Genomic DNA, 56,076 nt, shown 5'->3' with positions numbered 1-56,076 from the left:
GGGGTCGCGGTTGGCGGCGGCCCAGAGCAGAAGCAGGTGACTGCCCGCGGGGAGATCGGTGCCGCCGAGCGTGGTGTCGCGGACGACGTGGCGGTGGTGGGCGCGGAAGGGGGATTCCAGGCGCAGCACCTCCTCGAGGAACGGGGTGAGCAGGTCCGGATCCGTGCGCAGACGGGTCTGGAGGGTGGGGTCGGTCGCGAGGATACGGGTCGCGTTGCCGATGAGTCCCGCGGTGGACTCACCACCCGCGCCGACGAGTTGGACGAGGATCAGGACAGCGACATCGCGAGCGAGTTCGCCTGCGACACAGGCCTTTGCGAGATCGCCGAGGAGGTTGTCGTCGGGGTGGTCGCAGGCTCGGACGAGCTGTCGGCGCAGATAGCCCGCGAGTTCGGTGGCGGCGGTGACCACAGCGACCAGACGGTCGGTGGTGACCACGCCGTCGAGCAGTTCATTACTGGTATAGCCCCAGGTGAGCAATTGGGGAATGTCGTCGTCGGGCAGGCCGATCAGGTTGGCCACCAAGGTCATCGGCAGTCGGTCGCCCATGGCAGACATCCATTCGATGCGTCCGGCACCGAAACCCGCCGTCCACAGGCGATCCGCGGTGGCGACGATGGTGGGTTCCAGTGCGCGAATGCGTTTGGCGACAAGGGCGGGCAGCACCAGTTTGCGGTGCGCCTGATGGGTCGGGTCGTCGCCGGTGGCCAGGACGTGGATCGCCTGTCCGCCGCCGTCCAAATCGAAAACCCCGGCCGAACCATCGGGTTGCCGCACCAGGGCCGCGGTGAGGTTCGAGGAGAACTCGGCGGGGCGCGTGGTCGCCTCCATGACCAGATCCCAGCGGCTGACCAGGTAGAAACCGGTGTCCGCGATGCGGTGCACCGGCGAGTCGGTGCGCAGTCGGTCATAGAGCGGGTAGGGATCGTCGAGCAGCCCGGGGTCGAACAGGTCGATGTCATTCAATGCGAGGGTCATTCGCTCCGCCTTTCCGACGCACGATTTCTATTTCCGCACACCAGATTTCGCGGCCCCGACCACCCGCGTCAATAGCCTCGAAAAACTGCGAATCCGGCGCCGAACCCACAGGTCGCGCGCTGTCTCGAGGCCCGCCGCCCACCTGCCGCTCCGCTGGCCGATCTCGCCTAGAATGTCTCACTCTGAGACAAAGTTCTTCAACCGTATCTGACCGAAAATCCCGAGTTCTTCGTCAGCGAATCAGGAGGTCGCGATGACCGGTCTGCCCGATTGGCTCGCTGGCGGCCACCGCCGTGACCTTGCGATCGAGCGCATCCACGCCGCCGCGGCCGACCTCATCGCACGCAAGGGCATGGCCGGACTGAATATCGATCACGTCGCCGCCGCGGCTGGCTGCTCCCGCGCCACCGTCTACCGCTACGTCGGCGGCAAGTCGGCACTGCGCGATGCCGTCCTGGTCGGGGCCACCGCCCGCATCGCCGAAACCATCCGGCACTCCGCCGCGGCCCACACCGGCCCGGACCGCATCACCCACGCGATTCTCGCGGCCTTGACCGCCGTCCGCGCCGACCCGGTCGCCACCGCCTTCCTGACCGCAACCACCCCGGCGGAGGTCGACGAATACCTCGCGAACAATCCCCGATTGGCCGACGCCGCAACACAACTCACCGGAACCGGCGACGATCCGATTGCCGGACAATGGATAGTCCGCGTCGTGCTCTCGCTATTGTTCTGGCCCGCAACCGATCCCGCCGCGGAGCGAACGCTCGTCGAGCGCTACGTGCTGCCCGCTTTCGGTGCGTAACCAGTTTCCGGGGCGGGCCACCGGATTCCGACCTTCGGTCGAGGCGATATCGCCTACCTCTCGCCCAGCGCAATTCCCGCGGCATCGGCATCACCCGGCGACGCTTCTTCACCAGTAGCGACGGCGTACGGTACGACGGGCGGAAAAGTTGGGTGGCCTGGTCTCTGTTGGCTTGGAACGCAGGCGGTTTCGCCAGGGAGCATCGGCCGGGCGGGTGGCGTGGAGTCGTTTTCTGCGCATCGCCGGTAGGTCAGTGCATGGCCCATGGGGCGATGACTTGGACGGCGGGCCAGCCGAAGTCCTCGGTATCCTCGCCTTCGACGAACCAGAGCCAGTTCTGCACGGCGCGCACCAGGGTCCAGGCGCGGGCGCGGTCCGGATCGAGTCCGGCGATATCGACGACGGTGGCGAAGCGGTCATCGAGGCCGGATTCGGTTCGGCGGTTCCAGAGCAGGGACAGGGTGGTGAATTCGAGATCGCCCGCCAAGGGCTGCGGGTCGATCACGAGCCAGGGTTCGCGGGTACCGCCGAGGACGTTTTCATAGTGCAGGTCCTCGTTCACCAGGAGCCGGTCCGCACTCGGGCCGAGTTGTGCGCAGACCTCGACGGCGGCATCGAGCAACTTGCGCGGGAAGGGGCTGCCCAAGCGCTGCCAATCCTTCGGCAGTTCCTCGACCAGACGCTCGGCTTCGGTGCGCAGGTCCCGGGAGATGCCGGGTGGTGCCGGAATGGCGAGCCTGCGCAGCAGCACGGAGATGATCCGCACCGCGTCGTCGATGGGCTCGAACTCCAATGACCTGGTGGGGTCGAGTCGTTCGAGAAGCAGCGCGCCGTGCTCGGCGTCGCTATCGAGCAGTCGCACCGCGCCATGGCCCTGCCAGGCCGCGAGTGCGACCGGTTCGTCCCTGGTCTCGGGGGTGCGATAGCCGAGTTTGAGCACCACCTGACTGCCATCGGCACGCACAGCGGGCTGTACCAAACCGCCGTAACCATGCATGGGCTCGCCCTCGAATCGCAGCTGCCACCGCTCGGCGTAGCGGGCCGCGAGCTCGGGCAGACCAGCCACCCACGCCCGCGCCGCGGGCTCCAACCTGATCAGACGATCGGCGAAGAATTCGGGGACAACGATCACCAATCGAGCATCTCAGCCCTGTCGAACGATTTTCCCCAGCAGCCAGTGGCTACGGCAGACCGGGAATCACGGGCAGCGGCGGTAGACCCGGGAACGGATTGTCCGGCATCGGTGCGGGGCCGGGTGCCGGTGCGGGTTCGGGTGCCGGATTCTCTGGCACCGGCACTGGATTCGGGACCGGATTCTGTGGCACCGGTGCTGGATTCGGGACCGGATTCTCCGGCACCGGCGCTGGAATCGGTGCCGGATTCGGGACCGGGTTCGGCTGCGTCTGAACCGGCGCGGGGATCGGGGTCTCGGCCGCCGGGGGGACCTCTTGCAGGGCCGGGCTCTGCGGGATACAGGTCCAGTGGCCCTCCGGCGACCTGCCCCATTGCGCCACAATGCCGTCGTGGGAGCAGTCGTCGCCGACCTGGTGCACCTCGGGGCCCTGCAGCAGAGGCGTGCAGACCCATAGTCCGTTGCGCAGGTCCCATTGGGCGATGACGTTTTCGTGGGAGCAATCGTCACCGCGCTTGCGCGCTTGCATGGTTTTCGATGGCGGTGAGATCGGGGGTGCGGGGGCCGGGCGGGCGGTGGTCAGTACCGTCGCGGAGGTGGACTTCGCGGTCGAGGACGGCACGTCGCTATCCGAATCCTGATTCGATCGCAGCAGCGCGATCGCGACCACCAGCGCAAGTGCGGCGGCTAGGACGGCCGCGACGGTTAGGACACGCGTGTTGTCGGTTCCGCGATTGCCGCCGGGTGCCGCACCGCCGAATTGCACCATCGCACCGCCTTCGTGCCGAGTAGGGACTACCTTCACGAAAACTCTGCTGGCAGGCTACCGAAGTCGCGGCAGGAAAGATCAGGTTTCTCGGCGCGTGTTCCCTTCGGCCAACGCCTTATTTGACGCCGACGCGCACCTTGACGGCGTCATCGCCGGTTTCGTGCAGTGCCTGGCCGATCAGGCTGCTGAGGTCGATACGCGGTGCGCTGGCGGTGACCGCGTCGGTGAGTGGCTGCAATCCGGGGATCAGCGATTTCAGCTCCGGCCCGACCTTGTCCATCCACTCGGTCACCCGTTGCATAAGCGGCACAAGGCCCTTGCCCTCCAGGTACATCTGCGGACTGTTCCCGGCCGTGACCAGCCGACCGACCGCCTCGACGAGATCGTCGAGCGCCTGACCGAACCGCACCAGATCAGGCGCACCGACCGTGGTGGCCGGTCCGAGTGCTCAGCGAACGGAATGATCTTGTCGCGCAGCAACGCGACGAGCATGGTCATATTCGACAACGACCGCATATCCAATGGCTCGCCGGTGAACAGCGGGACGAAGGCCCGCAACATGGCGTCACTGGGCTATCGCCAGCCAGGTCAGCGAGGCGCCGACCGGGCCGAGGGCACCGAAGATATTCGTCACTCCGGCAATCGAATTCGTGGCCGCATCGACCTGCCGCACCGAATCCGCGCTGAGGATATTGTCCAGTTCCGGCTGAATATCGTGCAGCACTTGGGAATTGGTGACCAGACCGTTCAGCAGCATATCCACCTGGTCCAGATCCGCGGCGTCACCGCCGATAACCTTCGAAATGCGCGCGGTCTCCCGGGGATCCTGCGGCAGTACCGAATTGAAGCGATTAGGGGCTAGCGGCGAGGAACACAAATGCCGAGAACAGGCCCATATGGACGCCGCCCTGGAGCAAGGTCGCCCGGCCCGGCACCACCGTCAGCACGCCGACAACGACCGTCAATGCGAGCAGCACCATCTGGGTCGCACCGAGGCCGAGCACCAGCGGACTGTCTAGCCAGATGGTTGCTACGGCGATTGCCGGAATGGTCAGACCGATGCTCGCCATCGCGGACCCGAGCGCGAGATTGAGGCTGATCTGGACCTGATCGCGACGCGCCGCACGCACCGCGGCCAGGGTTTCCGGTAGCAGCACGAGCAGCGCGATGACCACACCGACCGCGGACTGCGGCAGACCCGCCGAGGCGACCGCCGATTCGATCGATGGCGACACCACCTTGGCCAGACCGACGACGGTGACCAGCGCGACCACCATCATGGCAAAGCTGAGCAGGCTCGCGCGCACCGCGGGCCGCTCGCCGTGCTCGGCCAGCGCACCGTCGCCGGACTCCTCGACGGGCAGGAAATCATCCGGGTGCCGCACCGTCTGCACCATGACGAACAGGGCATATAACGACAGCGAGGCCACCGCGGCGAAGACCAATTGCGCGGCGGAGAATTCCGGCCCCGGCTTGCTGGTGGTGAAGGTCGGCAGGACCAGACTCAGTGTGGACAGGGTCGCCACCGTGCCGAGTGCCGCGCCGGTGCCCTCGGCATTGAAAACCGCCACCCGTCTGCGGACCGCACCGACCAGCAGGGCGAGCCCGAAGATGCCGTTGCAGGTGATCATGACCGCGGCGAAGACGGTATCGCGGGCCAGCGCCGCCGACTTCTCCCCGCTGGAAACCATGATCGTGACGATCAGTCCCACCTCGATCACCGTCACCGCGATCGCGAGCACCAGCGATCCGAGCGGCTGTCCCACCCGATGCGCGACGACCTCGGCGTGATGTACCGCCGCGAGCACCGCACCGACCAGGGCCATGCCCACCACGACCACACCGACACCCGGCAGCGATCGCCCCCAGGTGGCGGCCAGGGCGATCACGGCCAGCAGTGGGATGAATACGGTCCAGCGGGAAGTCGACGCACGGATCATGACTTCCATCGTGTCAGCAAATTGTCCGCAGCCGAGCGCGTGTGATCAGGGGCATGCGGGTTTGCGCACGTCCGGGAGTTATCGCCGGATACTGCGAGGGCCGACGAGCTGTGGCAGCAGTCCGGTCAGTTGTCGAGATCGATCCGGACGGTCAGCAAGTCGGTGCCGACCAGCCGAACGGCCGTGCTATTGGCCTTGGGCAAGGCCCGCAGCCGAGCGCGCGGATCATCGTCGGGCAGCAGATGCGCGGTACCGGTATGCCAACGCCCGTGCAGCCGCACTCGAACCCGATTGTCGGCCTTGATATTCCGAATGTACCGCGAGCGCTCACCGAATTCGGAGACGAGCCAGAACGCGTTGCCGACCCGGCGACCACCGATCGGCGTAACCCGTGGCTGCCCACTCACCCGCCCCACGGTCTCCAGCAGCTGCTGCGTCGGCAACCTCCGCATCATCGGATTCACGACCCGCCGCTGCAGAGTCGTCACGACCCGATGCTGCATATCCCGCAGATTCGCCATACCGCGACGCTACTCCGGAGAGATCGAAACCAGTCGGAACCAACGGCGAACCCCCGCGCGTCCCCGCGCTGCCACATCGGTGGCGCTCTGCCTGCTCACCGCTGGCACCGTCCATGCGATACCCCTAAATTGCGCCCCGCAATATCCACCGCTCCATCGACGGGATCGCTGGTGCCCCGCCCAGCTAGATTGCTGCCCCATCCCTCCGACTGCGCGCCGAGCGCAGTCATATGGCGGTCGAATACGGCCTGCGCGACCACCATACGACTACGTTCAACAGACCCGGGCCAGGGCTGGATAGGCAGGAGCTAGCTGGATGCGGCACTGGCGAAGGTGGTTACGGACCGAGCGGGCACGGCGGCGGAGGGCGCGGCGTTGCCGTCGAATTCGAGTGCGGCGGAACCGAACTGCTTGTCGCACTCGGTGCATCGGCTCGGGCGCAGGTAGACCGCGATGTCGTAGTCGCAGGCCGGTTCCGGGTTCGCGGCGCCGAATACCGCTGCGCGGAAACCGCCCGCAGATTGCCGGTGCCAGCCCGAGCGTTGTGGCCTGTCCGTTCCTGCCAACGTTGCGATGGAGTCGAGATTCAGGTACGCGATGGCGCGGCGATGCGCGACAATGTGCCAAGTGCGGACCCAGTTCACTCGCGAGCTCCTCGCGTTGACCAATGATTTGACGCTCATGTGTCGGCTCGCCCACGATGCCGCCGAACGCGTCACCGCTGCGCTCGGCGACGCCGATCTCGCCGCCGCCTACGAGGCCTTCGCGCACGACGAACAGCTACAGAAGATGTACTCGGCCTGCGAGGCCAGGACCGTGGTGCTGCTCGCGCTGCAGGCGCCGGTCGCGCGTGATCTACGCCACGTCGTGACCGCGATCCAGATCGCCGGTGAACTGTCCCGGATCGGCTGGCTGATCAGCCGCGTCGCCGATCAGGTCTACAAATATCATCCGGAACCCGTTGCACCCCAACATCTTATGGATATCCTCACCGCCATGGGCCGGCTGGCCGCCCACTACACCGCCCTCGCGGGCCAAACGGTTGCCACCGGGCGTGAGTCAGCCACCCCCGAATCCGGTTCCCTCGCAATGGATCAGCTGCATCGGCAGCTCCATACCGCCCTCGCCGACCCGACCCACACCCACCCCACCGAGGCCGCCATCGATATCGCCATGGTCGGTAACAAACTGGAGCGCTGCATCGACCACACCAACCGCATCGATCGCCTGATCCGCTTTCTTGACACCGGAATTCCCCCAGCCGCACAGCCTTCCGACGCCGAATAGCAGGTCCGCCGCACCGAATCCGACGCTAGGCGGGTGCGGATCCCGTCTGCGCAGGGTCGGAACTCGGTCCGGATCCAGTCGTGCGGCGGGCAATGGCGTAGAGGTCGCGGGCCGGACCGGCGAGGCGCTGGCCGGAGGGCCAGACCGCACGGAGGGTTCGGGTCAGGTCCAGGCCGGTAATGGCCGGGGACGCCAAGGTGCCCGCGGCGATTTCGGCGGCTACGGCCAGCGAGCTGAGCACCGCAGGACCGACACCGGAGGCGACCGCGGTCTTGATCGCGGTGGTTGAGGAGAGTTCGAGCGCGACAGTGGGTTTCCACCCCGGAATGGCCTGCGCGACAGCATTTTCGAACCAAGTGCGGGTGCCCGAACCGGTCTCGCGCTGGATCAGCGGGGTCGCGGCGAGGTCGGCGAGTTCGACCGAACCGCGCCGCGCCCACCGATGCTGCGGGGCGACCACGACAACAAGCCGGTCGCGGGCCACGATATGACTCTCGAGGCCGCGGAAGTTCCCCGGGCTCTCGACGAAGCCGATGACATCCTTGCCATCGAGCACCGCCTGGGCCACCTCGACGGAATTGCCGGACTCCAGCGCGATGGTGGTATCGGGTGCGGCGCCGCGCAAGGTCATGAGCCAGCCGGGGAACAGGTACTCGGCGATGGTTTGGCTGGCCGCCACGCGCAGGTGGGAATCGCGTTGGGCGCGCAATGTGTCGATGCCCGCGTCCAGTTGCCCGGCCGCGTCGATCACCCCGCGCGCCCATTCGGCGATCAATACCCCGGCCGGAGTCGGCCGCGAGCCGAGGGTGCTGCGCTCCAGCACCGGCAGACCGACCAGCTTCTCCAGATAGTGGATGCGTGACGACGCCGACGGCTGGCTGATCCCATGTGCCTGCGCCGCACGCCCGAGGCTGCCCAGTTCGATGACCGAAAGCAACAGGTCGAGGGCGGCCAGATCCGGAACACGCGGAGACAGGGGCATAGAACGAGTCTATGCACCCATAGAAACGCCGTGGCTACTCGGCGCCACTCGAGCCGACGAATCTGGATCTATGGCCGCCACAGTGACCTTCCGCCCCGCACGCTCGCGGCGTCTCCTTGGCGAACTCGAACGCGACACCACCCGCCGCCCCGTCGAGCCCCGATCGCTGCGAGCCCTCGGCCCCAACTGGTTCGCCGCCGTCATGGGCACCGGCATCGTCGCGAATGCCGCCGCCACCCTGCCCCTGCAGTTTCCGGGACTGCGCGGCGCGGCGACCGCCGTCTGGGCGTCGGCCGCACTGCTGCTGGTGGTACTGACCGTCGCCTTCGCCATGCACCGGATGCGCTACCCCGAGGTCGCCCGGAGCCACCGCGACCACCCCGTCATGGCGCATTTCTACGGCGCCCCACCCATGGCACTGCTGACCGTCGGCGGGGGCACCCTGCTACTCGGCCGCGATGTGATCGGCCTCGGCGCCGCACTCACCGTCGACTGGGTGCTCTGGTCGGTCGGCACCGCACTCGGCCTGATGACCGCCGTCGCCATCCCCTACCGAATGTTCACCCACCACCGCATCGAACCCGATGCCGCCTTCGGTGGCTGGCTGATGCCCGTGGTGCCCCCGATGGTGTCCGCGGCCATGGGCGCGCTGCTGGTTCCCTATGCCCCCGAGGGACAGCTGCGACTGACCATGATCCTGCTCTGCCTGGCCATGTTCGGTCTGAGCCTGATCGCCTCCATTGTCACCATCACCATGATCTGGTCCCGCCTGGTGCACCATGACCTCCCACCCGCGAACATGATTCCCACGCTCTGTATCGTGCTCGGCCCGCTCGGCCAATCCGTCACCGCCGCAGGACTTCTCGCCAAGGCCGGACCATCCGTGCTGCCCGAGCTCTACACCAAGGGCCTGACCGTCTTCTCGGTCATCTTCGGCGTCGCCACTTGGGGTTTCGCAATGCTGTGGCTGGCATTGGCGGCCGCAGTCATCGTAAAGACCACCCGCGCAGGCGAATTGAAGTTCAACATGACCTGGTGGGGCTTCACCTTCCCCCTCGGCACCTGCATTACCGGCAGCACCGTGCTCTACGGCCACACCGGCGCCGACCTCTTCGCCGTCACCGCGGTCGTCCTCTATATCGGACTGGTCGCCGCCTGGGCGGTCGTCGCGGCACACACCATCCGCGGTGTCCACACCGGTCCGCTCCTGCGACCGACCCCCGCCGCCTGATCACGAACGACTGCCGCGGCCCCCGTCCCAGCGCGGGGCCCTCGGCGGCATTCCGGCCCAGGACATTTCCATGCCGCTGTCAGGCCTTGAAGTACACCAGCTGATGGCTCCACCGTCGTGCGCCCACAGTTCGGCGGCATTCCGACTTCGGGGAGCGGATCGGGACCGATGGTGCGCGGCGGCGGCGCGCTGGGCGCGGCGGCTTCGGTGGATGTCCAGTTTTGCCGACTCATCCGCGTTCTCCGCCTCGGCGAATCCGGCCCCGACGAAGGTCGCCAGCCTTGCAGTGCGGCGATGGCGGCAATGCGTGAGCCGCTCAGTCGAGCAAGGGAAAGCGCCCCGAGTGCAGCAGTCCGGCAATCGCGTCCATCTTCGCCCGCGGCGCCGCGTAATCGGGGTGGACCCGGATCACCGCCGCGGCATCGTGCAGTCGGATCATCTGCTCCTCGGCCGCATTGACATTGCGCCCGCCCGCACTGACCGGATGGCGGGCGAAGACGGGCCGCTTCGGATCGACGCGCCCGAGTGCCAGCGCCTTGTCCACCCGCCGCGAACAGCGGCAGAACGCCTCCGGATTCGCCACCCCGCAGGTCGAATTCAAGAATGTCGCGATGCGTTTCTTGGCCCGCTCCAACCGCTTCCGATACGCGGATGCGGAGATACCCAGAATCCAGGCCGCATCGGTGGAGCTGAGCTCGAAGACCTCACCGAGCACGAATGCGACCCGTTCGTCGCGGGCCAGACACTGCAGCATGGCCTGACTGCAATTGAGGCGCACCTCGTGCGCGAGCACCTCGGCCTCGGGCCCGCGGTAGTCCTCGGCCGCCAGCCCGTCTGCCAAACCCTCCCGATATGTGTCGAGGCTGAGCTGCGCGGCCTCCTGCGGGGTCTGCCGTTTCAGATTCAGCAGATAGTTGACCCCGATCCGGTAGGCCCAGGTCAGTAGCTTGGCCTCACCCCGCCAGGTCGCGAGATTCCCGACCACCCGCAAGAGGATCTCCTGCGTCGCATCCTCGGCCTCCGCGGGCCGCCACACCATGCGCAGCGCCAGCCGATACAGCGGATCCTGCAGGTGTCGCACCACATCCGAGATGGCGGCCCCGTCACCGGCAATGGCCCGATCGACGAGTTCCCGCTCCCGGGCCCGCACCTCGGCCGGCACCGCACCCTCGACGTCATCGCCGAGTCCGATCCTGGTCACATCGGCGGCGAAGTCTTGTTCGGACTGCGATAGCTCGGGTTCCACCGCACAATCCTTCGGCGCTATCCGGTCGAGCGCAAGCCCCCCGCGCGGAGCCGGTCGATCAGTGCTCCGCGCGGCGCACCCCCTTACGCACTCGCGGTCGCCGTCATCAGCGAATGCGCGCGCAACCAGTTCGCGACCGCCGTGCCGATCGCATCGGGCTGATCCTCCGGAGCATGGTGTCCGCCCTGGCCGACCGAGACGACCTCGGCGCTGGCGAAAGTATCGCCAGCCCAGGCGATCACCTCGGGCGAGCCGAGCCCGACCCCGTTGTCCAGCCCCATGAGCAGCTTCGGCACCTCGGGACTCCGGGCTGCCCACTGGTCGTAGTTCTGCACCAGCGCAACCACATCGGCGGGCGAGCCGTCCAATGGGAATTCGCGCGACCAGGCCAGCATCGGCTTGCGCGATTCCGGTGTCGGGAAGGGTGCGCGGTACACATCGTGATCTTCGGGCGACAGGTCGACAACGCCCCTCGGCAGGTTGAACTCGATGAACATATTCTCCTCGAGCACCATTCGCTCGCCCTCGGCCGAGCGGAACTTGCGGAACAGTTCGGCGCCGAGCGGCGGGAGATCGTCCCAGCTCATCGGCCGCAGGAATGTCTCGATCAGTGCGATGCCGCGAATGCGGTCGGGATGCCGTGCGGCCCAGTGCATGCCGAGCGCGCCACCCCAGTCGTGGCCCACGATGACGACCTGATCGAGGCCGAGTGCATCGAACCAGGCGTCCAGGTAGCGGGCGTGATCCTCGAGCCGGTAAGCGCTGTCCGGCTTCCCGGACGCGCCCATGCCGATCAGATCCGGCGCGAGCACCCTGGTTTGCCCGGCGACATGCGGGAGCACATTGCGCCACAGGTGCGATGAGGTGGGGTTGCCGTGCAGGAACACCACCGGTACCGAACCGGCACCGGTATCGGTGTAGTTGATGAACGAGTCGAGAACGTCGACGGTAGCCATGATGCGGGTCCTTCCTTGATCCTGCTCTGTGCCTGCACCCGGTTTCGACACACACTCCGTGCCCGTTGTGACAGCCGCGCGATGTGACGCTCGTCACTCATCGGACCCCACCTGTCGCCGCCCACCCGGAACGGATCTCAACACAACCGCAGGTAAACCTAATTCCGTATGTGAGTAGTACATACTTCAAACACCCATCGCGGCATTCAGGAGATTCTCAGAATTAGGTAAAGGGTTTACAAAGGATTTTGGATTGATCTACTGTCTATCTACGTAAGAACAATGAAGTTCGCACACAGACCGTCACAAGGAGTCACCCGCGGTGCGACGACTCGACGAGACTTCCCTCATCAGCCTCGTGGAGTTGCCCGAACGGATCATCTGGACTGGACACCCGGCCCGTTCACCCGCCAGCGGGACCAACTCCTTCGTGACACGACCACCCCTGAGTCGGCGCCGGCACGGCGACTCGGGGGTGGTTTTGTGTGTGCCGGACACAAACCGCTCAGTCGCATTGCCGCACAGAACGTTCTCCCACTGGATGTGCCGAACGTCATACGTGACAATCACATACGGGACGGGCGGCCGACGGTAGCTTGACGCCCGACAAATTCATCGGTGCGAGGCTAGGAAGTTCGATCGTTGTGAAGTGGTTGTCGTCCAGCCCCGTGCGTCGCGTACTCGCCGTTTGCGCACCCGTCGTCTTGGCCATTGTGGTCGCCGTCGCCTATTCCTTCTTCGACGACTGGACCGGTAAGAGCGGTGGCAAAGCGCCTGGTGCTGCAAGCGCCGCAACGATTTCCGGTAAGGACATCACCGCATTGCTCGGGCAGCTGGTCGACGCGCCGGAAGCAGCGATGGACGGCTACAGCCGCGAGAAGTTCCCACACTGGGATACGAATAAGGCCGAGCACGGATTCGGCACCGAATTCGAGAAGTACAGCAAGTGCACCACCCGAGATGTGATGATGCTGCGCGACGCCACCGGCTCGGTCCAACTCGACCCGAAGACCTGCCAACTCACCGTCGGCAAGGACGGCGGCTGGCGCGACCAGTACGGATTCCTCGACTCGAAGACCGGAAAACTCAAGCCCTACAAGTGGATGACCGATCCGGCGACCGTCGATGCCGAGCACATCGTGCCACTGGCCGAGGCCTGGCGCTCGGGTGCGGACAAGCGCGATGAAGATACCCGCCGCCGCATTGCCAATGACGCCATCAATCTCATCGCCTCCGATCCGTCGGCCAATCGTTCCAAGGGCGATCAGGACGCCGCGAACTATCTGCCGCCGGGAAACTTCCGGTGTGGCTATCTCGAGCACTATGTCAAGATCAAAGTAAAATACGCGCTGACCGTTGATCCCGCCGAACACACCGCACTGCGCAACGCAGTCGATGACTGCGTCCGTCGAGGAGAGTTCAAATAAGCGACATCATCGAGATCTCCGCCAAGGCAGCCGTCATGACCGAAGAGGAAGGGACGGTTTCCGGCGAGCTCGATGTCGCCCTCGACGACACGGGTAAGGGTCTGGTCCGCTATCGCGGCAACGAGACCTGGTACACCATCGGCAATATCGAAGCCGAACCACCGCGCACCTGGACCACGGTTGCCGAACTCGCGGCCGCCATCGAAGCCACCGCGGGAACCCGTGACGTGGCGGGCAATATCGTGCCGTTCGAGGCCTGACCGCCGAGTCATATTGCCGCCGGACGGAGTTCCGGATCGGCCGTACCGAACCCACCTCGGCAAGGTGCCCCATTGCCGCGAGCCGACTGCCACCTCGCAAGGAATACTGCGACACCCATGTGACCGGGCAGATTCGAATCAAGGCGGCCTATCGGCCCTGGATCACCCAGGCCGAAAAGGCCGCCATGACACGCGAACTCAACGGCTGCCCCTGATTCAGGGCATGGTGATGACGACCTTGCCGAACGGATTGTCGTCGCGGAAGTACCGGTAGGCCTCCACCGCCTGATCGAGTGGAAATGTCCGATCGATGACCGGGCGCACGCGATGTTCGGTGATGGTCCGGTTCATCGCCTCGAAATCGTCGCGGCTGCCGACCGCGATCCGGCGGATCGCGAGATACGGTCCGACGAACGGATTCTCCAATGGCTGTCCCTTCGGCAGCTGCGATGCGCCGATCATGGTGATCATCGCGTTGTATCCGGCCGAGCGCACCGATTTCGACAGGGTGGGCAGCCCGACGGCCTCCACCACATGTTCGACACCGTGTCCATCGGTGAGTTCGAGTACCTTCTCGTCCCAGTCGGGTGTCTCGCTCCGGTCGACGGTCTCGTCCGCGCCGAGCTTGTGCAACCGCTCCGCCTTATCCGGGCCCGAGGTGATCGAAATGACCCGGGCACCCAATATTTTCGCGTACTGCACGGCGAACAGCGCAACGGTGCCAGTGCCCACGGTCAGCACCGTCTCACCCGGTCCGACCGGCGCGGGTTTCGTCAGCGCCGCCCAGGCGACGACTCCCGCGCAGGTAAGCGTGGCCGCCTCGATATCGGTGAGATGGTCGGGCACATGCACCACCGAATCCTCTTCGAGCACGGCGTAAGTGGCGAGCATGCCGTTGTAGTTGGCGCCGTACTGTTCGGCGACGTGGGCCAGCCGCTGCGGCCCACTGACGAAGCGCACGAAGTACGTCGCGGTGACCCGGTCGCCGAGCGCGGCGCGAGTCACATTGTCGCCCACGGCGATGACCTCTCCCACACCATCGGAGAGCGGAACGATATCCGGGGTCGCGGGCAGCGGATAGATGCCGTCCATCAGCATCAGATCCCGCCTGTTCACCGAGGCCGCCCGCACCTTGATGACCACCTGATTCGGCCCCGGCACCGGCACCTCCTGCTCCCGGACGGTCAGCCCGGCCAGACCGTGCAGTGGATCGAGGTGGTAGGCAATGGCATTCATGATCTGCTCTCTCAGTTCTCGGTAGCAATCGAAAAATCAGTGGTCGGCACGAACAGCGCCTCGAAGGGGGCGTCACCGACACCGACGGTGACGTGCCCCTGCCCGTCGGTGTCCTCGACATGGACGAGATCGCCGGGGCCGAAGCGCCGCCTGCGACCGTCACTCGTCGTCACCTCGATCAGGCCGCGCAGCATAACGACCCACTGTTCGGCCGGAGCCGGATGCGGGTCGCTATCGAATTGCGCACTGCGCAAATACGTCACGGTCGCCGCCGACGACAATCCGGCAACGGCCATCGCTGGGACGCCCGTGGCCATGGAGCGATCGGCCAAATCCAGTTCGGCGTCGACGAATCGCGAGCCCCCGTCCGCGGTGCGCACGATCCGGCTGTACCGCAACGTCTTCGCCAGTCCGGCCGCACGCACCGCACTCATCGCACGCCCTCGATGAACTGGTGATCGGAGGTGATGCGGCCGTCGGCGTCGAGGCCGATGACCTCGTAGCCGCCACCCGCGATCGAGCCGTCGGCGCGCGCGACCATCGACCATGGCAGGCCGATCAGACCGGCGGGCAGTTCGGTGGGCTCGCCCACCTCGAAGAGGTATTCGCCGGAGGCGACGAACATCTCGTAGGCGCGGGTCACCCGGGCCTGCATCGCGTCGTGGCCGCGCACTTCCAGCGCGGGTACCGCGAAGTTCAGTTGGGCGGCCGCCTGCCGGATCTCCAGCGGCGGATCGACCAGGGTCTGCGCACCGGACGGGGCCCAGATCTCGTGGATCAGCTTGCGGCGCAGTTCCGGGTCGGACTCGTTCCACTGGGCCATGTAGCGCTCGGCGAAGGCGGTCAGGTCGTTGTCATCGAATCGCTTGCTCATGGCTCAGAGTTTTACGAGTACGACGCCGCCGCGCGATTCCCTCCAGGGAATGACACCGATGAAGCGCGCGGGTGGCCCGTTGATTCCCTGTCGGGAATGGCGCGGGTGCGTCGGGTCGGATATCACTGGAGTCATGACCACGGTGGTAGAGCCAAGTCCGTTCGCGCAGCAGTTGCGGCACTGGCGTACGCAACGGCATGTGAGCCAGCTCGACCTGGCTATTCGCGCCGACACCAGCCAGCGCTATCTGAGCTTCCTGGAGCAGGGACGCTCGCGGCCGGGTCGCACCATGGTGGTGCGGCTGGCCGAATCGCTGGGGCTGTCGCTGCGCGAGCGCAACGCTTTGCTGCTCGCCGCGGGATACGCCCCGATATTCCCCGAATCCGACCTGGACACACCGGAATTGGGGCCGGTCCGGACCGCACTGGAGCGCATTCTCGACGGGCACCTGCCCTACCCTGCGGTCGTCACCCGCCCCTACGGCCGACTCGTCGCCGCCAACACCGCCTTCGACATCCTCACCGAAGGGGCCGCGGCGGAACTGATCACCGCGCCGATCAATGTACTCCGCCTGGCCCTACATCCCGATGGGCTGGCCCGACGCGTACAGAACCTGCCCGAATGGGGCCGCCACGTCACCGAAAGCCTGCGTGGCAAAGCCCTGCGCAGCCCGGACACCCAGCTCGACGAGTTCATTGCCGAACTCGAGAGCTACCTCCCCGAAGCCACCCTGGGCCCCGACCACCTCGGCTTCGCCGTCCCCCTACGCCTGAGCAGCCCCGACGGCGAACTCCGCCTGATCACCACGATCACCAGCTTCGCCACCGCCGTCGACATCACCCTCTCCGAACTCCACCTCGAGGCCTTCCTCCCCGCCGACGACCAGACCGCCGAAATCCTCCGCCACCGCGCCGACCAACGCCAAACCAGTGCCGCGTCCAGATAGCTCCTCCCGTCCAGGCAGCGGTCGAAGGTAGTCGAATGGTGGTCACCAAGGTCCGGATTCGACGCCACATGACTACGCTCGGCGAGTAGCCGAAGTGGTGAAGTAGCAAGCTGTCTGGATGGGGGACTAGTGATTTCGCGCTCTCCGCGCACCGAGCGGCCCGCGGGCGCCGCCATGCGTAACCGATGTGCGGGATTTGTCGCGGTGAGTGTGTGCAACAAGAAGCTGCTGGGGCTTGTGGTGCACGTCGCCTAGCGGTTTCGCGCGCATCCGGGCTCGGACGTGATCACTGTCAGGCATCGATGTCACGTTGGACGCGGGAGTTCTCGCCACCGCCAGAGGCGACCACATCCGTCTTCCGCGTCGAGCACTGCCGCAGGCTCGGTGTGCCGAGTCAGAAACCAGCACAGGCAGATATGCGGCGTCAGGTTCTCAACAGATCGAATCGATCGATGCACGAATGGTGCGTGTTCGGACGGCGCCCCTGACGCACCCGGTCACCATCTCCGCCCGGCGGCCCGCAGGTGGTCGTACACCAGGTCGATGTGGGGGCGGGAGGTGGTGCCAGGGCGGCGGACCAGGAAGCCGGTATTGATCGGTGGGTCGTCGGGTTCGAGTAGCGGGACCAAGGTGCCGGCGGCCAGCTCGGCGGTGCAGAGATAGCGCGGGAGGACGCTGATGCCCGCGCCCGCGGCGACCGTCGCGGTGATCGCGCGCAGATCGGCGACTACCACCGAGGGTTCGGCGGTGAGGCGGACGCCGAATACGTGTCGCCAGTAGCGGCGCAGGATCGGTAGGTCGGCGGAGTAGCTGATCAGGGGTAGGCCCGTCAGGACCGCCGGGCCCTCGGTGCGCAACCGTGCGGTGTCGATGCGTTCGGCCATTTCGGGCGCGGCGACCAGGACGAATTCCTCATCGGCGAGCGGTTCGGCGACCAAGGCCCGGCCGCGCGGGCGCACCGTGGACACGATGAGGTCATAGTGTCCGGCGCGCAGCCCGGCCAGCAGTTCGTCGGACAGCCCCGCGGTGACCGTCAGCCGAACACCGCGCGCGATCAAGCGCGCCAGCGCCGGAAGTGCCTGCACCGCAAGCAGTTCGGCGGGTCCGGCCAAACGCACCGGCGGCTGCGGCACCGGTTCGGCGGGCACGGCACGACCAGCGATCCCATCGAGGGCGTCCACCGGCCCGGCCACCCGCGCCGCCAACTCCACGGCCGCCGCCGTCGAAACCACTCCGCGCGGCAGCCGCTCGAACAACCGATAACCCAGCCGCTTCTCCAACGCCTGCAACTGAGTCGTCACCGTCGGCTGCGATAACCCGACCAGCCGAGCGCCCGCCGTCACCGAACCCGCCCGATGCACCGCCAGGAATGTCCGCAGCTGATTCAAATCGAGATTGCCATCGGAATCCCTATTGCTCACGCACCAAGTGTATTTCTCTCCCGATGTTCGAACAGCCCGTTCCCGAGCACGGCCCCGCGCTCGACCATCCGAAATCCGTGCCCGGTTCGGCCCGCCGGATCGCAAGCGTCAACGCGGCTGCACGGCCGCGAGGACTTCCGGCCCACGGTCCGACAACCGCCGCTCGGCGAGGCGAACACCGAGAACCGCACCCATGACCCCGATCGCGATCCCCAGCGGCAGCGCCAGCCACTGCACAGCGGTGAGGTCGAAAACTCGGCCGATGACCAGCACGATCAGTACGGGAATGGCTGCGACCAGTTGGCCCAAACTGGTGCTGATTTGGACCAGAGCCTTCGCACAGCCCGGATTTCCGGAGGAGGCGAAGGGATTTCCGGTTCGCGGCGGCAGCGGATAGGGCGCGGTAACCGAGAGGAATACCGCGGAACCTGCACCGACGCCGAGCACGACGAACAGTAGCGACAGCGTCCAGGGGTACATCGACCAGCGGCCGAGCGCACCCGGCAACACCACCGCGAGCAGCAGCGTCGGCAGGCCGATCACCAACAGCAGCGCCAGCAGTCGTCCGCGCACATCCGCGCGCACCGTACCGGGTGTCACCAAGGTCTGCCAGAGCGCGGTGCCGTCGTAGCCGTAGAGATTATTGGCGGCCAGCCCCGCGAACCATGCCGCACTCACACCGGCGAACACCACACCACGCGAACTGTCGCCCTGTATTGCCGGAAATACCGGCAGCAGCGCTCCGACCAACAACACCGGCAGCAGCGCCGCACGCCGTCGGCTATCGCGCGACCAGGTCCGCAACTCCTTGACCACTACCGCACCGACCGGCCCGCTCGGCCGCACCCGGCCCAGCAACATCCCCCGCCCGGCGGCACCGGATGTCGCTCCCATCGGCGCGATCAGCCGCCGCCGCAACAGCACCGACCACGCCTGCCACAGCACCGCCGTCAGCGCGAACAGCCCGGCGAGTGCGAGCAGCGCGAACAACCAATCGCCACGCGCCGCGGCGGCCACCGCATCGGGCGCCCAGCCGGAGGGCAGGACGCGCAGCAGATCCGCCAGCCATGGTGCCGATTCCCGCACCGCCTTCACGTGATTCAGCAGGAAGCTCAACGGGTAGTAGGCCAGCCCCGCCAGACCGGCGAGCAGCACCCCGAGATCGCGTCCCCGCCGCGACCGCATCGCCGCGCCGATCCACGCCAGCACCACGCGCGAGAGCACCACCACGAAGATCAACTGCAGCACCACACCGACCAGCGCGACCACGGCCGCACCCCAACTCAGTTGCACCGCAAGCACGATCAGCCCGGAGAAGGCCAGCAGGTTGATCACCGGCGCTGGCCCGACGAAGGCCGCGGCCAAAAGCCCGGTGGCCAACTGCCGATGGCTCAGCGGCAGCAGCCGCAGCTGTTCGGGCTGCACGGTCTCATCACTGCTGCCCGTGAGCACCGGTCCGCACAGCCAGCCGAGCGTCCAGATGCCGTACCAGGCGGCGGCGACGGTGATGCCACCGGCCACATCGCCGTCGCGAACCGCGAATCCGGTGAGGCCCGCCGTGCCCAGGGCGAAGACGAGACCGATCACAACGCCACTGACGAATGTGACCCCCTGCCAGCCATTGCCCAACGCACGCTTGGTCAGCAGCAACCGCATCCGGATCAGGACGCCAACCACGACAGCCCGTCCTCCCCGCCGACCCGGCCGCCGACCAACTGCACGAATGCCGCTTCCAGGCTGCTGTCCCCGCGCACCTCGTCGAGGGTGCCAACCGCCACCACCCGCCCCGCGGTGATCACCGCGACGCGGTCGCACAGGTTCTCCACCAGCGCCATCACATGACTCGACAGCACCACCGCACCGCCCGCCGCGACAAACCGCTGCAGAATGGTCCGAATCGTGCTCGCGGACACCGGATCCACCGCCTCGAACGGTTCGTCGAGCACCAGTAGTTTCGGCGCGTGCAACAGCGCCGCGGCCAACCCGATCTTCTTGCGCATGCCCGCGGAGTAATCGATGACGAGAGTGCGTTCGGCACCGGTCAATTCGAATACCCCGAGCAATTCCTCGGCCCGCTCGGAAACCGTCTTCGCGGGCAGACCGCGCAGTAAGCCGGTGTAGGTCAACAGTTCTCGTCCGGTCAGACGTTCCGGTAGTGCCAGCCCGTCCGGCAGCACACCCGCCAGTGTCTTCGCGGCGACCGGATCGGCCCACACATCGACGCCGAAGATATGCGCCTGTCCACCGTCGGGCCGCAATAGCCCGCAGGCCATCGACAAGGTGGTCGTCTTGCCAGCGCCGTTCGGGCCGACCAGCCCGAAGAACGAGCCCGGCGGCACTGTGAGGCCGACATTGTCGACCACCCACGGACCACCGAATCGCTTGTACAGCCCGGTCAATTGCAGCGCAGGATCGGTATGCACTATCCCCCCTGAGTTTCGATTCCCATCTTCCACCATACGGATGATGCGGCCGTCGGGTTCGAAACCGGAACCGAATGTTGCCTGCCCCCACATCGGGGGACAGGCAACATCCCGCTACGCCCTTGAAGCGGCCAACTCCCGCTGCACCGGCGCATCCCAATCGATCCGATACCGCTGCTCGGCACCCATCGTCTTCTCCAGGTTCATCCCCTTCATCAGCAGCGGCATCAGCAATGGCATCATCCGGCGCGCCACCGGCCCCGGTGTCTTGCTGTGGTTGATCTTGCGCCCCCGGGCCGTGACACTCTCCACCCGCGGCCGCCGCAACCCTTCATAGGCGGCGAAGGCCGCGCTGTGCCCGGGCAGGTCCCGCAGGCACCGCGCCAACTGCACCGCGCTCTCGATGGCCATCGACGCCCCCTGGCCCGAACTATTGGATGGCGCGTGCACCGAATCCCCGACCAGTACCATGCGTCCCCGGTGCCAGGTCGGCACCGACGGCATAATGTGGAGTGCCCCAGTCGTTTCCAGATTTGCCGCAGTGGTCTTTCTGGCGAATTCACCGCCCGGGGTGTCCTCGGCATAGGTCTCCCGCAGGATTCGCAACCAGTGCTCGGCTGGAATCGCCCGCGCCTCGGTCAGCGTCAGGTACTCCTTGTGCGGCAGGTTGGCGCCCCACATGATCTTATCGTCGCCGACCGTTCCGTAGAGGTAGTAGGCCTTCTTCCCGAATGCGAAAACCATTGTCTCCGGGGCGAGTCCGATTTCATTGTCGATCATCGCGCCGAATCCGATCATACCGGTGTACTCGGGTCCCGGATTCTTCGGATCGATCAGACCGCGCACGGTGGATCGAATGCCGTCCGCGCCGATCAGCACATCGGCGGTGGCGGAACTGCCATCGGCAAAGTGCGCGGTAATGCCGTCGGCATCCTCATCGACGCTTACGAGTCGCTTGTTGTACTCGAAGGGAATACCCGTGGCGACCGCGTGGTCGTGCAGCGTCCGGTGTAATTCGTTGCGGTCGACAATTTTCAACGATGGCACGTCCGGAATGTCCGGCATCCGCAGCACTTTGCCGCCGACCGACATTTGGGTATGCGATACCGGGCTCGCGATCGCGTGGAACAAATCGCCAGCGCCGATAATGTCAAGGGCGGCAACACCATTCGGCGCCAGAGCCAGCCCGCTGCCGACGCCGAACGTCGGACCGGGATAGGCCTCGTAGACGCGGGCAGCAATGCCCGCCTTGTGCAGTGCGGTGGCGGTGACCGGTCCGGCGATACCACCGCCGATGACAATGGCTGTTTCTGTGGTGGACATGGGTGTACTCCAATGTGTGCGATACGGGTTCATTCGAAGCCCGAACCGACCGCCCCACCGCACACCCAGTTATCCTGTGGTTGCCAGCCTTGTAGCCGGGTGCGCGCATGCGGACGCGGTTCGAGACGGTTTCATCGGGCTCGGCGGCGGTGTTGCCGCACCCCGCCGGGCCTGGTCTCAACTGATCGCTCCGCCCGGTGCCTGCCGGAATCCGGAGCGCACGTCTATTCCGTGATCCCCCTTTCCACCAGCTCGCCGACCTCGGCGGGCGTCATGCCGACGGCATGCATATGCCGCCAGAGATCGACACCGGGAAATGCGCCAGCGGCGATCTCGTCACGCAGCGACGCCGCCCACTCGGCCTCGGCTTCCAGCATCGCCACGCCGTATTCGGCTTCGATGACGAACAGCCTGGGCAGATTGGCTGCCGCGAGTTGATCGAGTTCTCGGCGCGCAGCGTCGATGGTGCGGCTCAGCGCGCCGATGCGCTGGCCGAGTAACTCGACGACCTCGTCCGGCGGCAGCCCCGCCGCGACGGAGAGTCCGGCGATGAACCGGTTGGGCTCCGGTTCCGGTTCGGCGATCAATTCCCTTGTCCAGTTGGCCATTTCGACCCGACCGGCATCGGTGATCGCATAGATCGTGCGTTCCGGCCGAGCACCGTCGCGCTCACTGCCGACAACCTCGAGGAAGCCCGCCTTCTCCATGTTCTGCACCACGGTGTACAGCGAACCCCACTTGACGTCCATATCGCGGTCCTTGCCGCGCTCACGGATCTTCGACGCGATTTCATAGCGGTGCATCGGCCGTTCGATGACAGCGGCGAGCACCGCCAGCGCCAGCAGATTGTTCACTTTGCGCTTCGTGGCCATGGGCACCTCCTTACTCGTCTACGAATATACGTCTACGAGTATTCGGGCGCAAGTATTAGACGTGCGCGACTTCCTGCTCCCTGGCCTGCTCATCGAGGATTTTGGCGGCGATATTCGCCAGGGCCTGATCGAGCAGCGCCCGGTCGGCGGGATCGGAGCAGTCCCAGTCGTCGAGCCGGGCGCCGAGCCAGCGCTGCCACGATGCCCGGATCCGGTCGACTTCGGCCCGGCCCGTATCCGTAAGCCGCAGGCCACCAGCGTCTTCGGTCAGAAATCCGCGGCCGATCACCCGGTCGTAGATCGGTTCGATGACCTCATCCGGTAGCTTGTGCACCTCCGCGATCGCGTCGAGGGTCGCCGCACCCCTGATCCGGGTGTGCAGGTAGACCTGCCCCAGCGCCCAGGCTTCGCCGCGACTCAGATCACTGCCCGCGTCGGCGAGGATGCGCGGAGCGACGGGTCCCTCGGCCCGCGCCTTCCGCATGGTGTCCGAGACGGCACGCTCCAGGTACACCAAGCGGTCCGAGGGCTCCGGCATCGAAAAGCCCTCGCCCACATCCGTCGCACCCGCCCGCGCGCTATCGCGCAGCGGCACCTCCTTCAGGAACCAGGCGACTACGAATCCGGCCAGCGCGACCGGCACCACCCACAGGAAAACGTGATCGATGGAATCGGCGTATGCGTCGATGATCGGCGCCGACACCTCGGTCGGCAGCGCCCGCAAGGACTGCGGATTCGCGGCGACCTCCGGTGACACGACCCGGACCTGCATGAGCGCATCGGTTAGATTGGGACCGATCTGATCGGTGTACAACGTTCCGAAAATGGCGGTGCCGAAGGCACTTCCGACCGTGCGGAAGAAGGCGACACCCGAGGTCGCGGTGCCGAGCTGGGCATAGGGCACGGTGTTCTGCACGACGATGGTCAGCACCTGCATGGTCAGGCCGAGGCCGAGCCCCAGCACGAGCATGTACAGCGATTCCAACCACACGCTGGTGGTCCGGCCCATGGTCGACATCAGATACAGCCCGAGCGCCATCACCAGCGTGCCCACGATCGGGAAGTACTTGTAGCGACCGGTCTGGCCGACCACCTGCCCGGAGATGATCGATGTGACGAACAACCCGACCACCAGCGGCAAGGTGCGCACCCCGGATACGGTCGCCGAAACACCGTTCACGTACTGCAGATACGCGGGCAGATAGGTCATTGAACCGAGCATCGCGAACCCGACGATAAAGCTGAGGATCGAGCACACGGTGAAGACGCGGCTGCGGAACAGCCCCATCGGCAGCATCGGCTCCCTGGCCTGCAACTCCACCGCGACGAATGTGGCCAGCAGCACCACCGCGGCCGCGAACAGGCCGATGATCATCGGTGAGCCCCACGGATACTCCTGTCCGCCCCACTCCAGCCCGAGGATCAGACAGGAGACACCGGCCGCGACCAGCCCGATACCCGCGTAGTCGATGATCGGCTTGACGACGGCCCGCATCCGAGGAATCGTGCGCGCAGCCATCGCGATCATGATCACCGCGACTGGCACATTGACGTAGAAACACCACCGCCAGCTGGCGTGGTCGGTGAACAACCCGCCCAATGTCGGGCCGATCACCGTGGTGACGCCGAAGACCGCGCCGAGCGCACCCTGATATTTGCCGCGCTGCCGCAGCGGAATGGTGTCGGCGATCAGCGCCATCGCGGTGACCATCAGGCCGCCGGCGCCGAAACCCTGGATGCCGCGGGCGATGATCAGCAGCGTCATCCCGTTCGCCAGGCCCGCGATCATCGAACCGACAATGAAGATCAGCGCGCTGAGCTGGAAGATCAGCTTGCGACCGAAGAGGTCGCCGAGTTTGCCCGCCAGCGCGGTCGCCACCGCCTCCGCCAGCAGATACGCCGTGACCACCCACGCCATCCGCCCGGCCTCCCCGAGATCGGCGACGATCGTGGGCAATGCGGTGGACACGATCGTCTGATCCAAGGCCGCCAGCAACATGCCCAGCACAATCGTGGCGAACACGATATTGGTCTTGGCCTTGCTCAACGGTTCAGGAACTTTTTCGGCGACAGCGAGTGCACCGGTCATTGACCCAGTATGGTCGGTTGCCGTCATTCCAGTTATCCAGCGACACGGCAGCGAACCACCCGGCAACCACTCGAATCCGCGATCCGATGCGCGCCACCCTTCCCCCGAAACTTACTCCAGAGTAAGGTCAGCTCATGGCGTGGAAACCGAATGAAATACCCGACCAGAGCGGGCGTACCTTCATTGTGACCGGAGCCAATGGCGGCCTCGGCGTCGAGACCACCACCGTGCTGGCGAGCAAGGGTGCCACGGTGGTCATGGCCTGCCGCAATGTCGCGAAGGCGCAGCCGATCGCCGACCGGATCGATGGCGATATCCGGGTCGAGCGACTGGATCTGGCGGATCTGGCATCGGTGCGCGAATTCGCCGACAAGACCGGCGAATTCGATGTGCTCATCAATAATGCCGGTCTGATGAACGTCCCGTTCTCGCGCACCAAGGACGGATTCGAGACCCAGTTCGGCGTCAACCACCTCGGCCATTTCGCACTGACCGGACTGCTGCTCGATCGCCTGCGCGATCGGGTGGTGAGCCTGGCGAGCATCGCGCACAAGCAGACCCCGAAACTCTGGATCGACGATCTCAACTACGAGCACCGTCGCTACCGGCGCAACCTCGCCTACGCCCAGGCCAAACTCGCCAACCTGATGTTCGCCCGCGAACTGCAGCGACGGCTGACCGAGGCCGCATCGACCAAACGCTCCTACGCAGTGCACCCCGGCGTCTCCGCGACCGATCTGTTCGCCAGGACCGAGACCCCGCTGGACCGGTTCAGCAAACCGTTCATCCGCATCATCGGCCAGCCCCCGGCCAAGGCCGCCCAGTCCACCCTGTTCGCGGCCACCATGCCCGATGCCGATCCCACCATCTACTGGGGTCCGAACCGTTTGTTCCAGACCCAGGGCCCGGTCGAGCCCTCGCCGTCGAGCAAACTCTCGAACAACCCGGAGCTGCTGCGCCGCCTCTGGGAGGAATCCGAGCGGATGACCGGGATCACCTACAAGTTCTGAAGGCGCGACCGCGCCGCCGACCTGCTCCTACGTACCGTGTAGTAGACGGGTACCGTAGTAACCGTGTCCGCTCCACCTCGCCGCTCGGCACACAATCGCCCGGCCCTTATTGTGCTGGTGATCGTGGCCGCCCTCGCCTGTCTGGCCTTGGGATGGTGGCAGTGGCAGCGGTTCGAATCGGCCAGCGGTACCGGCCAGAATCTCGGCTACGCACTGCAGTGGCCGCTGTTCGCCGGATTCGCGGTCTTCGCGTACTTCCGGTTCGTGCGACTGGAGACCGAATCCGAATCGGAGGAGGACGCGCAGGAGCCGACGGCCGAGCAGGCTCCGGCGAAGGCGGCACGGACCTTGGCGCGGCGATCCGCGAAAGCCGATGCGCCGCGCGAGATTCCGGCGGGCCTGCTGCCCGAGCGCCCCAAGGCCATCCGGGACGAAGATCCGGAACTCGCCGAATACAACAGGTATCTGGCCGAGCTACACGCCAGCGACATCGACCAACAAGTCCGGGATGCGGGCCTACACGCCCGCGACACGCAGAGGAGCGCCGGTTGACCACCAGCGAGAACTCAACCGAATCCAGCCAGGCGCTGACGGCCGAGGCGGCGCGGCCCAGCGCCCCCGCCGCGAGCACCAGCGTCGCGAAGATCAGGCCCGCGCTGCTGCGCTACCGCGTCCTCGCCTGGACGACCGGCCTGTGGCTGCTGCTGCTGAGCGGCGAGGTGATCGCGAAGTACGGCTTCGACGTGCACACCCCGAGCTGGATCGCGGTCGTGCACGGCTGGGTCTACTTCATCTACCTGCTGGTCACCGCCGACCTCGCGGTCAAGGTGCGCTGGCCGATCCTGCGCACGGTCGGCACGCTGATCGCGGGCACCATCCCGCTGCTGTCCTTCTTCGTCGAGCACGTCAACGCGAACAAGGTCAAGCGAGACTTCGACCTCTGACCCGCCGACAACCGCTGTCGGATCAGGCCAGGGCCGACAGCGCGGGCAGGAGTTGAGTGAGGGCGCGGCCGCGATGCGAGACCGCGTCCTTTTCCGCCGGGGTCAGCTGAGCGGCACTGATATCGCCGCCCGCCGGAATGAATAGCGGGTCGTAGCCGAAACCGCCATCCCCAGCGGGCTTGCGGCCGATCGAGCCGGGCCATTCACCACGCACCACGGTCTCGGCGCCGCCGGGCACCACCAGCGCGCAGGTGGAGACGAACCGCGCGCCGCGCCGCTCATCCGGCACATCACCGAGTTGGGCCAGCAACAGCGCGTTATTTGCCGCGTCATCGCCGTGCCTCCCGGACCAGCGCGCGGACAGCACACCGGGCATTCCGTTCAGCGCGTCCACCTCGATACCGGAATCATCTGCCACACAAGGCAATCCGGTCGCGGCCGCACCGTCGCTGGCCTTCGCGAGCGCATTCTCCTCGAAGGTCGCGCCGGTCTCGGGCGCCTCGTCGTAGGCGGGCACATCATCGAGCCCGACGATCTCGATGCCCGCGATACCCGCGTCGGCGAGAATCCGACGCAATTCGTTCAGCTTTTTGGCATTGCGGCTGGCGACCAGGACGCGGCGCGACATCACTTCTTCTTCGACTCGGACGGCTGCGGCAGCACGCCGGGGTAGGGCAGCGCCAGTGCCTCTTTCTGCACCGTGAACAGCCGCTCACATCCGGCGAGTGCCGCGTCGAGCATCTTGTCCAGTGTGGAGCGCGGGAAGGTGGCGCCCTCGCCGGTGCCCTGGATCTCCACCAGGGTGCCGGTATCGGTGGCGACCACATTCATATCGACCTCGGCGCGCGAATCCTCTTCGTACGGCAGGTCCAGTCGTACCCGACCGTCGACGACGCCGACACTCACCGCCGCGATCGCGCACGAGATCGGCTGCGGGTCGGCCAATCCGCCCGCCGCGCCGAGGTAGGTGACCGCATCCGAGAGCGCGACATACGCACCGGTGATGGCCGCGGTCCTGGTGCCGCCATCGGCCTGCAGCACATCGCAGTCGATGGCGATGGTGTTCTCACCGATGGCCGCCAGATCGATGCAGGCGCGCAGCGACCGGCCGACCAACCGGCTGATCTCCTGGGTGCGCCCGCCGACCTTGCCCTTCACCGATTCCCGTCCGCTGCGGGTATGCGTTGCCGCGGGCAGCATCGCGTACTCGGCGGTCAACCAGCCGAGCCCGGAATCGCGACGCCACGGGGGCACGCCCTCGGTGACGCTCGCGGTGCACATCACTCGGGTCTGCCCGAACTCCACCAGCACCGAACCGGCTGGATGCGTGGTGAATCCACGGGTGATCCGTACCTCGCGGAGCTCATCGTCCGCCCTGCCATCGGCTCGTCTCGACACGCGCCAAGCCTAGTCATATGGCCCGCCGCGCGCGGCAACCGGTCAGATGTCGAAGGTTTCGCCTGGTGCCACGGCGTGCACCGGCCCGGAGAACTGGGCCTTCGCCTCGGCGATCACATCCTCGCGCGACGTCCACGGCGGAATGTGGGTGAGCAGCAACTCTTTCACGCCCGCGCGCGCCGCGATCATGCCCGCCTCGGCGCCGGACAGATGGATGCCGGGCGGCCGATTCGCCGGATCGTGCGTCCACGACGCCTCCGACATCAGGATGTCGGCATCCTGCGCGAGTTCGAGTACCGCGTCGCACATCGCGGTGTCGCCGGTGTAGACGAAGGTCCGTCCGGCCGCAGTCGAGATGCGCAGTCCATAGGACTCCGGCGGGTGATACATCCGGCGCGCGAGCACGGTATGGCCCGGACCGAATTCGACCGCCTCGCCCTCGACCCACGTCCGGTGATCGATGACGTCGGACCAGTCGTCGCATTCGCCGCCGACCTCGGCCGAGGCATTGCCGATGCGCACCGGGCTATCCGACGGACCGCGCACGATCGCCCGCCCCATCGGGGGTGTCGGGTGGTAGCGCCGCCAGACCAGCAGGCCGGGCAGATCCAGGCAGTGATCGGCGTGCAGGTGGGTGAGAAAGATATCGACCTCACCGGGATCGGCATAGCGCTGCAGTGCGCCGAGCACACCCGGCCCGAAATCGATGACCACCGGCGACATATCCGGCCCGGTCAGCAGGTACCCCGACGCAGGGGAGTCCGGGCCGGACACGCTGCCCGAGCACCCGAGGACGGTAAGGCGCATTCCCCCATGCTCCCACGACGATTTCTCACTCAAGAACCGATCCCCCACATTCCGCTACGAGTCGCGTGGATCCGCGACTACGCATTGACTCCGGCTCGATCCCCGCGACGGTGTCGACGTTCATCACCAGAGAGTACCCAGCCAGCAAGCACTCCACCCACCGCCCCGAAAAGATGCCCCTGCCAAGAGATTCCGGGCTGTCCGGGCAGCACACCCCACAGCACCGACCCGTAGATCGCCAGCACCACCAAGCCGATTCCGATCTGGGCGATATTGCGGGCGAACCAGCCACGCGAGATCAGGAAGGTGAGCCAGCCGAAGATCAGCGAGGACGCGCCGAGATGCACCGATCCGGTGGCACCGGTGAGCCAGACACCGACACCGGCCACGATCCAGATGATCGCGGTGGCGGCCAGTCCGCGTCCGATGCCCGCGAGCAGAGTGATGAAGCCGAGCACGAGCACCGGAAGCGTATTGGCGAACAGATGATCCCAACCGTGGTGCAGGACCGGTGCCCAGAGGATTCCCCACAGGCCATCGGCCTCGCGCGGCTCGATGCCGTTGTAGTCGAGTTTATTGTCGTCGAGGGTGTCGACGCCTTCGATGCCATAGAGCAGGGCGACGAATGCGGTGATGATGACACCCGCGCGCAGCCAGAGCTGTTCGACGGGAGCGAAGTTGCTCGATTTCGCCGGAGTCGGCACACCGGGAGTCGATCCGATCGGCTGACCCAATTGGGCGCGCAGTGCGGCGATCCGCTCCGGATCGAACGACGAACCGATTCCGCCGGTCATCGCAACCTCCTCGTCGAGCGAGTCCCGGGCCGTCGAGATATACCCGCCAGGGCTCGCTCTTTCGAGGGTACCGGGACAAATCGCGCCCGGATCGGATCTCGATTCAGGCCCAGAGCTGGCCGTCGAGGCGCTCTTCCGCCTCTTCCAGAGTCCCGTCATAAGCGCCGGTGGACAGGTACTTCCACCCGCCGTCGGCAACGATGAACGCGATATCCGCCCGCTGACCGGCGCGCACGCACTTACGCGCGACGCCGAGCGCCGCGTGCAGGATCGCGCCGGTCGAAATGCCCGCGAATATGCCCTCTTCCAGCACCAGCTCGCGCGTGCGTTTCACCGCGTCGAACGGGCCGACCGAAAAGCGTGTGGTCAGCACGGACTCGTCGTAGAGCTCGGGAATGAAGCCCTCATCGATATTGCGCAGTCCGTAAACCAGTTCGCCATAGCGCGGTTCGGCCGCGACGATCTCGATGCCGGGCACCTTTTCCCGCAGGAACCGCCCGGTCCCCATCAGCGTGCCGGTGGTGCCGAGGCCCGCGACGAAATGGGTGATCTCGGGCAGGTCGGCCAGGATCTCCGGGCCGGTGGTCTCGTAGTGCGCCAGCGCGTTCGCCGGATTGCCGTACTGGTAGAGCATCACCCAGTCCGGATTCTCCGCGGCGATCTGCTTGGCCAATGCGACCGCCTGATTCGAACCGCCAGCGGCCGGGGAATCGATGATCTCCGCGCCGAACATGGTCAGCAGCTGACGACGCTCGACCGAGGTGTTCTCCGGCATCACGCAGACCAGCCGGTAGCCCTTGAGTTTGGCCGCCATGGCCAGCGAGATACCGGTATTGCCGCTGGTCGGCTCCAGGATCGTGCAACCGGGCGTGAGCCGGCCGTCGGCCTCGGCCTGTTCGATCATCCGCAGGGCCGGGCGGTCCTTGATGGAACCCGTCGGGTTGCGGTCCTCGAGCTTGGCCCACAGCCGCACCGGGTGCTCCCCGTCCCACTGCGGGGACAGATTGCGCAGCCCGACCAGCGGGGTGTTGCCGAGGGTCGCGATCAGCGATTCATAGCGCGCCACGGGTCGATCAGCCTCCGGCGACGGCGGGCAGGATGGTGACGCTCGCACCCTCCGGCACCTCCGCCTCGAGGCCGCCCGCGAAGCGCACGTCCTCGTCGTCGACGTAGATATTGACGTAGCGGTTCAGCTTGCCGTCCTTGAGCAGCCGCTCGGCGAGGCCGGGATGGTTCGCGTCGAGGTTCTCGATCAGCGCGGACAGGGTCGAGCCCTGCGCGTCGACGCGCTTCTCGCCTCCGGTCAGGCCACGCATGATGGTCGGGATGGACACGGTTACCGGCACGGGGACTCCTCGAATTCGACGAACATGGCCTGAAAATTTCTGAACATGGGCCTAAGCGGTCTCGTACGCATCGACGACCTCGACCGGCTCCTCGGTGACCACACCATCGACGATCCGGTAGCTGCGCAGCTCGTGCTGCTCGGGATCGCGGGTGGAGATCAGCACATAATGCGCGAACGGCTCGGACGCGTAGGAGATGTCGGTGCGGCTCGGGTAGGCCTCGGTGGCGGTGTGCGAGTGATAGATCACCACCGGGGTCTCATCGGCGTCGTCCATGGCCCGCCACACCTTCAGCTGTTCACCGGAGTCGAACCGGTAGAAGGTCGGCGAGCGCTCGGCATTGACCATGGCGATGAACCGCTCGGGTCGATCCGACCCATCCGGACCGGCGATGACGCCGCACGCCTCATCCGGGTGATCGGCGCGCGCATGCGCGACCATCGCCTCGACGAGGTCGGCCCTTATCACCAGCACGAGTCAAACCCTTCCGCATTTCGGCACCGCAAATGCCGACATATCGCACCCGACAACGACCAAGAATATTCGGCTATTCCCGGCCACCTGTCGGCCGGTACCCTTCCGTCGGCCACGCTCCCGGTGCCCGCACAGACCGGAGATCGAGCGTCGGCAACCCGAAGTTCCCGCCACCCGCGCCCGGACCAGCGCGGTTCCCAAGTCACACGGACACTTTCGCGGTCATCCGCCCTATCACGTCCGACGCCGACGCGCGCCGATTGCCGCAGTCGCCGTCCACAGCCCGCGACAGGAGCTGGGCCGACAGTCGTGGGCCATGCTGGATCAGCGCGGAAAGAGGTCGGAGTAGGCGGGGATGCCCGCGACGGAGCGCGCGCAGAGGATGGCGTCCACAATGGCGCGTTCTACGCACACCGCCGCGGCGGTACAGACGGCGTCCAGGACCAGCAGATCGGCCGGGAAGGCCGGGGGCATCGGCAGGGTGGTGATCTCGGCGGTGCCGGTGGCGAGGGCGAACAGGGTGTCGCCGTCCAGGGGCGAGTGGGCCGGGCGGATGGCGCGGGCGAGGCCGTCATGGGCGGTGGCGGCCATGCGCTGGCAGCCCGCGGGGTCCAGGGGTGCGTCGGTGGCGACCACGCCGATGGTGGTGTTGAGGACGGTGCCCTTGACCGGGAGTGCGTTGGCCGCGGCCAGTTGGTCCACAGTTGCCGGGTGCAGCCCGAAGTGCTCGGGACCGTCGGTGCCGACGCCCCAGGGCAGGCCGGTGCGCGGGTCGAAGACCGAGCCGACGGGGTTGGCGACGATCAGCGCCGAGACGGTGACGCCCGCGCCGGGACCCGCACCGAGCACCACGCTCGCGGTGCCGACGCCGCCCTTGATCGAACCGGCACGCGCGCCGACCCCGGCCCCGACCGAACCGCGCTCGAAGTCGACCGCCGCCGCCTCGGCCGCCAGGAACCCGAAGTCGGCGGTCGGGCGAATGCCCCAGTCCCCCACCGGAAGATCGAAGATGACCGCGGCGGGCACGATGGGCACCACGCGGTTCCGATCGGCCGGATCCATCGGGATGCCCTCGCGATGTTCCTCCAGCCAGCGCATTACGCCGTCGGCGGCTGCGAGTCCGTAGGCGCTACCGCCGGTGAGCAGAATCGAATTCACTTGGCGCACAGTGTTGCCCGGGTCGAGCAGATCGGTTTCCCTGGTCCCCGGCCCACCGCCGCGCACATCGACCGCGGCGATGGCACCGCCGGGCGCGTGCACCACGGTGCAGCCGGTCGCCGCGCCGGAACCCAGCGTCGCGTTCGGATCGAGCGCGTGCTGGTGACCGACCAGCAGCCCGGTGACATCGGTGAGCGAATTCCGTATTCCCGCTTGCGCATTCACAGCTGCTGCTCCTGACTACTCGGCACCGATCCAGGATGGCGTCTTCCGGCCAGCGGCGGCGCGGTCAGGGTGCGAGGGCCTGCAGCAGCGAATCCTGCATCCAGGTCAACCAGTGGTACACATCCAGATGCGGCCCGCGCGGGTCGTCGGGTTCGAGGTGATCGGGTGTGTCGGCATCGATTCCGAGCACCGTGCCCAATGCCAGCCGCACATCGGTGAGCGCGGTCAACCAGGCATCGGCCTGCTCGGGGGTCAGCACGATCTTCCCGCCGTCGGTGGGCACCGTATTCAGCACCACCGACCCCGCGGCCAGCTTGGCGTCGATGATCTCCGGTTCGTGCAGGCCGCGCAGGGCGCTATTGAGATCGGCGCGGTCGGCGTCGGGGGAACCGGGTTCGCTGCGGTGGAAGTCCGGCAGCAGCCGGTGCAGCCGGGGATCCTCGGGCGGCGTCGTATTGCCGCTACGCAACCCGGTCAGTTCGGTGAGCTCGTCGGCGGGCGCGGATTCGGCCCGCTCGGTCAGCAGCCCGGAGACCGCACCGACCAGGGACCGCAGCACGCTAGCCTCACGCGCGTCCATCTCGGATCGCAGCTTGAGGCCGCTCAGCGAGTTCTTCCGGCTCCACTTCCGCACTGACGTCAGCGTAGTCGTACGATCAGTCATCCCGTTGCATGGTCGCCCAGAGGCCCGCCGCGTGCAGCCTTCGCACGTCCTGTTCCATCTTGTCCCGCGAACCCGACGACACCACTGCCTTGCCCTCGTTGTGCACCTTGAGCATCAGTTCGGTCGCCTTCGCTTTGCTGTAGCCGAACAGCTTCTGGAAGATGTAGGCGACATAGTGCATGAGGTTGACCGGATCGTCCCAGACGACCGTCACCCACGGACGGTCCTCGGCCTCCAGGATCTCGGTGTACTCGACCGCTTCCGGAGTCGCCTGTGCCGCCGACAGTGTCGCGTTCGCTTTGCACAAGGCCATAACACTCAGGGTACGACTCGACTCCGGATACACAACACCCGCACACCTGGATTTGGCAGACGCCCCGGCAGCACCGGCCCGTCATGCGCGCGGCCGCTGTCTACAGTGACTTGGTGGACATGCGCAGCACCGCCCTGCTGACCGATCAGTACGAACTGACCATGCTCGCGGCCGCGCTCGGCGACGGCTCGGCGCAGCGCCGCTGCAGCTTCGAGGTGTTTGCCCGGCGCTTGCCGAATGGTCGCCGTTACGGTGTGGTCGGGGGTACCGGCCGCCTGCTGGACGCACTGGCGCACTTCCGTTTCGAAGAACCGGAGCTCGATATCGCGGCGGGCTTCTTGGACTCGAAGACCGTCGACTGGCTGCGCGACTACCGCTTCACCGGTGATATCGACGGCTATCCGGAGGGTGAGCTGTATTTCCCGGGCTCCCCAATCCTTTCGGTGCGCGGCAGCTTCGCCGAATGCGTCCTGCTGGAGACGCTGGCCCTGTCGATCCTCAACCACGACAGCGCGATCGCCTCGGCCGCCGCACGCATGGTGAGCGCCGCCGCGGGACGCCGGATGATCGAGATGGGCTCGCGCCGGGCCCACGAACTCGCCGCACCGTCCAGCTCGCGCGCCGCATATCTGGCCGGTTTCGACGCCACCTCCAACCTGGAGGCCGTGCGCCGCTTCGGCGTGCCCGGCGCGGGCACCAGCGCGCACGCGTTCACCCTGCTGCACAGCGCCGCCGACGGCGCGCACGAGGCGGCCGCCTTCCGCGGCCAGATCGATGCGCTCGGCATCGGCACCACCCTGCTGGTGGACACCTTCGACATCACCAAGGGCGTGGCCACCGCGATCGAGGTCGCCGGACCCGAATTGGGCGGCGTGCGTATCGACTCCGGCGATCTCGGCGTGCTGGCCAGGCAGGTGCGCGAACAACTCGACCGGCTCGGCGCGACCAAGACCCGCATCGTGGTCTCCGGCGATCTCGACGAATATGCGATCGCCGCATTGCGCGCCGAACCCGTCGATGCCTACGGCGTCGGGACGTCGCTGGTCACCGGGTCCGGAGCGCCTACCGCGGGCATGGTCTACAAACTGGTCGAGGTGGACGGGCTGCCCGTGGCCAAACGCAGCAGTCACAAGGAGTCACGCGGCGGCACCAAAAAGGCGGTCCGGCTATCCCGCCCGACCGGCACCGTGGTCGAGGAGATCATCTACCCGGCCGCCGGAACCCAGCCCGCCGCAAACGGATTCGAAATGCGCGAGCTTTTGGTTCCGCTGGTGCGCGGCGGTGAGGTGGTCGATGGACTGCCCACGCTCGCGGACAGTCGCAAACTGGTTTCCCGCGGGCTGGTCAGCCTGCCGTGGGAGGGCCTGAAACTGTCGGATGGGGAGCCTGCGATTCCGACGACATTTCTGAACTGACCGGGGACTCGGCGGCCTGGGCGTTGCGCCGCTTGGCCAGCCATTCGACGGTCGAAACCGCTATCAGCACGATCAGCAAGCCCTTGATCAGCAGCCGCACCCAGTCACCGCCCGCATCGGGTCGGTCGCCGAGCAGAAAGGCGGTAGCGAGATAGGCGGTGTAGCCGATGAAGAATGCGATCGAAATTCTGACGGTGCTGTTCACGTGTTCCTCCAAGTGCCGTGGCCCGCCCGATCGATAAGGCGGCACAATGTAATCCACAGACAGGAGCCCGAGCGTTTACATCTCGGTGCACGACATCCTGGGAAAGTGAGGTCGACATGAACCGAGCGTTGATCATCGTCGACGTGCAGAACGATTTCTGCGAGGGCGGATCACTCGCCGTCAGCGGTGGGGCCATGGTCGCCCGTCGCATCACCGACTATCTGAACTCCACGCATTACAGTGCGGTCGTCGCGACCCGCGATTACCACATCGATCCGGGCGGACATTTCTCCGAACATCCCGACTACCTGGACACCTGGCCGCCGCACTGCCGGGTCGGCACCTCCGGTGCGGATTTCCACCCGAATCTCGATACCGCGCCGATCCAGGAGATCTTCTCCAAGGGCCAATATTCCGCGGCCTACTCGGGTTTCGAGGGCACCACCGAGGACGGCACCAGCCTGGCCGACTGGTTGCGCGAGCACGCCATCGACGAACTCGACATCGTCGGGATAGCCACCGACCACTGCGTCCGCGCGACCGCCCTCGATGCCCGCATCGAAGGGTTCGGCACCCGGGTGCTGCTGGACTTCACCGCGGGCGTGGCACCGGAGACCACCGCCGCCGCCCTCGATCGCATGCGCACGGCAGGCGTGGATCTCGAGGGGTCGGTCGCCCGGTAGCCCGGTCCGCGGCAGCATCGTGCACCCCGACCTGCCGTAGGACACGCCGGGTCGCGTGGCGAAGGTGTGCGAAGTACCGTGCGGACCGGATCGGGCGGTGATCTCTGTCGGTTCCACGCAGTAGGCTCGTCGCGTGCCCGAACTGCCGCCCGTCCCCGAGCTTTTGGCCACCGCTGTGCACGCGCTCGGCGGGAAGGAGCGCGTCGGGCAGCTGACGATGGCGGCAGCGGTGGACCATGCGATCGATACCGGGGAGCACCTCGCTGTGCAGGCGGGGACCGGGACCGGGAAATCGCTGGCGTATCTGGTGCCGAGCCTGCGTCATGCGGTGCGGACCGGGCGCACGGTGGTGGTGTCGACCGCGACGATCGCACTGCAGCGTCAGCTCGTCGATCGGGATCTGCCGCGACTGGCCGAGGCGCTGAGCAAGCCGCTGGGCCGGAGCGCGAAATTCGCGATCCTCAAGGGGCGCAACAACTATCTGTGCCTGAACAAGATCAATAGCGCGATTCCGGACGAGCCGCAGGAGGCGGAACTCTTCGACGCGTTCGCCATCTCCCGGCTCGGCCGGGAGGTGCAGCGGCTCAACGAGTGGGCCTCCGATACCGAGACCGGCGACCGGGACGAGCTCGTCCCCGGCGTCACCGACCGGGCCTGGCGGCAGGTCAGCGTGTCGTCGCGGGAATGCCTCGGCAAGTCGCGCTGCCCATTCGGCCAGGATTGTTTCGCCGAGCGGGCCAGGGCGGAATCGGCGCAGGCCGACGTGGTGGTGACCAATCACGCACTGCTGGCCATCGACGCGATCAGCGGCATCCAGGTCCTACCCGAACACGATGTGGTCGTCATCGATGAGGCGCACGAGCTGGTCGACCGGGTCACCGGCGTGGCCACCGCCGAACTGGCCGCCTCGGCGATCAGTGCCGCGGCCCGGCGCTGCGCCAAACTCATCGACCAGCAGGAAGTGGACCGGCTGGAGGAGGCCGCCGAGGCCTGGCACACGGTGCTGGACGAACTGCCCGCCGCCCGCTGGGACGCCCTGCCCGATGGCATCGCGCCGGTACTGGCGCTGGTGCGTGACGCCGCCTGGAATGCCCGCACCGCGCTCGCGCCACAGGGCGGTACTACCGCACAGGGCGACCCGGAGAGTGCCGCCGCCCGCACCCAGGCACTGGCCGCCATCGATGAGGTGCACGACAGCGCGGTGCGCGCCTTGACCGCGTTCGATGAACCCGATCCGGCCAAACGCACCGATGTCATCTGGCTCGCCGCGGACGAGATCCGCGGCGTCGCCCGGCGGACATTGCGGATGGCGCCGCTAGCGGTGGGCGGGCTCCTGCGCAGCAGACTCTTCGGCACCGCCACCGTCGTGCTGACCTCGGCGACCTTGCAGATCGGCGGCTCCTTCGACGGACTCGCCATCACCTGGGGTCTGCCCGCGCAATCGGCCAATCGCAGCGACACCGCAACCGCGAACGGCGCCGAAGCGCCCTCGGACGCCGATAACGTGCGCTGGAGTTCGCTCGATGTCGGTTCGCCGTTCGACCATGCCAAATCCGGCATCCTGTACGTCGCCAAACATCTGCCCGCCCCCGGCCGCGACGGTTTGGCACCGGCCTATCTCGACGAAATCGAGCGGCTGATCACCGCCGCGGGCGGCCGCACACTCGGTCTGTTCTCCTCGATGCGTGCCGCCCGCGCGGCCACCGAGGCACTGCGCGAGCGGCTGGACACGCCCGTTCTATGTCAAGGGGACGACGCAACCGGCGCACTGGTACGCAAGTTCGCCGACGATCCGGAGACCTCGTTGTTCGGCACGCTGTCGCTGTGGCAGGGCGTCGATGTGCCCGGTCCGTCGCTGAGCCTGGTCATCCTGGATCGGATCCCGTTCCCCCGGCCCGACGATCCGCTGCTGACCGCGCGGCAGCGCGCGGTGGAATCGCGCGGGGGCAATGGCTTCATGACCGTCGCGGCCAATCACGCCGCATTACTGCTGGCCCAGGGCACCGGCAGGCTCCTGCGCAGCGTCGATGACCGCGGTGTCGTGGCGATCCTGGATTCGCGTTTGGCGACCGCACGCTACGGCGGCTATCTGCGCGCCTCACTGCCGCCGTATTGGGAGACCGCGGATCCGGAGGTCGTCACCAGAGCACTCCGGCGGCTGACCGCCACAAGCGCCTGATCAGGTCGAACTGTGATACCACTCACAAAGCGCTCCATTACTTCCAGACAGAAGTAAGTTGAGATCCGATACTTCGGTGGACCCCCAATTCCACACCGGATGTATCGGCGGTCCCCGCGCCAAGCCCTGCACGCGGCGCGGGGACATCATGTACCCCGGTAACGGCCGGTCCGTTTCCCAATGACGCACCAGCCAAATATCGACGCTCTCGACGAATTCTTGATCAGCGCAAGATCTTTGGCCGAATATCGGGCGATCTTCACACTCACCGATGCCGACCTCGACGGACACATCCTCGACCGTCCCGGCGGCGCAGCAAGTTTCACGGCGGAAGCCAGTGAACTCGGCGCCACCGTCATCGCTGCGGACCCGATCTACGCCCGACCTGCGGAGCAGTTGCGTGCCCTCACCCGGTCGGAAACCGTACCCGCTCGTTGATCACACCGGTGCCCGTCACGACGATCTGGTCGCGCATCTGCGAAAAGAATTGCACGACAAAGGGATCCGGTCCTCACTCCGGAAAACCGGCTACGAATTCCAGCACGGCGCAACCACGGTCCTGGTCCTGCATTCGCACCCCGATACGACGTGAGATCGATTGGGGGCCATATGAAGCAGCCGCGCGGCGACCGTCACCGCGCCGCTCGTATCAACAGATCAGAGCGTCCACTTCAAGATCAGCGTGATGACGGCCGCGACCACGGCCAACACAATCGAGGCAATGCCCCACACCACACCGTGACGCTGCCACGGGCGGCCGCTGTCGAGGGAGAACTTGCCGGGGCCGGTGAAGGCGACGACCGCGCCGACGGTGGCGAACAGCAGGGGCATTTCATAACCCTTGCCGGTCAGCAGACCGCCGTGCCAGGTGGTGTTGATCGCGTTGATCATGGTGCCCAATACGATGGCCGAGGCCAACGGGGTCAGTAGGCCGAGCACCAGCAGGATGCCGCCGGTGAGTTCACTCAGTCCGGCAAGCGTGCCGAACACTTTGCCCGGGTTGTAACCCATCGAATCGAAGGTCGCGGCATTGCGGCTCCAGCCCGGGCCGTTGAACCAGCCGAACAGTTTCTGGCTGCCGTGTGCGGCGAGCAGGCCACCGAAGACGACGCGCAGCAGCAAGAGGCCGAGATCGGTGGCGGAGTTGTCGAGAGTCGTGATACCCGAGCCGCCGGAGCGCTCGAGCGTGCTGTGGTTGGTCATGCTGGTCCCTATCCCTGCATCGGTTCGAACAGTGACTGTTTAGCCTCGGCAATGAAACGGACTGCGGTCCGATTATCGCACAGTGCACGCCAACTGCGCGATCCTCGGTGTTATTCCGCCAGGAAGAAGAAGTATCCGAGGAACATCACCAGCAACGCCCACATCGCCGGATGCACCTCTTTGACGCGCCCCTTCGCGGTCATGACGATCGGGTAGAACAGCATCCCCATCGCCAGTCCGTTCGCGATCGAGTAGGTCAGCGGCATCATGATGACGGTGACAAAGGCCGGGATCGAGTACTCCAGCCGGTTCCAGTCGATCTCGCCGAGCGCACGGGCCATCAGCACGCCGACCACGATGAGCGCGGGCGCGGTTATGGCGGACGAGCCCGCGACGACTGCGAAGATCGGGTAGCAGAACATGGCGATCAGGAACCAGCCCGCGGTGGTTACCGCGGTCATGCCGGTCCGCCCGCCCGCCGAGACACCCGCGGTCGATTCGACATAGGCGGTGGTGGTGGAGGTGCCGATGACCGCGCCCGCCATGGTGCCCACCGAATCGGCGGCGAGTGCGCTGGCCGCGCGCGGCAACTTGCCGTCCTTGTCGAGCAACCCGGCCTGGTTGGCCACTCCGATCAGGGTGCCGGAGCAGTCGAAGAAGTCGACGAACAGCATGGTGAGGATGACGACGGCCATCTGGCCGGTGAAGGCGTCCGGCAGATGGATGATCGCTTGACCGAAGGTGTGCTCGAGCCCCCGCGGCATCGCGACGACACCATGCGGCAGATCCACCAGACCGCTGACGACGCCGACCGCCGCCGTGAGCACGATGCCGTACAGCACCGCGCCGTGCCAGCCGATGACCAGGAACACCACGGTCACGACCAGGCCGAACAGCGCAAGCAGGGTGGTGCCCTTGGTGAAGTCGCCGAGCGTGACCAGCGTGGCATCGCTATTGACCACGATGCCCGCATTCTTCAGGCCGAGGAACGCCACGAACATGCCGATGCCCGCCCCGACGGCCAGCTTCATCTGCATCGGAATCGCATCGAGAATGCGTTCGCGCACCTTGGTGATCGCGAGCACGAAGAAGATCACCCCGGACAGGAAGGTTCCCGACAGCGCCGCCTGCCACGGGATTCCCATTCCGAGCACCACCGAGTACGCGAAGAAGGCATTGAGGCCCATACCCGGCGCGAGTGCGATGGGATATCTGGCCCATATGCCCATCACCAGCGTGCCGAATACCGCCGCGATGGCCGTCGCGGTGAAGACCGCCTGCATGGGGATGCCCTTGGCGCCGAGCGCGCCCTGGTCGCCGAGTACCGATGGATTCACCGCGAGCACGTAGGACATGGCCAGGAAGGTGATCGTTCCGGCCATCAGCTCACGCTTCATGGTCGAGCCGTTCGAACTGATGCCGAAGTACGTGTCCAAACGTCCTCGGGTCCGGCTCAGAACGTCGGTGACCATAGGGTTCTCCAGTCGAAAATTCGTACAAGGGTGCCAGGGCACGGTAGCCGACAGTTCACTGAGCCCGAGAACTCGCCCCATGGGCCGGGTGCGGACATTCGTGAGCAGCGTCACGATAGCCATCTCCCTGCTCGGCGGCGCCACCACCTTTCGCGGCCTGGATTTCCCCTGAGGCGCCAAGGCCACGATCAACCTCTGGCTCGCCTATTCGATTTCGAAGCAGCCACCCCACCGCATGCTCCGCAGCTTCACCACCGGGCCCTCCTCGGGACACCAGGGCCTGGTCCAACTCGCCAAGTAGTTACGCCCGGTTCCGATCCTGGGGAATCCGACAGCCGACTCGCGTCGAGTACGGGCCGAGATCATCGAGCGTCGCATCCGGCGCTTTCACAGCGCCGACACCGGTTAGGCGCTCGGAGCGATGACCAAGCCCAGTTCGGCGTCGCCGGCGAGTAACTCGTTATGGGGGAGTATGCGGATCGTGTAGCCGACGGCACCGGAGAGCGGGACCGGGGTTTCGACTGTGAAAAGGTCTGTGCCGGAGTCGGATCCGGTGTGGGTCATGGCGTAGCTGCTGATGTCGGAGAGGTCGTCGGTCGGGGAGACACGGCCGAGTACGGCTTGTACGGTGACGTCGGCGGGGGTGAGACCGCCGAGGTCGATGCGGGCGGAGAGGGAGAGTTCGGCGCCGATGATGGGGGTGTCGGGCAGGCCCGCGCTGTCGACCTGGATCACCTTGACCGAGGGCCAGGCGGCCTCCACTCGACGGCGGTACTCCGAAATCGCTCGGGCACCGGCGAATTCGTCGGCGCTCGCGCGTTTCCCGGCGACCGCGGCGGGCGCGTAGTACTCGACCGAATAGTCGCGGACCATGCGGGAGGCCAGCACCTTCGGCCCGAGGGTTTCCAGGGTGTGGCGCACCATCTCGACCCAGCGCACCGGCATATCGGAGGGATCGCGGTCGTAGAACCGCGGTGCCACCATGCGTTCGAAGAGGTCGTAGAGGGCGGCCGCCTCGAGGTCGTCGCGGCGGTGTTCGTCGGTGACACCGTCGGCGGTCGGTATGGCCCAACCGTTTTCGCCGTCGTACATCTCATCCCACCAGCCATCGCGGATGGAGAGGTTGAGCCCGCCATTGAGCGCTGACTTCATCCCGGAGGTGCCGCAGGCCTCCAGCGGACGCAGCGGATTGTTCAGCCACACATCGCAACCCCAGTACAGGTAGCGGGCCATCGACATGTCGTAATCGGGCAGGAAGACGATGCGATGGCGCACTTGCGGATCGTCGGCGAAGCGGACGACCTGCTGGATCAGCGCCTTGCCGCCGTCATCGGCCGGATGGCTCTTACCCGCGACGACCAACTGCATCGGCCGATCCGGATTCAGCAGCAGCGCACGCAAGCGCTGCGGATCGCGCAACATCAGGGTCAGCCGCTTGTAGGTCGGCACCCGCCGGGCGAAGCCGACGGTCAGCACATTCGGATCGAAAACGCCATCGACCCAATCCAATTCGGCCGATGCGGCACCGCGCTCCAACCAGGAGGCGCGCACCCGGCGGCGCACCTCGGCAACGAGGGTGGCGCGCAAGGTATTCCGGGTGGACCACAGTTCAGCCAGGTCGATATCGCGCAGCTTCTCCCAGCCCCGCGCCTCCTCGACGAGCTGGGGTCCGATGTATTCGCGGGCCATGTCGAACCATTCGCGCGCTGCCCAGGTCGGAGCGTGCACACCATTGGTGACCGAACCGATCGGCACCTCGGTCGCATCGAATCCGGGCCACAGCGGCGCGAACATGGCACGGCTCACCTCGCCGTGCAGTTTGGAAACACCGTTGGCGCGCTGGGCGAGTCGCAAGCCCATATGCGCCATATTGAACACCGACGGATCGGCCTCGCGGCCCAGCGCCACGATCCGGTCGATGGAAAGCCCGGGCAGCATCGCGGATTCGGATTCACCGTGGCCGCCGCCGAAGTACCTGCGCACCAACGGCATCGGGAACCGGTCGATACCCGCGGGCACCGGAGTATGCGTGGTGAACACCGTCGCCGCCCGCACCGCGGCCAGCGCCGTGTCGAAATCGAGTCCGGTCGAAACCAATTCACGGACCCGCTCGACGCCGAGGAATCCGGCGTGGCCCTCGTTCATGTGGAATACATCGGGATCCGGCAGTCCGGCCGCACGGGTGTATGCGCGTACCGCCCGCACCCCACCGATACCGGCCAGGATCTCCTGCTTGATCCGATGGTCCTGATCGCCGCCGTAGAGCCGGTCGGTGACCGAGCGCAGCTCCGGATCGTTCTCGGCGATATCGGAATCCAAAAGCAGCAGCGGCACCCGCCCGACCTGCGCGATCCACACCCGCGCCCGCAGCACCCGCTGGTCGGGCATCGCCACATGGATCAGCACCGGCGCGCCGTCGGTGGTCAGCAATCGCAGCGGCAGGCCCTGCGGGTCGAGCGCCGGATAGTGCTCGCTCTGCCAACCGTCCGCGGTCAGCGACTGCCGAAAATAGCCGGAGCGGTACAGCAATCCGACGCCGATCAATGGCAACCCCAGATCGGAGGCGGCCTTCAGATGATCACCGGCGAGAATCCCGAGCCCGCCCGAATAGTTCGGAAGTACCTCGGTGACGCCGAACTCCATCGAGAAGTAGGCGATACCGCGCACCGGCTCGTCGGTCTGCCGCTGGAACCAGCCCGGCCGGGTCAGATAGTCGTGCAGATCCGCGGCCGCGGCGTTCACCCGGCCGACATAGTCCACGTCGGCGGCGAACTCGTCGAGCCGCGCCGCGGGCACCTCCCCCAGCATCCGCACCGGATCGCGGCTCACCTCGCGCCACAACTCGGGATCGAGCTCGGCAAACAGGTCCTGTGTGGGCCAATGCCACGACCAGCGCAGATTCGTGGAAAGTTCGCCCAGGGCCGCCAAACGCTCGGGCAGATGGGCACGGACGGTGAAACGACGAAGTGCCTTCACGTGCGGAACCCTACCGAATGCCGAGTCCCCGGGTGGCCACAGCGCCCCAGGTCACCCGTGCGCACGCACCGGCGGACCCGCTCACAGACCTGACGACAGGACTACCCGCGGACCTGACGACGGGACTACCCGCGCCGGGCCCGTCGTGGTGCAATGCACGAGCCGCCCACCGACACGGACCCGCCGGAATATCGGTCGCGACAACCCGGCACAAATGGCAGCATCGGCTGATGCCGCACTGGATCGATGTGCTCCCACAGTTCCTGCTGGCCTGTCTCATCCTGGCCGCCCTACCCGGACCCGCGACCGCACTGTTCCTCCAGCGCGCGGTGCGCGACGGGCGCGCGGCGGGTCTGGCCGCGGTGGCGGGGAACGAAATAGGTGTGTTCGGATGGACGCTCGCCGGTGGCGCGGGCCTGTCGGTGCTGCTGGTCGCGAACCGGTTCATGAATACCGCGGTGCACGTCATCGGCGCGCTGGTGCTGATCTGGCTCGGCGTACAGGCCTGGCGCGGGGCGCGCGGCGACGACGAATTCGGCGCCACGATGACCAAGATGCTGCCCACCGGCCGCACCCCCGGCTCGGCCTTCCGCGCATCGCTGATCTCGATTGCCGCGAATCCGAAGGCGGCCGTCTTCGGCCTGACGATCCTGCCGCAGTTCCTGCCGTCGACCGGTCCGGTACTGCCGACCGTGCTCATCCTGGCGGCCATCCAGTTGGTCATCGATACGGCCTGGTGCGTCGGCATCGTGCTGGCGGCCGATCGGGCCGGGACCTGGTTGCGTCGCACCGGCATCCGCCAGCGGGTGGAACGCGCCCTCGGCGCGATCTTGGTCGCGCTCGGCCTCGGACTGGCGGCCGACGCACGCTGATCCGGACCAACCGCCCCACACCCGGTAGGTTGGTCGACGTGACCGGCCGCATCGCCATCGATGACACCGCCCCGTCGATACCGGGCGGCCGCCCGGCGAAGGCCGCCGTCGGCGAGGTCTTTCCGGTGCGCACTGTGGTCTGGCGCGAGGGGCATGACGCCGTCTCCGCCACGCTCGCGGTGCGCGGTCCCGGATCGGCGCGGACCACCCGCATTCGCATGACACCGGACTTCGAGCCGGACGTCTTCAACGCCACCTTCGTCCCCAACCTGCCGGGCGCGTGGACCTACCGCATCGAGGGCTGGAGCGATCCGATCGCCACCTGGCGGGCGGCGGTGGAGGCGAAGCTGGCCGTCGGTCAGAGCGCCGCCGATCTGGACAACGATCTCGAACTCGGCGCCCGGCTGCTCGAACGCGTCGCGCAGGCCGTACCCAAGAAGCAGTTCGAGCGGTTGCGCGCCGCAGCGGCGGCGCTGCGCAGCGATGAACAGTTGCCCGCTCGTGTCGCGCCCGCATTCGGCACCGAGGTCGCCGAGATCCTGCGCGCTACGCCATTGCGGGACATGGTCACCCGCGGCCCGCAGCACACCGTGCTGGTGGAACGCCAACGCGCGCTGTACGGCTCGTGGTACGAGTTCTTCCCACGCTCGACGGGCGGCCACGATGCCGAAGGCAACCCGATCCACGGCAATTTCGCCACCGCCACCAAGGAATTGCCGCGCATTGCCAGCATGGGTTTCGACGTGGTCTACCTGCCACCCATCCACCCGATCGGCGAGATCAACCGCAAAGGCCGCAACAACGCGCTCTCCGCCGAACCGGGTGATGTCGGCTCCCCGTGGGCGATCGGCTCGAAGGACGGCGGACACGACGCCATCCATCCCGAACTCGGCAGCACCGCCGACTTCGCCGAATTCGTCACCACCGCAACCGAACTCGGCCTCGAAGTGGCACTCGACCTGGCCTTGCAGTGCGCACCGGATCATCCATGGGTCGCCGCCCACCCGGAGTGGTTCACCACGCTCCCGGACGGCACCATCGCCTACGCCGAGAATCCGCCGAAGAAGTACCAGGACATCTACCCGGTCAATTTCGACATCGATCCGGACGGTCTGTACGCGGAGGTCCTGCGCGTCGTGCGGCACTGGATCGGCCTGGGCGTCAAGATCTTCCGCGTCGACAACCCGCATACCAAGCCCGCCGACTTCTGGGAATGGCTGATCGCGACCGTGCGGCGCACCGATCCCGATGTGATCTTCCTGTCCGAGGCGTTCACTCGACCGGCCCGGCTCTACGGTCTGGCCCGCCGCGGATTCAGCCAGTCCTATACGTATTTCACCTGGCGCGTCGCCAAATGGGAACTGACCGAATTCGGCAACGAGCTGGCCGCCAAGGCCGATGAGGCCAGGCCGAACCTATTCGTCAACACCCCCGACATCCTGCACGAAAGCCTGCAGCACGGCGGGCCCGGCATGTTCGCCATTCGCGCGGTGCTCGCCGCGACCATGGCCCCGACCTGGGGTGTCTACTCCGGATTCGAACTCTTCGAGCACCAGGCGGTCCGGCCGGGCAGCGAAGAATACTTGGATTCGGAGAAATACGAACTGCGCCCGCGTCCGTTCGCCGAGGCGCTCGCGCGCGGAGAATCGCTGGAGCCGTGGATCACTCGGCTCAATGAGATCCGCCGCGCACATCCGGCGCTCCAGCAGCTGCGGTGCATCCACTTCCATCACATGGACAACGATGCGCTACTCGCGTATTCGAAGGTCGATCCGGTCAGCGGCGATACCGTGCTGGTCGTGGTGAATCTGAATCCCTATGCGGCCGAATGGGGCATGATCTCACTCGATCTGCCCGCGATCGGCCGCGAATGGCATGACCATCCGGTGGTATTCGACGAGGTCAGCGGCGAGGAATACCACTGGGCCCAGACGAATTATGTACGGCTCGATCCGGCCCACGCGGTCGCCCATATCCTCACGCTGCCCGCGGTACCGCAGCAGGCACGCGCGGAATTGGCCTTCCGCAGGACCTTTCGATGAAGCGCCGCGATCTGATGCTGCTCGCGGCGGGCACACATACCGACCCGCATACCGTGCTCGGCGCGCATCCACATCCCGATGGCTCCGTCATCCGAGTGCTGCGCCCCCACGCCGATACCGTCTTCGCCCGGGTCGGCGGTGTGGACCATCCGCTGAAGTCGTTGGGGCACGGCGTTTTCGCCGGTGTCGTCCCGCATCCCGATCTGATGGACTACCGCGTCGTCACCAATTACCAAGGCGGGCAGACGATCATCAGCGCGGACGGCTACCGCTTCCTGCCTACCGTCGGTGAGCTGGATCTGCATCTCCTCGGCGAGGGCCGCCATGAGCGGCTGTGGAACGTGCTCGGCGCGCACCCGCGTCACTACACCACCCTCGATGGCGAGGTGGACGGCACCTCGTTCGCCGTCTGGGCACCGAATGCCCGCGGCGTCACCGTAATTGGGGATTTCGACGGGTGGAGTGGACACACCGCGCCGATGCGCTCACTCGGTTCCTCCGGGGTGTGGGAGGTTTTCGTGCCCGACGTCGAGGTGGGCACGAAGTACAAGTATCGGGTACACGGCGCGGACGGCCGAACCGTCGATCACGCGGATCCGCTGGCCTTCGCAACCGAGATGCCGCCTGCCACCGCATCTGTCGTCACCAAGAGCACCTACACCTGGTCCGACAGCGAGTGGATCGCCGCACGCGAGCGCACCGATCCGACCCGTGCGCCGATGAGCGTCTACGAGGTGCACCTCGGCTCGTGGCGGCCCGGCCTCGGCTATCGCGAATTGGCCGACCAGTTGGCCGATTACGTGCACGCCGCCGGATTCACCCATATCGAACTGCTGCCGATCGCCGAGCATCCGTTCGGCGGCTCCTGGGGCTACCAGGTCACCTCCTACTACGCACCCACCGCCCGCTTCGGCTCCCCCGACGACTTCCGCGCCTTCGTCGACCGCATGCACACCGCGGGCATCGGCGTCCTGCTCGACTGGGTGCCCGCCCACTTCCCCCGCGACGAATGGGCCCTGGCTCGCTTCGACGGCACCGCACTCTACGAGCACGCCGACCCGCGCCGCGGCGAGCAGCTCGACTGGGGCACCTACATCTTCGACTTCGGCCGCAATGAGGTGCGCAACTTCCTGGTCGCCAACGCGCGGTACTGGATCGAGGAATTCCACATCGACGGACTGCGCGTCGACGCCGTCGCCTCCATGCTGTACCTGGATTACTCACGCGCCGACGGAGATTGGGAACCCAATGTGCACGGCGGCCGAGAGAATCTGGAGGCCGTCGACTTCCTGCAGGACCTGAACGAAACCGTGCATCGCTACCACCCCGGCGTCGTCACCATCGCCGAGGAGTCCACCACCTGGCCCGGTGTCACCCGCGGCACCGATGTCGGCGGTCTCGGCTTCACCATGAAGTGGAATATGGGCTGGATGCACGACACCCTCGGCTACCTGGGTCGTGATCCGATCCACCGCTCCTGGCACCACAACGAGATCACCTTCTCGCTGGTGTACGCATGGAGCGAGAACTACGTGCTGCCCATCAGTCATGACGAGGTCGTGCACGGCAAGGGCACACTCTGGACCAGAATGCCCGGCGACGATTTCGCCAAGGCGGCGGGCGTGCGCGCACTGCTGGCCTACATGTGGTCGCATCCTGGTAAGCAATTGCTGTTCATGGGACAGGATTTCGGCCAGTTCCGGGAATGGTCACACGACCGCGGCCTGGACTGGCACGAACTGGAAAACCCACTGCACCAGGGCATTACGACCGCCGTGCGGGATCTGAACGCGGCCTATCGTGCCCATCCCGCGCTGTGGAGCCAGGACACCAGCCCGGGCGGCTATTCCTGGATCCAGGCCGACGACCGCGACCACAATGTGATCGCCTTCCTGCGCTACGGCTCCGACGGCTCGGTCATCGCCTGCGTCTTCAATTTCTCCGGCTCGGTCCACGGCGAGTACCGCGTCGGCCTGCCGAGCACCGGCACCTGGCGCGAAATCCTCAATACCGACGCCGCCGAATACGGCGGCTCCGGCATCGGAAACCTCGGCGGCATCAAGGCGACCGACGAACCGTGGCACGGCCGCCCCGCCTCCGCCACCGTCGCCCTACCCCCCAACAGCGCCATCTGGCTGACCCCCGAGCCCTGACTCCCCGAGGGTGCGCCCGTCAGTAGGGCTGACCCTCGAGCCCTGACTCCCCGAGGGTGCGCCCGTCAGTAGAGGGCCGCGGCGAGCTTGCGGCGCGCGGCGACCACGAAAGGTTCTGCCGGGTCGAACAATTCGAAGAGTTCGAGCAGGCGAGTGCGGGCCTTGGTGCGGTCATCGCCCGCTGTCTTCTTGATCACCGCGATCAACCGGTCGAACGAGGCATCGGGCTGCTGGTGCAGCATCTCCACGTCGGCGGCAGCAAGGGCGGCGTCGATATTGGCTGGATCGGCGTCCGCGGTGGCGATCGCGGAGTCCGAGACGGCCTGGGCACGGGACAGGAAGCGCAACTGTCGCAGCGCGTTCTTTGCCTCTTCATTGCCCGGCTCGGCGGCGATTATGGCCTCATAGGCCGCTTCGGCACCTGCCATGTCACCGCGCTCGAGCGCGGCCTCCGCGGCGACGAAACGGGGGTCGTCGACGGGCTGCGGCTCGGCACCGCCTTCGCCCTCCAGCTTGCCCGCGACGGCGTCGATGACCGCGCTGAGCCACTGCTTGACCTGCGGCTCCGGCTGGGCGCCCTGGAAGTCCGCGAGCGGCTGACCGCCCGCCACGGCGATCACCGTCGGAATGCCCTGCACGCCGAACGCCTGCGCGATGCGCATATTGCTCTCGGCCTCGACGGTGGCCAGATCCCAGGTGCCGCCGTCCTCGGCGACCAGTCGCTCCAGCGTGCGCACCAACTCGACGCTGCCGGGACTGCGCTGCGAGTACAGCGCGACCACCACCGGCACCTGCATCGACCGGCGCAGCACCTTCGTTTCGAAGTCCACCTCGGAGACGGCGTAATCGCCGCCCCCACCACCCGACGCACCGGCCGGGGGCTGCTTGAGGCTGGACAGATCCACCGCACCGGACATAGCGGCGGCAACGGCTGGCGAAGGGCGGCGTGCGGCAGGTCGAGTCACGGCTTCCAGTTTGTCACGGTGTCGCCGCGGGGGGAGCTCAGGGCTCGTAGGCGGTAGCTTGCGCAACCACGGACAGTCTGCGAGTCCCGCTAATACGACGCAGTCGTCGGGGCTCCGGTGTCGGCGGAAGTGACGTTGCTCAGCTCACCGAGCTGACCCGTGCGCACCGCCCACACCTCGAAGAGCACGGTGCAGAACGGCGGAATGCTCGACAAAAGTGCGAGCACCGTGGTCTTGGCATTCCAGGCCAGCTCACGGGCGGCGAGGATCGCGGTGATCACGAACAGGATGAAGATGATGCCGTGCGTCATCCCGAACACCTTGACCGGCCAGGTGACCGGTTCGGGCAGGCGCTTGAACACCATGCCGACGATCAGGAAAACCCAGGAGATCGCCTCCAGCACGGCGATGAAGCGGAACCGCTTGGCCACGGTGGTCGTGTCGAAGAAATTGCCCATGGCCACCATTGTGCCGGACTGCTACGACGCGTCGTAGTTGAACTGGTCACACTTCGGCGCGCGGCCCCCGTCGGCCCGGTATATGCCGGGCCGACGGAAACGGGAACTAAACCTTGATGATCAGGGCGTCACCCTGACCGCCACCACCGCACAGGGCGGCCGCGCCGATACCGCCGCCACGCCGCTTCAGCTCCAGCGCCAGGTGCAGCAGAATGCGCGCACCCGACATGCCGAGCGGGTGGCCGATGGCGATCGCGCCACCGTTCACGTTCACCTTCTCCGGATCGATGCCCAGCTTGCGGGTCGAGGCGATACCGACCGCCGCGAACGCCTCGTTGATCTCGACCAGATCCAGCTCGGCGGGCGAAATACCTTCGCGCGCACAGGCCTTGGCAATGGCATTGGCGGGCTGATCCTGCAGGGTCGAGTCCGGACCGGCGACAACGCCAGCGGCGCCGATCTCGGCGATCCAGCTCAGACCGAGCGACTGCGCCTTCTCCTTGCTCATCACGACCACCGCGGCCGCACCGTCGGAGATCTGCGATGCGGTGCCAGCGGTAATGGTGCCGTCCTTGCGGAAGGCCGGGCGCAGCTTGGCCAGCGATTCGACGGTGGTGTCGGCGCGGATACCCTCATCGGTGCTCACCAGGACCGGATCGCCCTTGCGCTGCGGCACCGCGACCGGAACCACCTCGTCATCGAAGACGCCGTTCTTCCATGCCGCCGCCGCCCGCTGATGCGAGGCCGCCGCGAACGCGTCCTGATCCTCCCGGCTGACCGGCTCGGTGTCGTTGCGCTGTTCGGTCAGCGCACCCATCGGCTGATCGGTGAAGATGTCGTGCAGACCGTCGTAGGCCATGCTGTCGCGCATCGTCACATCGCCGTATTTGAAGCCCTCCCTGCTCTTTTCGAGCAGATGCGGGGCCTGGCTCATGGATTCCTGGCCACCGGCGACGACGATCTCGTACTCGCCAGCGCGGATCAACTGATCCGCGAGTGCGATCGCGTTGATACCGGACAGGCACACCTTGTTCAGCGTCAGCGCGGGCACATCCATCGGGATGCCGGCGGCGACCGCGGCCTGCCGGGCCGGGATCTGGCCCGCGCCCGCGGTGAGCACCTGGCCCATGATCACGTAGTCGACCTGCTCCGGCGCGACGCCGCCCTTCTCCAGCGCCGCCTTGATGGCGAAACCGCCCAGGTCGGAACCACTGAAGTCCTTCAGACCCCCGAGCAGCCGACCGACCGGGGTACGCGCACCGGAGACGATCACGGTTGTGGTCACGACGAGCCTCGCATTCATTGATCGGAACAGCGCCGCACACTCCGTACTGCACGGAACAATGCGCGGCGTCAACCTCTGTACTCAACGGTAGCTTGTCCGACTCGACCGACCCTCTCCAGGTACGCGGTGCCCTCGCCTGCGCTGGGCCGAGCGCAAGGACTAATGCCGGCCTTCCGCCCGACTGCGTCCGATCAGGCGCTACGTTCGATTGGTGAGCAACGTTATGGACCCGTCGAACTTCATCCCCGGCGACTACGTCATCGCCGTCGACCACGTCGGCATCGCCGTGCCGGACCTGGATGCCGCAATCGCCTGGTACGCCGAGAATCTCGGCATGATCGAGACTCATCGTGAGATCAACGAGGCGCAGGGTGTGCACGAGGCGATGCTGTCACTGCCCGGCGCAGCGGACAGCGCGACTGCTCTGCAGTTGCTGGCTCCTTTGAACGCGGACTCGACAATCGCCAAGTTCATCGACCGCAGCGGACCGGGACTTCAGCAACTCGCCTATCGGGTCACCGATATCGAGGCCGTCTCCACGTATCTTCGTGATCGAGGTCTGCGTTTGCTGTACGACGCCCCTCGGCACGGAACCGCGGATTCCCGCATCAATTTCATACACCCGAAGGATGCTGGCGGTGTGCTGATCGAGTTGGTCGAGCCGAACTCGAATGTTACGCACTAGTATCAAGATCGGGCCTGAAAAACTCGTCCGGATCACATTCGCGGTCGAGTCACCATGAGGTGCAAGTAGGCTGTAGTTTGTGTGCCATGTCGTCACCTGAGTCCGATCGCAATCGCTTCGTTGCACTGCCCTTCACCGTTGTGCGCAAGGGTTATGCGCAAGACGAGGTACGCAACTACTTCGACCGTTTCGATGCCGAGTTAAGGGTCACCGCCACAGATCGGGATGCCGCTGCGGCGCAAGCCCGTAACCTCGCCAGCCAGCTGGAGGACGCGCGGGACGAGATCGACGAACTCCGTAAGGAAGTCGATCGCCTTTCGGTTCCGCCAACCACTGCGGAAGGTATGTCCGACCGCATCTCTCGGATGCTGCGGCTGGCCTCCGACGAGGCCTCCGAAGTGCGCGCTCTTGCGCAGGCCGAGGCGGCGGAAATGGTGTCGATCGCCGAGCAGCAGGCCACCGAAATGCGTGGTAAGTACGAATCGCTGCTCGCCGAAACCAAGGAGAAGCGCGAGGCGCTCGAAATCGAATTCGAGCAGACCCTCGCGAATGCGCGTACCGAATCCGCAAAGATCATCGAGGCCGCCCAGGCCGAGGCCGACCGTCTCGGCAAGGAAGCCGACGCCAAGCGCAAGGCGACCCAGCAGGACTTCGAGGCCACCATGGCCGAGCGTCGCACCAAGCTCACCCGCGCCATGGAGGAGCTCGAGGCCACCAGCCGCGCCGAGGCCGCTCAGCGGATCAAGGACGCGACCGACGAGTCCAACCGCCTCATCACCTCCGCCACTCAGACCTCCGAGCGCAAGATCGCGCACGCGAAGGAACTCGCCGAGGAGATGCGCGTGCTGCGCGGCCGGGTGCTCGCCCAGCTGCTCGGCATCCGCGGTCAGCTCGACTCGGTGCCCGCCATGCTCGCGGCGGTCAACCGGGAAAGCGAACTGCTGGACGGTGTTCCGGATCAGCGCAAGTCGATCGGTGGCGGCACCAAGTCGGTCACCGGCGGTTCGCGCACCAAGGCGATCCCCGAGGTCTCGGCCGACGAAGACGACATCGACGCCGACGAGCGCGAGAACGCCGAAATCAGCAACTGACACCGGCGGGCTGAGCGGCGACAAACGCAACACCCCAACCGAATTCACACCGAAGGCCGCCCCGGAACCGGGGCGGCCTTCCTAATGTGTGGCACGGGCACTTCAGTGCCCCAACGCTATTCACGACCAGCGACGCGTAATCCGCCGTGTCCGACGGCCGTTCCAGCAGCCACGATGCCAGTGCCTGCGATCGTCCTCACCGTCGTCGACCGCCCACGCGACGATATGTGCCACCCCGGGCGGGATTTCGTGATCACAGCCCGGGCAGCGATAGGTTTTGATCGCCCGACTGCCCGGAACAGTCCGCACGATGTACATCTCGTCGCTGTCCGGCCCCGCCTCCCGTCGACCGAATACGTCACTGGTCGGCGGGCCGCCCGAGTGCGAGCGGCCCACCTGGCGTTCCGTCCGCGGTTTCCGTCGGGGCATGCCACAAGCCTAGGTCGTGGCCTGGCGCACACCGCGTACAGTCCGTCCTACCGTTGAGCGAGTCTCAGCGATTCTCTCGCCGCAGGCCTTCCTGCTTCACCGGCCACTGCCGACTCCCGGAGGAGTTGAGGTCTCACGAGGAGTTGAGGTCTCACAAGGCCCCCACGAGCCATTCATCCTCGTCGGGTAACTTCCCGGCGAGTACTGCGATCCAGAGCACTACCAAATAACGCTGACCCACGCCGAGAAACAGCTCATCAGTTCTCAACCCCCGCGCACGGCTTGGCGGGGCTAATCCGTGTGCGTCCAGCAAATTCGTGTACAGCGGGCGGGGGGATTGGCTAGAAGAGGCGGAATTCGTTGCTCTCTGTGCCGCGCAGGGCATCGTAATCGAGGGTCAGGCAGCGAATGCCGCGATCCTCGGCGAGAGTGCGAGCCTGCGGCTTGATCTGCTGCGCTGCGAAGACACCGGCCACGGGAGCCAGGAGTGGATCGCGGTTCAGCAGTTCGAGGTAGCGGGTCAGTTGTTCGACCCCGTCGATTTCGCCGCGGCGCTTGATCTCGACGGCCACGGTGGCGCCGTCGGCATCACGGCAGAGCAGGTCCACTGGTCCGATGGCGGTCATGTATTCGCGGCGGATCAGCGTGTAGCCAGGGCCGAGAGTCTGTACATGCTCGGCGAGCAGTTCCTGAAGATGGGCCTCCACACCGTCTTTCACCAAACCCGGGTCGATGCCGAGCTCATGCGAGGAGTCGTGCTCGACGTCCTCGATGGTGATGCGCAGTTCCTCACCCGCCTTATTGGTGACCACCCAGAAGGCCTTCGCGCCCTCCGGTACCGCGTCACCATCGCGCTCCTCCAACCAGCACGGCGGGCTCATCCAGTTGAGCGGCTTATACGAGCCGCCGTCGGAATGCACGAGGACCGAACCGTCCGCTTTGATCAGCAGCAATCGGCGGGCCATGGCGAGATGGGCGGTGAGTCGCCCTACGTAGTCGACCTGACAGCGAGCAATCACTAGGCGCACCCAAGCACTGTAGGTGAGTGCCCGGTCCCGCCTGGCGTCAGCCCTGTCGCATCGGACTGTCAGCCCATGAGCAGGATGGCCGCGAGGATCGCGCTCACGGCGAGCAGGCCGGATTCGACCCTGGTGAGTCTGTGGGTCGACGCCGCCTTGGCCCGGATCATCCCGAAGCCGACCGCTGTTCCGATACCGAAGGCGACCAGGTGGCCGACATTGGTGAAGGTCTGTTCGATCAGCACACCCTCGGCGGCAACGATGAACCACACGGTGGACCAGGCGATACGCCAGCGATGCGGGATGGCGACGACGATCGCGCCCACCAACGCCATGGCGCCGTAACTGACCCCCACGTCCTGGGCCCACCGAATACTCGCGGGCAGCCAATCGGCCTCGATGGCGATCCAGAGGCCAGCGGCGACCAGGAGGGTGGCCCCGATATGTCCGGCCAGGAAGACACGCACCATATGCACCGCACCGAACCGCAGCTCGGCAAGGGCGAGCAGACAGCCGAGTAATGGGATCAGCACCCAGGCGGCGCTGACATCACCGATCACCAGCGCACTCGAGAACACGGTGCTGATACGGCCGTTCAGCAGATTGTGCAGATTCGTGCTCGCGTGCAGCACCATCCGCGTTTGCGCGGAATCGCTGAGCACGGAGAAGACCACAGTGACAGCGACAAGTGCCGCCAGATATCCGAACGTCGCCGGGAGTCTCAGTTGCCACCAGCTCGAGCGAGGCGGTCTGAGGGGAGCAACCGGCGCGCGGTCAGCGGTTGTCGTCGCTGCGACCATTACACCTCCGTTTGGGTCGACGCTCTCCCGTCCAGAGGATGCCGCGTCGACTACTACCTACTGTCTCTCTCCATCATGCGTGATCGAACCACACACAGTCTGACTGTTCCCTGTGAGATTGCTCCAAAACATCGGACCGCACACGAGAAAAGACAATATTACGCAAAAAGGCCCCCAACTGTGTTGGGGGCCTTTCGCAAGGATGTTCCGGCGGTGTCCTACTCTCCCACACCCTGTCGAGTGCAGTACCATCGGCGCTGGTGGCCTTAGCTTCCGGGTTCGGAATGGGACCG

General features: G+C 66.4%; 58 protein-coding genes and 1 rRNA gene (1 of these 59 only partly in view). 18 read left to right on the top strand and 41 right to left on the bottom strand.

The window, feature by feature from the left end; translation table 11 throughout:
* Positions 1-978: the 5' portion of a cytochrome P450 gene (locus ABZ293_RS19545; RefSeq protein WP_355182413.1), read on the bottom strand. 246 nt of this gene lie to the left of the window's left edge; only the first 978 of its 1,224 coding nucleotides appear in the window; the start codon lies at positions 976-978; its stop codon lies off the left edge, out of view.
* A 253-nt stretch (positions 979-1,231) separates the two neighbouring features.
* On the opposite strand from ABZ293_RS19545, the gene ABZ293_RS19540 reads away from it, so the two are divergent.
* A complete protein-coding gene (locus tag ABZ293_RS19540) occupies positions 1,232-1,783 on the top strand; it encodes a TetR/AcrR family transcriptional regulator (RefSeq protein WP_354954981.1) in 552 nt (183 codons plus the stop codon).
* A gap of 250 nt (positions 1,784-2,033) precedes the next feature.
* On the opposite strand, the gene ABZ293_RS19535 is transcribed toward ABZ293_RS19540, so the two are convergent.
* The 7 genes from ABZ293_RS19535 to ABZ293_RS19505 form a co-directional block, all read right to left on the bottom strand.
* Positions 2,034-2,915, bottom strand: a complete 882-nt coding sequence (locus ABZ293_RS19535) for an aminoglycoside phosphotransferase family protein (protein ID WP_355182411.1) — start codon at positions 2,913-2,915, stop codon at positions 2,034-2,036.
* Between the two features lie 49 nt (positions 2,916-2,964).
* Positions 2,965-3,684, bottom strand: coding sequence for a hypothetical protein (locus tag ABZ293_RS19530; protein ID WP_355182409.1), 720 nt, complete (start codon positions 3,682-3,684; stop codon positions 2,965-2,967).
* Between the two features lie 115 nt (positions 3,685-3,799).
* Complete coding sequence (locus ABZ293_RS19525) at positions 3,800-4,093, bottom strand: hypothetical protein (protein WP_355182407.1); 294 nt, start codon at positions 4,091-4,093, stop codon at positions 3,800-3,802.
* A 156-nt stretch (positions 4,094-4,249) separates the two neighbouring features.
* Positions 4,250-4,447, bottom strand: coding sequence for a hypothetical protein (locus ABZ293_RS19520; protein ID WP_355182405.1), 198 nt, complete (start codon positions 4,445-4,447; stop codon positions 4,250-4,252).
* 88 nt (positions 4,448-4,535) lie between these two features.
* Positions 4,536-5,633 (bottom strand): ionic transporter y4hA, encoded by a 1,098-nt coding sequence (locus tag ABZ293_RS19515; protein WP_355182404.1) that lies wholly within the window; start codon positions 5,631-5,633, stop codon positions 4,536-4,538.
* 116 nt (positions 5,634-5,749) lie between these two features.
* Positions 5,750-6,145: a nitroreductase/quinone reductase family protein gene (locus ABZ293_RS19510; protein ID WP_355182402.1), complete on the bottom strand. Its 396-nt coding sequence runs from the start codon at positions 6,143-6,145 to the stop codon at positions 5,750-5,752.
* A gap of 308 nt (positions 6,146-6,453) precedes the next feature.
* Positions 6,454-6,789 (bottom strand): hypothetical protein, encoded by a 336-nt coding sequence (locus tag ABZ293_RS19505; protein ID WP_355182400.1) that lies wholly within the window; start codon positions 6,787-6,789, stop codon positions 6,454-6,456.
* Between ABZ293_RS19505 and ABZ293_RS19500 the strand changes: the two genes are divergently transcribed.
* Positions 6,764-7,432 (top strand): PhoU domain-containing protein, encoded by a 669-nt coding sequence (locus tag ABZ293_RS19500; RefSeq protein WP_355182398.1) that lies wholly within the window; start codon positions 6,764-6,766, stop codon positions 7,430-7,432. The two genes, ABZ293_RS19505 and ABZ293_RS19500, sit on opposite strands and share 26 nt — an antisense overlap.
* 25 nt (positions 7,433-7,457) lie before the next feature.
* On the opposite strand, the gene ABZ293_RS19495 is transcribed toward ABZ293_RS19500, so the two are convergent.
* Complete coding sequence (locus tag ABZ293_RS19495) at positions 7,458-8,414, bottom strand: LysR family transcriptional regulator (RefSeq protein ID WP_355182396.1); 957 nt, start codon at positions 8,412-8,414, stop codon at positions 7,458-7,460.
* 70 nt (positions 8,415-8,484) lie between these two features.
* Between ABZ293_RS19495 and ABZ293_RS19490 the strand changes: the two genes are divergently transcribed.
* On the top strand, positions 8,485-9,645 hold the full coding sequence (locus tag ABZ293_RS19490) for a TDT family transporter (protein WP_355182395.1): 1,161 nt from the start codon (positions 8,485-8,487) through the stop codon (positions 9,643-9,645).
* A 316-nt stretch (positions 9,646-9,961) separates the two neighbouring features.
* On the opposite strand, the gene ABZ293_RS19485 is transcribed toward ABZ293_RS19490, so the two are convergent.
* Positions 9,962-10,891, bottom strand: a complete 930-nt coding sequence (locus ABZ293_RS19485) for an RNA polymerase sigma factor (protein ID WP_355182393.1) — start codon at positions 10,889-10,891, stop codon at positions 9,962-9,964.
* 83 nt (positions 10,892-10,974) lie between these two features.
* Positions 10,975-11,847, bottom strand: coding sequence for a haloalkane dehalogenase (locus tag ABZ293_RS19480; RefSeq protein WP_355182391.1), 873 nt, complete (start codon positions 11,845-11,847; stop codon positions 10,975-10,977).
* A 644-nt stretch (positions 11,848-12,491) separates the two neighbouring features.
* On the opposite strand from ABZ293_RS19480, the gene ABZ293_RS19475 reads away from it, so the two are divergent.
* Positions 12,492-13,274, top strand: coding sequence for an HNH endonuclease family protein (locus ABZ293_RS19475; protein WP_355182389.1), 783 nt, complete (start codon positions 12,492-12,494; stop codon positions 13,272-13,274).
* Positions 13,275-13,309: 35 nt separating this feature from the next.
* Positions 13,310-13,534, top strand: coding sequence for a hypothetical protein (locus ABZ293_RS19470; protein ID WP_355182387.1), 225 nt, complete (start codon positions 13,310-13,312; stop codon positions 13,532-13,534).
* 216 nt (positions 13,535-13,750) lie between these two features.
* Here the strand turns inward: ABZ293_RS19470 and ABZ293_RS19465 are convergent, their stop codons facing one another.
* Genes ABZ293_RS19465 through ABZ293_RS19455 form a run of 3 tightly spaced genes read right to left on the bottom strand, consistent with a single transcriptional unit; the run spans position 13,751 to position 15,644 of the window.
* Positions 13,751-14,770: an NAD(P)-dependent alcohol dehydrogenase gene (locus tag ABZ293_RS19465; RefSeq protein WP_355182385.1), complete on the bottom strand. Its 1,020-nt coding sequence runs from the start codon at positions 14,768-14,770 to the stop codon at positions 13,751-13,753.
* Between the two features lie 11 nt (positions 14,771-14,781).
* Entirely contained in the window at positions 14,782-15,204 is a 423-nt protein-coding gene (locus ABZ293_RS19460; protein WP_355182383.1) for a hypothetical protein, read from the bottom strand.
* On the bottom strand, positions 15,201-15,644 hold the full coding sequence (locus tag ABZ293_RS19455; RefSeq protein WP_354954952.1) for a hypothetical protein: 444 nt from the start codon (positions 15,642-15,644) through the stop codon (positions 15,201-15,203). The genes ABZ293_RS19460 and ABZ293_RS19455 overlap by 4 nt, the downstream gene beginning before the upstream one ends.
* Before the next feature lie 133 nt (positions 15,645-15,777).
* Between ABZ293_RS19455 and ABZ293_RS19450 the strand changes: the two genes are divergently transcribed.
* Positions 15,778-16,590, top strand: coding sequence for a helix-turn-helix transcriptional regulator (locus ABZ293_RS19450; RefSeq protein WP_355182381.1), 813 nt, complete (start codon positions 15,778-15,780; stop codon positions 16,588-16,590).
* Positions 16,591-17,087: 497 nt separating this feature from the next.
* On the opposite strand, the gene ABZ293_RS19445 is transcribed toward ABZ293_RS19450, so the two are convergent.
* The 6 genes from ABZ293_RS19445 to ABZ293_RS19420 form a co-directional block, all read right to left on the bottom strand.
* A complete protein-coding gene (locus ABZ293_RS19445) occupies positions 17,088-18,011 on the bottom strand; it encodes a LysR family transcriptional regulator (RefSeq protein WP_355182379.1) in 924 nt (307 codons plus the stop codon).
* 108 nt (positions 18,012-18,119) lie between these two features.
* Complete coding sequence (locus tag ABZ293_RS19440) at positions 18,120-19,688, bottom strand: hypothetical protein (RefSeq protein WP_355182377.1); 1,569 nt, start codon at positions 19,686-19,688, stop codon at positions 18,120-18,122.
* Positions 19,673-20,470: an ABC transporter ATP-binding protein gene (locus tag ABZ293_RS19435; protein ID WP_354954945.1), complete on the bottom strand. Its 798-nt coding sequence runs from the start codon at positions 20,468-20,470 to the stop codon at positions 19,673-19,675. The genes ABZ293_RS19440 and ABZ293_RS19435 overlap by 16 nt, the downstream gene beginning before the upstream one ends.
* A 78-nt stretch (positions 20,471-20,548) precedes the next feature.
* Entirely contained in the window at positions 20,549-21,757 is a 1,209-nt protein-coding gene (locus ABZ293_RS19430) for an FAD-dependent monooxygenase (protein ID WP_355182375.1), read from the bottom strand.
* 224 nt (positions 21,758-21,981) lie between these two features.
* On the bottom strand, positions 21,982-22,629 hold the full coding sequence (locus ABZ293_RS19425; RefSeq protein ID WP_355182373.1) for a PadR family transcriptional regulator: 648 nt from the start codon (positions 22,627-22,629) through the stop codon (positions 21,982-21,984).
* Positions 22,630-22,684: 55 nt separating this feature from the next.
* Positions 22,685-24,718 (bottom strand): MDR family MFS transporter, encoded by a 2,034-nt coding sequence (locus ABZ293_RS19420; protein ID WP_355182371.1) that lies wholly within the window; start codon positions 24,716-24,718, stop codon positions 22,685-22,687.
* Between the two features lie 134 nt (positions 24,719-24,852).
* Here ABZ293_RS19420 and ABZ293_RS19415 point away from each other — a divergent pair, with 134 nt between their 5' ends.
* The 3 genes from ABZ293_RS19415 to ABZ293_RS19405 all read left to right on the top strand — a co-directional run bounded on the left by ABZ293_RS19415 (position 24,853) and on the right by ABZ293_RS19405 (position 26,672).
* Positions 24,853-25,728: an oxidoreductase gene (locus ABZ293_RS19415; protein WP_355182369.1), complete on the top strand. Its 876-nt coding sequence runs from the start codon at positions 24,853-24,855 to the stop codon at positions 25,726-25,728.
* 63 nt (positions 25,729-25,791) lie between these two features.
* Positions 25,792-26,280 carry a transcriptional regulator gene (locus tag ABZ293_RS19410; protein ID WP_355182367.1) on the top strand — a complete coding sequence of 163 codons (489 nt, stop codon included), beginning with the start codon at positions 25,792-25,794 and terminating at the stop codon, positions 26,278-26,280.
* Between the two features lie 35 nt (positions 26,281-26,315).
* Positions 26,316-26,672, top strand: a complete 357-nt coding sequence (locus ABZ293_RS19405) for a DUF3817 domain-containing protein (RefSeq protein ID WP_355182692.1) — start codon at positions 26,316-26,318, stop codon at positions 26,670-26,672.
* Positions 26,673-26,694: 22 nt separating this feature from the next.
* On the opposite strand, the gene rdgB is transcribed toward ABZ293_RS19405, so the two are convergent.
* The 10 genes from rdgB to clpS form a co-directional block, all read right to left on the bottom strand.
* A complete protein-coding gene (gene rdgB, locus ABZ293_RS19400) occupies positions 26,695-27,300 on the bottom strand; it encodes an RdgB/HAM1 family non-canonical purine NTP pyrophosphatase (protein WP_355182365.1) in 606 nt (201 codons plus the stop codon).
* Positions 27,300-28,070, bottom strand: coding sequence for a ribonuclease PH (rph, locus tag ABZ293_RS19395; protein WP_354954931.1), 771 nt, complete (start codon positions 28,068-28,070; stop codon positions 27,300-27,302). Before rph ends, rdgB begins: the two co-directional genes overlap by 1 nt.
* Positions 28,071-28,112: 42 nt before the next feature.
* Positions 28,113-28,877, bottom strand: a complete 765-nt coding sequence (locus tag ABZ293_RS19390; protein ID WP_355182690.1) for a cyclic nucleotide-degrading phosphodiesterase — start codon at positions 28,875-28,877, stop codon at positions 28,113-28,115.
* Positions 28,878-28,954: 77 nt separating this feature from the next.
* Positions 28,955-29,671, bottom strand: coding sequence for a rhomboid family intramembrane serine protease (locus tag ABZ293_RS19385; RefSeq protein WP_355182363.1), 717 nt, complete (start codon positions 29,669-29,671; stop codon positions 28,955-28,957).
* Between the two features lie 103 nt (positions 29,672-29,774).
* Positions 29,775-30,737 carry a cysteine synthase gene (locus ABZ293_RS19380; RefSeq protein ID WP_355182361.1) on the bottom strand — a complete coding sequence of 321 codons (963 nt, stop codon included), beginning with the start codon at positions 30,735-30,737 and terminating at the stop codon, positions 29,775-29,777.
* A 7-nt stretch (positions 30,738-30,744) separates the two neighbouring features.
* A complete protein-coding gene (locus tag ABZ293_RS19375; protein WP_354954923.1) occupies positions 30,745-31,017 on the bottom strand; it encodes a MoaD/ThiS family protein in 273 nt (90 codons plus the stop codon).
* A gap of 51 nt (positions 31,018-31,068) precedes the next feature.
* Positions 31,069-31,491, bottom strand: coding sequence for a M67 family metallopeptidase (locus ABZ293_RS19370; protein ID WP_355182360.1), 423 nt, complete (start codon positions 31,489-31,491; stop codon positions 31,069-31,071).
* A 324-nt stretch (positions 31,492-31,815) separates the two neighbouring features.
* Complete coding sequence (locus ABZ293_RS19365; protein ID WP_355182358.1) at positions 31,816-32,874, bottom strand: P1 family peptidase; 1,059 nt, start codon at positions 32,872-32,874, stop codon at positions 31,816-31,818.
* A 64-nt stretch (positions 32,875-32,938) separates the two neighbouring features.
* On the bottom strand, positions 32,939-33,508 hold the full coding sequence (locus ABZ293_RS19360) for a DUF2017 domain-containing protein (RefSeq protein WP_355182356.1): 570 nt from the start codon (positions 33,506-33,508) through the stop codon (positions 32,939-32,941).
* A gap of 22 nt (positions 33,509-33,530) precedes the next feature.
* Positions 33,531-33,851, bottom strand: coding sequence for an ATP-dependent Clp protease adapter ClpS (gene clpS, locus ABZ293_RS19355; RefSeq protein WP_355182354.1), 321 nt, complete (start codon positions 33,849-33,851; stop codon positions 33,531-33,533).
* A gap of 83 nt (positions 33,852-33,934) precedes the next feature.
* On the opposite strand from clpS, the gene ABZ293_RS19350 reads away from it, so the two are divergent.
* Positions 33,935-35,266, top strand: coding sequence for a nicotinate phosphoribosyltransferase (locus tag ABZ293_RS19350; RefSeq protein ID WP_355182352.1), 1,332 nt, complete (start codon positions 33,935-33,937; stop codon positions 35,264-35,266).
* Here the strand turns inward: ABZ293_RS19350 and ABZ293_RS19345 are convergent.
* On the bottom strand, positions 35,196-35,471 hold the full coding sequence (locus tag ABZ293_RS19345) for a hypothetical protein (protein WP_355182350.1): 276 nt from the start codon (positions 35,469-35,471) through the stop codon (positions 35,196-35,198). The two genes, ABZ293_RS19350 and ABZ293_RS19345, sit on opposite strands and share 71 nt — an antisense overlap.
* Before the next feature lie 116 nt (positions 35,472-35,587).
* On the opposite strand from ABZ293_RS19345, the gene ABZ293_RS19340 reads away from it, so the two are divergent.
* From ABZ293_RS19340 to ABZ293_RS19330, 3 genes are all read left to right on the top strand, one after another.
* Complete coding sequence (locus tag ABZ293_RS19340) at positions 35,588-36,154, top strand: nicotinamidase (RefSeq protein WP_355182349.1); 567 nt, start codon at positions 35,588-35,590, stop codon at positions 36,152-36,154.
* 133 nt (positions 36,155-36,287) lie between these two features.
* A complete protein-coding gene (locus ABZ293_RS19335) occupies positions 36,288-38,333 on the top strand; it encodes an ATP-dependent DNA helicase (RefSeq protein ID WP_355182347.1) in 2,046 nt (681 codons plus the stop codon).
* A 180-nt stretch (positions 38,334-38,513) separates the two neighbouring features.
* Complete coding sequence (locus tag ABZ293_RS19330) at positions 38,514-38,771, top strand: hypothetical protein (RefSeq protein ID WP_355182345.1); 258 nt, start codon at positions 38,514-38,516, stop codon at positions 38,769-38,771.
* A gap of 219 nt (positions 38,772-38,990) precedes the next feature.
* Here the strand turns inward: ABZ293_RS19330 and ABZ293_RS19325 are convergent, their stop codons facing one another.
* The 3 genes from ABZ293_RS19325 to glgP all read right to left on the bottom strand — a co-directional run bounded on the left by ABZ293_RS19325 (position 38,991) and on the right by glgP (position 43,984).
* A complete protein-coding gene (locus ABZ293_RS19325) occupies positions 38,991-39,536 on the bottom strand; it encodes a DoxX family protein (RefSeq protein ID WP_355182343.1) in 546 nt (181 codons plus the stop codon).
* 110 nt (positions 39,537-39,646) lie between these two features.
* Entirely contained in the window at positions 39,647-41,008 is a 1,362-nt protein-coding gene (locus ABZ293_RS19320) for an NCS2 family permease (RefSeq protein WP_355182341.1), read from the bottom strand.
* A 405-nt stretch (positions 41,009-41,413) separates the two neighbouring features.
* Positions 41,414-43,984: an alpha-glucan family phosphorylase gene (gene glgP, locus ABZ293_RS19315; RefSeq protein WP_355182339.1), complete on the bottom strand. Its 2,571-nt coding sequence runs from the start codon at positions 43,982-43,984 to the stop codon at positions 41,414-41,416.
* 230 nt (positions 43,985-44,214) lie between these two features.
* Here glgP and ABZ293_RS19310 point away from each other — a divergent pair, with 230 nt between their 5' ends.
* From ABZ293_RS19310 to glgB, 3 genes are read left to right on the top strand one after another with little or no spacing between them, the layout of a single operon-like run.
* Positions 44,215-44,856 carry a LysE family translocator gene (locus ABZ293_RS19310; protein WP_355182337.1) on the top strand — a complete coding sequence of 214 codons (642 nt, stop codon included), beginning with the start codon at positions 44,215-44,217 and terminating at the stop codon, positions 44,854-44,856.
* A 38-nt stretch (positions 44,857-44,894) separates the two neighbouring features.
* Complete coding sequence (locus ABZ293_RS19305; RefSeq protein ID WP_355182335.1) at positions 44,895-46,898, top strand: alpha-1,4-glucan--maltose-1-phosphate maltosyltransferase; 2,004 nt, start codon at positions 44,895-44,897, stop codon at positions 46,896-46,898.
* Entirely contained in the window at positions 46,895-49,051 is a 2,157-nt protein-coding gene (gene glgB, locus ABZ293_RS19300) for a 1,4-alpha-glucan branching protein GlgB (RefSeq protein WP_355182333.1), read from the top strand. Before ABZ293_RS19305 ends, glgB begins: the two co-directional genes overlap by 4 nt.
* A 65-nt stretch (positions 49,052-49,116) precedes the next feature.
* Here the strand turns inward: glgB and ABZ293_RS19295 are convergent, their stop codons facing one another.
* The 3 genes from ABZ293_RS19295 to ABZ293_RS19285 form a co-directional block, all read right to left on the bottom strand.
* Complete coding sequence (locus ABZ293_RS19295) at positions 49,117-49,968, bottom strand: tetratricopeptide repeat protein (RefSeq protein WP_355182688.1); 852 nt, start codon at positions 49,966-49,968, stop codon at positions 49,117-49,119.
* 137 nt (positions 49,969-50,105) lie between these two features.
* Positions 50,106-50,474, bottom strand: coding sequence for a DUF3817 domain-containing protein (locus tag ABZ293_RS19290; protein ID WP_355182331.1), 369 nt, complete (start codon positions 50,472-50,474; stop codon positions 50,106-50,108).
* Between the two features lie 106 nt (positions 50,475-50,580).
* Positions 50,581-51,759, bottom strand: a complete 1,179-nt coding sequence (locus ABZ293_RS19285; protein WP_355182329.1) for an acetyl-CoA C-acetyltransferase — start codon at positions 51,757-51,759, stop codon at positions 50,581-50,583.
* 223 nt (positions 51,760-51,982) lie between these two features.
* Here ABZ293_RS19285 and mce point away from each other — a divergent pair, with 223 nt between their 5' ends.
* A complete protein-coding gene (gene mce, locus ABZ293_RS19280) occupies positions 51,983-52,444 on the top strand; it encodes a methylmalonyl-CoA epimerase (protein WP_355182687.1) in 462 nt (153 codons plus the stop codon).
* Positions 52,445-52,530: 86 nt separating this feature from the next.
* Positions 52,531-53,535, top strand: a complete 1,005-nt coding sequence (locus ABZ293_RS19275; RefSeq protein ID WP_355182327.1) for a hypothetical protein — start codon at positions 52,531-52,533, stop codon at positions 53,533-53,535.
* A gap of 120 nt (positions 53,536-53,655) precedes the next feature.
* Here the strand turns inward: ABZ293_RS19275 and ABZ293_RS19270 are convergent, their stop codons facing one another.
* From ABZ293_RS19270 to rrf, 4 genes are all read right to left on the bottom strand, one after another.
* Positions 53,656-53,964 carry an ATP/GTP-binding protein gene (locus ABZ293_RS19270; protein ID WP_354954889.1) on the bottom strand — a complete coding sequence of 103 codons (309 nt, stop codon included), beginning with the start codon at positions 53,962-53,964 and terminating at the stop codon, positions 53,656-53,658.
* A gap of 341 nt (positions 53,965-54,305) precedes the next feature.
* Entirely contained in the window at positions 54,306-54,992 is a 687-nt protein-coding gene (gene nucS, locus ABZ293_RS19265; RefSeq protein WP_355182325.1) for an endonuclease NucS, read from the bottom strand.
* Between the two features lie 59 nt (positions 54,993-55,051).
* Complete coding sequence (locus tag ABZ293_RS19260) at positions 55,052-55,783, bottom strand: rhomboid-like protein (protein WP_355182323.1); 732 nt, start codon at positions 55,781-55,783, stop codon at positions 55,052-55,054.
* 205 nt (positions 55,784-55,988) lie between these two features.
* Positions 55,989-56,076, bottom strand: a 5S ribosomal RNA gene (rrf, locus tag ABZ293_RS19255); the annotation flags it as partial.

The sequence above is a fragment of the Nocardia sp. NPDC005998 genome, from assembly GCF_040614395.1.
GTDB lineage: Bacteria > Actinomycetota > Actinomycetes > Mycobacteriales > Mycobacteriaceae > Nocardia.
Note: the sequence above shows the minus strand (reverse complement) of the source record. Positions and strands in the feature narration are given on the sequence as shown.

Excerpts from the sequence above, each read along its gene's own strand:
- ABZ293_RS19460 (WP_355182383.1), bottom strand. The coding sequence starts at position 15,204 with ATGAGTGCGGTGCGTGCGGCCGGACTGGCGAAGACGTTGCGGTACAGC.
- ABZ293_RS19430 (WP_355182375.1), bottom strand. The coding sequence starts at position 21,757 with ATGTCCACCACAGAAACAGCCATTGTCATCGGCGGTGGTATCGCCGGA.
- ABZ293_RS19420 (WP_355182371.1), bottom strand. The coding sequence starts at position 24,718 with ATGACCGGTGCACTCGCTGTCGCCGAAAAAGTTCCTGAACCGTTGAGC.
- clpS (WP_355182354.1), bottom strand. The coding sequence starts at position 33,851 with ATGGCCTTGTGCAAAGCGAACGCGACACTGTCGGCGGCACAGGCGACT.
- ABZ293_RS19350 (WP_355182352.1), top strand. The coding sequence starts at position 33,935 with ATGCGCGCGGCCGCTGTCTACAGTGACTTGGTGGACATGCGCAGCACC.
- ABZ293_RS19495 (WP_355182396.1), bottom strand. The coding sequence starts at position 8,414 with ATGCCCCTGTCTCCGCGTGTTCCGGATCTGGCCGCCCTCGACCTGTTG.
- ABZ293_RS19500 (WP_355182398.1), top strand. The coding sequence starts at position 6,764 with ATGTGCCAAGTGCGGACCCAGTTCACTCGCGAGCTCCTCGCGTTGACC.
- ABZ293_RS19465 (WP_355182385.1), bottom strand. The coding sequence starts at position 14,770 with ATGAATGCCATTGCCTACCACCTCGATCCACTGCACGGTCTGGCCGGG.
- ABZ293_RS19385 (WP_355182363.1), bottom strand. The coding sequence starts at position 29,671 with ATGACCGGCGGAATCGGTTCGTCGTTCGATCCGGAGCGGATCGCCGCA.
- ABZ293_RS19450 (WP_355182381.1), top strand. The coding sequence starts at position 15,778 with ATGACCACGGTGGTAGAGCCAAGTCCGTTCGCGCAGCAGTTGCGGCAC.
- ABZ293_RS19275 (WP_355182327.1), top strand. The coding sequence starts at position 52,531 with ATGTCGTCACCTGAGTCCGATCGCAATCGCTTCGTTGCACTGCCCTTC.
- ABZ293_RS19270 (WP_354954889.1), bottom strand. The coding sequence starts at position 53,964 with ATGCCCCGACGGAAACCGCGGACGGAACGCCAGGTGGGCCGCTCGCAC.
- ABZ293_RS19515 (WP_355182404.1), bottom strand. The coding sequence starts at position 5,633 with ATGGAAGTCATGATCCGTGCGTCGACTTCCCGCTGGACCGTATTCATC.
- ABZ293_RS19295 (WP_355182688.1), bottom strand. The coding sequence starts at position 49,968 with ATGTCCGGTGCGGTGGATCTGTCCAGCCTCAAGCAGCCCCCGGCCGGT.
- rdgB (WP_355182365.1), bottom strand. The coding sequence starts at position 27,300 with ATGTCGCGCCGCGTCCTGGTCGCCAGCCGCAATGCCAAAAAGCTGAAC.
- ABZ293_RS19390 (WP_355182690.1), bottom strand. The coding sequence starts at position 28,877 with ATGCGCCTTACCGTCCTCGGGTGCTCGGGCAGCGTGTCCGGCCCGGAC.
- ABZ293_RS19340 (WP_355182349.1), top strand. The coding sequence starts at position 35,588 with ATGAACCGAGCGTTGATCATCGTCGACGTGCAGAACGATTTCTGCGAG.
- ABZ293_RS19480 (WP_355182391.1), bottom strand. The coding sequence starts at position 11,847 with ATGGCTACCGTCGACGTTCTCGACTCGTTCATCAACTACACCGATACC.
- ABZ293_RS19530 (WP_355182409.1), bottom strand. The coding sequence starts at position 3,684 with ATGGTGCAATTCGGCGGTGCGGCACCCGGCGGCAATCGCGGAACCGAC.
- ABZ293_RS19435 (WP_354954945.1), bottom strand. The coding sequence starts at position 20,470 with ATGGTGGAAGATGGGAATCGAAACTCAGGGGGGATAGTGCATACCGAT.
- mce (WP_355182687.1), top strand. The coding sequence starts at position 51,983 with ATGGACCCGTCGAACTTCATCCCCGGCGACTACGTCATCGCCGTCGAC.
- ABZ293_RS19320 (WP_355182341.1), bottom strand. The coding sequence starts at position 41,008 with ATGGTCACCGACGTTCTGAGCCGGACCCGAGGACGTTTGGACACGTAC.
- ABZ293_RS19415 (WP_355182369.1), top strand. The coding sequence starts at position 24,853 with ATGGCGTGGAAACCGAATGAAATACCCGACCAGAGCGGGCGTACCTTC.
- ABZ293_RS19490 (WP_355182395.1), top strand. The coding sequence starts at position 8,485 with ATGGCCGCCACAGTGACCTTCCGCCCCGCACGCTCGCGGCGTCTCCTT.
- ABZ293_RS19290 (WP_355182331.1), bottom strand. The coding sequence starts at position 50,474 with ATGGGCAATTTCTTCGACACGACCACCGTGGCCAAGCGGTTCCGCTTC.
- ABZ293_RS19540 (WP_354954981.1), top strand. The coding sequence starts at position 1,232 with ATGACCGGTCTGCCCGATTGGCTCGCTGGCGGCCACCGCCGTGACCTT.
- ABZ293_RS19455 (WP_354954952.1), bottom strand. The coding sequence starts at position 15,644 with ATGAGCAAGCGATTCGATGACAACGACCTGACCGCCTTCGCCGAGCGC.
- ABZ293_RS19260 (WP_355182323.1), bottom strand. The coding sequence starts at position 55,783 with ATGGTCGCAGCGACGACAACCGCTGACCGCGCGCCGGTTGCTCCCCTC.
- ABZ293_RS19325 (WP_355182343.1), bottom strand. The coding sequence starts at position 39,536 with ATGACCAACCACAGCACGCTCGAGCGCTCCGGCGGCTCGGGTATCACG.
- ABZ293_RS19330 (WP_355182345.1), top strand. The coding sequence starts at position 38,514 with ATGACGCACCAGCCAAATATCGACGCTCTCGACGAATTCTTGATCAGC.
- glgB (WP_355182333.1), top strand. The coding sequence starts at position 46,895 with ATGAAGCGCCGCGATCTGATGCTGCTCGCGGCGGGCACACATACCGAC.
- ABZ293_RS19470 (WP_355182387.1), top strand. The coding sequence starts at position 13,310 with ATGACCGAAGAGGAAGGGACGGTTTCCGGCGAGCTCGATGTCGCCCTC.
- ABZ293_RS19425 (WP_355182373.1), bottom strand. The coding sequence starts at position 22,629 with ATGGCCACGAAGCGCAAAGTGAACAATCTGCTGGCGCTGGCGGTGCTC.
- ABZ293_RS19510 (WP_355182402.1), bottom strand. The coding sequence starts at position 6,145 with ATGGCGAATCTGCGGGATATGCAGCATCGGGTCGTGACGACTCTGCAG.
- ABZ293_RS19310 (WP_355182337.1), top strand. The coding sequence starts at position 44,215 with ATGCCGCACTGGATCGATGTGCTCCCACAGTTCCTGCTGGCCTGTCTC.